We start from the raw sequence: 55,551 nt of genomic DNA, 5'->3' as shown, positions 1-55,551 counted from the left end.
GTACTCATGTCGCTTGCCATGCCGTGCTCCTGATATGAAACAAGCCGGACGAAGCCGGCTTGGGTATGCTGTTGATGTGGGTGTTACTTGCCGCCCAGGGGCACCTCGCACAGGCAGTGCGTGAGGGCCATGAATGGTTTGCGCTCGCGCGTGATGCCCGACAGCCAGGAGAGGTCCTGCGCCATGCCCAGCGCCGCATCGGCCGGCAAGCCCGTGCCGGCCAGGCCCAGCTTCACGTGCTCGCCCAGCCCCAGCGAGGCCATGGCCTTGGAGCCGAACATGCCGATCAAACGGTCGACGTTCGACGTTTCCTGCTCCAGGTAGGTTACGCGGTAGTCGGCGCCCAGGTTGGCGCGCTTGGCGGCCGAGGCCAGCGCATCGCCATAGCTGCCGATGCGGTCGACCAGGTTGCGCTCTTTCGCCTGCAAGCCCGTCCAGACGCGGCCCTGCGCCACTGCATCGATCTTTTCCGGCGTCGTCTTGCGCGCCTTGGCGGCCAGGCTCAGGAAGTCGCCATACACGTGGTTGATCGAGCCCTGGATCACTTGCGCGAAGCGGGGATCGAGCGGACGCAAGGGGTTGCCCGCGTCGGCCAGCCAGGTGGTCGGCGAACCGGCCGTGTGGATGCCCAGCTTTTCCACCACCTTGTCGGCCGTCGGCAGGATCGCGAACACGCCGATGGAGCCGGTGATGGTGGCCGCGTCGGCGATCACTTCATCGGACGAGGTGCTGATCCAGTAGCCGCCGGAAGCGGCCACGTTGCCCATCGAGACGACCACCGGCTTGCCGGCGGCGCGCGTCAGTTCCAGTTCGCGGCGGATCAGTTCCGAGCCGAAGGCGCTGCCGCCCGGCGAATCGACGCGCAGCACGACGGCCTTGATCGATTTGTCTTCGCGTGCCTGGCGGATCAGGCGCGAGGTGGACAGGCCGCCGATGGCGCCCGGCGGCGCGATGCCGTCGCCGATCTCGCCCGAGGCGATGACCACGCCGACGGCGTCGCCGATGTGCACGGGGCGCAAACGCGCCAGGTAATCGGTGTAGTTCACCTGGCGGAAGTTCGTGCCTTCCGTATTCTTGGCGCCGCGCGCCATCATGAACTGGCGCAGTTCATCGCGCGTTTTCAGGCCGTCGACCAGTTTTCCATTGAGCGACAGCTTGGCAATGTCGCCGCCCGCCGCCGTCATCAGCGCGGGCAGGTTGTCGATCGTTTGCATGATGGCGCCGGCCGGCAGCTTGCGCGCCTTTTCCACGTCGGTGGTGTACGTCGTCCACAGGCCGCTGTTCAGGTAGCGGTCCGCTTCGGCAGCCGCGTCGGACGGGCCGTTGGCGATGAAAGGCTCGGCCGCGCTTTTATACGTGCCCACTTTCAGCAGGTTGACCGTCACGCCCACCTTGTCGAGCGCGTCGCGGTAATAATTGCGGTAGCGGCCAAAGCCTTCCAGCATGACGCCGCCCATCGGGTGCAGGAATACCTCGTCGGCCTTGGCCGCCACCAGGTACTGGCGCTGGTTGTAGCTGGAACCCCAGGCCGTGACTTTCTTGCCCGTGGCGCGGAAACGCTCCACGCCGGCCGCCACTTCGCGCAGCGACGCCAGGCCGCCGCCCTGCAATTCGTCGAGCAGGATCACCATGGAACCGATGTTCTTGTCCTTGCCGGCCGTGTCGAGCACTGCCAGCACGTCGCGCAGCTGCACGCTTTTCTTGACTTCGCCGCTGACATTGGCCAGCACCGCCTCGCGCACGCCGCCCGGGGTTTCCTCGACCAGCGGGCCTTGCAAGTCGAGTACCAGGGTGGTCTTGTCCGCCAGGGGCTTGGCGCCGCCGCCAAAGATGGCGATCAGGATGGCGATGACGATCAGCAGGAAAATCAGGTTGATGACCGCGCGGCGGGTAGCGTCCAGCGCGCGCCAGAATGCGCCAAAGCCGCGGCGCAGCGGCGGGAAGGGGTTGAGTGACATCGATGCTCCGTGAGGTTATGTACCTAAAGGAAATCAATATAGCTGAAAATGGCCGCGATCGCCTTGGGATTCGTCTTATTTTGACAAGTATTGCGCGTCCTGGCCGCCCTGCCCTGGCGGCGTGGAAATGAGGAACAGGCCAGCCAGCACCAGGGCGCCGTTGAGGATCAGCAATTCCAGGCCGATGCGGTAATGTTCGAACAGCCGCGCCTGCTCCCCTTCGATCAGCGCGCACAGCAGCGGCCCGGCGATGGCCACCAATGGCACCCAGCGGTCGCGCACGCCGCGCCGGCTCAGCAGGCCGAAGGCGAACAGGCCCAGCAGCGGACCATAGGTATAGCTGGCCAGCTTCAGGATCACGCCTATCATGCTGGGATCGTCCAGCCACTTGAAGGCCATGATCAATATCAAGAACAGGGCGGAAAAGCCCAGGTGGACTCGGCGGCGCCAGCGCATCTGCGCGGCCGCGCTCAAGTCCGGCCTGCGCTGCACGCCCAGGATGTCGATGCAGAAGGTGGACGTGAGCGCCGTCAATGCCCCGTCCACGCTGGGAAACAGGGCGGAAATGAGGGCGATGAAGAAAATCAGCTGCACCACGGCGGGGAAGTGCCCCAGCACGACGGCGGGGAACAGTTTATCGCCCGTGGCCGTCACGCCGGCCAGCGGCGCGTACAGGTGCAGCAGTCCGCCCAAAAACAGGAACAGCAGCAGCACGCCCGTGAGCACCACGGTCAGGCTGAGCATATTCTTTTGCGAATCGCGCAAGGTGCGCACGGAAATGTTCTTTTGCATCATTTCCTGGTCCATGCCCGTCATGGCGATCGTGATGAACATGCCGGCAAGAATATGCTTCCACACGTAGGCGGGGCTGTCCGGGTCGACGTTGAAGATGCGCGTGAGGCCTTGCGCGCGCATGCGCTCGAGGCTGTCGACGAGGGACAGGTCCATTGCGCGCAGCAAAAACACGCTGCAGATGACGAGGCCGGCCAGCATGCACGCCGTTTGCAGGGTATCGGTCCAGACAATGGTCTTCACGCCGCCCTCGTACGTGTAGAGCAGGATCAGCAGCAGCACGACGCACGACGTCAGCCAGAACGGCACGCCCAGGCTGTCGAGTATGGTGGCCTGCAGGATATTGACCACCAGATACAGCCGCGCCGTGGCGCCCAGCAGGCGCGAGACGATGAAAAACGCCGCCCCGCTCTGGTAGGAGCGCCGGCCCAGGCGCACTTCCAGGTAGCGGTAGATGGAAGTGAGCTGCAGCCGGTAGTACAGCGGCAGCAAGATAAACGTAATGGCCAGGTAGCCGAGCACATAGCCGATCATCAGCTGGATGTAGCCGAAGCCGTTGCTGCCCACGGCGCCGGGCACGCTGATGAAGGTCACGCCCGTGAGCGTGGTGCCGACCATGCCGAAGGCCACCAGCATCCAGTTGCTGTCTTTGTTGCCGATGAAGAAACTGTCGTTGGTGGCATGGCGCGAGGTGCGCCACGCCACGCCCAGCAGGATCAGGAAATACGCGAGGACGACGGCAAACAGGATGGTGGGCGACATGGGTATTGCGCTGGCGGCGAAGAGGAACAGGGGCCGAAATATACAGCAATGCCCCTGTTTATGCCGGCCTCAGCAGCCGCTCGGTTTCACGCGTTCCACTTCCAGGCCGAACCATGGACGCAAGCGCGTGCCGATGACGTTGCCCAGGAAGGCGCAGACCAGCCACAGCCAGCCGTGCAGGCTGCCCGAGACGATGCCGCTGAAATACGCGCCGATATTGCAGCCGTAGGCCAGACGCGCGCCGTAGCCGAGCAGCAAGCCGCCGACGACGGCGGCGATGATCGAACGGCGCGGGATGCTCCACACGGGCGCGTAGCGGCCAGCCAGGGCCGCCGCCAGCATGGCGCCCAGCACGATGCCGATATCCATCACGGAAGTCTTGTCCTGCGTCAAAGGCGCGGCCAGCGCGGCCGCGTTGGCCTTGGTCGACCAATAGGCCCAGCTGGCCGTATCGATGCCGATCACGGACGCGGCCTTGGCGCCCCACAGGGCGAACGCGGACGTCACGCCCCACGGCCGGCCCGACAGCGCCAGGGTGATGAAATTGAGCACGACGAGCGCGATGGCGCCCGCCACCAGCGGCCAGGGGCCGTGCAGCCAGGGCGAAGACTGCGCCGGACGCAGGGGCGTCGCGACGAGCTTGCCATGACGGCGCTTTTCCACCAGCACCGTGATGCCGGCGATCAGCGCGAAGACGATCCAGTTCAGCGCCAGCGCGGGCACCAGGCCCAGGGTCGTGACGAGGGAAATGGGTTGAAGTTGCGGCAGCGCCGTCCAGAACGGCATGTGCGCCGTGCCGATCACGGAGCCGACGATGAAGGCGGCCAGGGTGATGAGCATGCGCGTGCTGCCCCCGCCCACCGTGTACAGGGTGCCGGACGCGCAACCGCCGCCCAGCTGCATGCCGATGCCGAAGATGAAGGCGCCGAAGATGACGGAAGTGCCGGCGGGAGACACCAGGCCCGCGACAGGCGTGCCGAACAGGGTGCCGGCCGACAATGCCGGGAAAAACAGGGCCACGCCCACGGCCAGCATCAGCATTTGCGCGCGCAAGCCGTCGCCGCGGCCATCGGCGATGAAGACGCGCCAGGCGGACGTAAAGCCGAACGCCGCGTGATACAGCGTGATGCCAAGCAAGGCGCCCACCACGTACAACGCGGACTGGGCGGCGCCCACCGTCAGCGCCAGGTACCAGGCGCCGAGCACGATGAGCAACAGGGCGACGCCCAGCGGTTTCGGGTTGATGGCGGCGCGCAGGCGCAGCGGTGACATTGCGGTATCGGACATGGGGAGTATGGGCGAGAGAAAAGGAAACACCATTGTAAACCCTGCTCTCGCCCTTGCCAGCAACTTGCCTATAGATCAAGCAGGCTTAGTGCCCCACCGCATGCATCGATTTCTCGCCGCCGCTGCGCACGGGAATCGGATTCAAACGGTCCATCCGGCCGCTCAAGGCCGTCAAGCCGAAGGCGCCTAGCACGACCAGCGCGCCGATCCAGCCTGTGTGCACGAGGCCCAGGTGTTCCACGATCAGGCCGCCGCCCCAGGCGCCGCCGGCGATGCCAAGGTTAAAAGCGGCGATATTCAGGCCGGAAGCCACGTCCACGGCGCGGGGCGTGAAGTGTTCCGCTTGCTGCACGACATACACTTGCAGACCAGCAACATTACCAAAGGCCACGGCGCCCCACAGCAGCACGGTGATGACGACGAGCACCGGATGCGGCGCCGTGAAGGTCAGCAGCAGCAAAACAAACGCCAGCAGCAGGAAGATCAGTTTCAGGGCGCGCACTGGCCCCTTCTTGTCGGCCAGCTTGCCGCCCCAGATATTGCCGAACGCCACGGACACGCCATACACGAGCATCACCGCGCCCACGGCGCCGGCGCTGAAACCCGACACTTGCTGCAGGATCGGCGCCAGATAGGTAAAGGCGATGAAGGAGCCGCCATAGCCGACGGCCGTCATGGCGTACACCAGCAGCAGCCGGGGCTGGCCCAGCACCTGCACTTGCTGCAGCAGCGAGGCGGGCTTGCTGTGCTTGATGGTCGATGGCACGTACAGCAGGCTGCCGATGAACGCCACCAGACCCAGGGCCGAGACGGCGAGGAAGGTTTCGCGCCAGCCGAAATGCTGGCCGATAAAGGTGCCCAGCGGCACGCCCGTCACCAGGGCCACGGTCAAGCCCGTAAACATGATGGCAATCGCGCTGGCCGCCTTGTCCTTCGGCACCAGCGAGGTGGCGATGGTCGAGCCGATGGAAAAGAACACGCCATGCGCCAGCCCCGTCAGGATGCGGGCGATGACGAGGGTTTCATAGCCGGGCGATTTCCAGGCCAGCAAGTTACCCAAAGTAAACAAGACCATCAGCGACAGCAGCAGGGTCTTGCGCGGGATCTTGCCCGTCAGGGCAGTCAGGACAGGCGCGCCGACGGCGACGCCCAGCGCATACAGGCTGACCAGCAAGCCGGCCGACGGCAGGTTGACGCCCAGGTCCGCGGCGATGGTGGGCAACAGCCCCACGATGACAAACTCGGTGGTTCCGATGGCAAACGCGCTGAGGGTCAGCGCGAGCAAGGCAATGGGCATGACAAACTCCGATAAATGATGTTGGCATGCAGTATCGGGGTTTTCTTTATTCCGAAAAATACCTGATCGAGCAGAAGATAATTGCGCTCAAATCAACAATGTAGTGTTCTGCTACACTGCATCGATCGATTACGGAGCTGTCGCATGAATTCAGAAAAACTGGCGCTGCTGGTCACGCGCGAAATGCCATACGGGAAATATCAGGGAAGACTGCTGGCCGACTTGCCGGGACACTACCTGGGCTGGTTCGCGCGCGAGGGCTTCCCCTCGGGCGAACTGGGCAGTTTAATTGCGCTGATGTATGAGCTCGACCACAACGATTTACGCAGCTTGCTCGACCCTTTGCGCACGCGCAAGTCGCCGTGGCGGCCGGGGGAGTAAGGAAAGGAAAGTAAGGCCGCGTTTAAAACTGGCGCACCTTCTTCGCCAGCATGGCGCTGAACTCGCCATTTTCCACCAGTTTTTGCAGCTCGCTGGCGCCACCGATAAGCACGCCATTGACGAAAATCATGGGAAACGTGGGCCAGCCCGTCCACATTTTCAAGGCATTGCGGCGGTGCCACTGGTTCAGATAACTGCCGTATTGCAGGTACTGGTAGGGCGTGCCCAGCACGGCGAGTATCTTGCGCGCCTTGCGCGGGAACGGATTGAGCGCCATGCCGACCACCACGACCTGGTGCGCGCCGATGGCCGCCTGCACCTCGCGCACGATGTCCTGGTGCTTGCTGCCGATCAAAGGGCGGGCGGCGGGATGGATCTGGGCTTCGTCGAGGATGGCGCGGGTCATGAAAGTCCTGGGGCAAGTGGCACGTGGCGTGCGGATCATGCATTGTGCCACGCACTCAGGCTGGCGTGGGCTACACTGCGCGTCTTCTCCCCCTTCACCTGAAATATATGCAAGCAATCACTCCCATGCCGGCATGCCGCACCCGCCGCCTGCTCGGCGCGCTTCTGCTCGCCGCCTGCTCCTCCAGCGCCCTCGCCGCTGCCGATCCGGGACTCGAAAGCGGCCTGATCCAGGCACTGCACCTGAAAAAGGGCACGACAGCCAGGGTAGGCACCTCCGGCAAGGCGATCCGGGCCTACATGCGCGAAGGCTACGTCGGCAAGCACCCGGACCAGCGCTTCGATTACACCGATTATTACCTGTTGAAAAAGCCGGCCGGCTTCATGGGGCATGAACTGGTGCTGATCGAGGAAGAATACATCACGCAATACATCGGCTGCTGCGTCAGCCCCGGCGTTGGCGTGACGCTCAAGGTGCAGGGCAGCACGCAGAAGCTGCAAGCGTTCGCCATCGCCCAGCGCTGCACCTTGACCGACCCCGTCGATATCCGGCATGCCCTGAACGAGGTTGCCATCAAGACCCGCCTGCCCAAGGGCCATTACGCATCCTTGAGCTGCCGCGAACGCGATGCGGAGCGCGAAGAGCCTTGATGGCTGGCAGCCGTCAAAACAGCTCGTCGAGCAGCAGATGGAATTCCAGCTTGCCTTGATCGATATCAAGGAGCCCATATTGCTCAACAAACCTTTGCTGTAGCGCGGGATCCAACTCACCGAGCGCACGCCAGGCGATGGCTAGGTCCTGATAACGGTCGGCAACGCCCGCCCGTCCCACGTCGATGCAGCCGACGACGGCGCCTTCCTGCATCAGGATATTTCCCAGCGAGAAATCGCCATGCGTGACGACGAGGTCGGGCGCGATGGGCTGGCAATCCTGCAGCGCCGTCCACACCTGCTCCGCCGTCCAGCCTTTCCGCCCCGCATCGAAATCATCGGTATCGACCAGGCCCGCATCGATGCGCTGGCGCGCCTGGGCCAGCCGGACGGCAGGACCGGCGTCGAACGGACAGGCGGCCACCGGCAGCGCATGCAGGCGGCGCAGGAAGGCCGCCAGCGCGTCGGCCACGGCGGGGCCAATCTCGGGATTGGCTTCCAGCAATTCGTGCGCTGTCTTGCCCAGCAGCGCCGCCGTCAGCAGCCATGCCTGCTGCGGGTCTGCCGCCTGGGCAAACTGGAGCACCGCCGGCACGGGCAGGTACGGCGCCAGCCAGCGCAGCCGCGCCATTTCCTCGGTAATATCGGCGGCGGCCGCATCCCTGCCGTGCTTCAGGAACAGGTCCGGCGCGCCATCCCTGCCCTGCAGGCGGTAGACGGCAGCGTCCGATTCACCGGCGGTGTCGCGCACCCATCGATAGCCGGCCACGGCGGCGCGCAGGCTGGCGGGCATGGCTGCCGTCACGGCCGCCTGCTTCTTGTTGGAGATCGTCATCTGTCCGATCCTATGCCAGCGGCACGTGCAAGCCCATCTTGAGGCAGGTCAATGCCACCGATGTGCGGTAGCGCCGGATATTGTCGTCGCCGCCGAACAGGCGTTCCGTCAGCGCCTCGTATTCGGCCATGCTGCTGGCGGTAATGACCAGCAGGTAATCGGCCTCGCCCGTGATGCCGTAGCACTGCTGGATGGCGGGCTCGGCCATGATGCGCGCGCGCATGCCGGCCGTGCGCAGCGGGTGCTCGTCGTGCAAATGCACTTCCACCGTCAATATCAAGGGACGACCCAGGCGGCTGGCGTCGAGCACGGCCACCTCGTTGCGGATCACGCCGCTTTCGCGCAGGCGGCGGATGCGCCGCTGCACGGCCGGTGCGGACAAATGCACGGTCTGGGCGATTTCGCGCTGCGAAGTCGTGTTATCGCGCTGCAAGATGTCGAGGATGGCCAGGTCGAAGGCATCGAGGGGGATGGAAGGCGTGAGCGAAAGTTGCGTCATGATGGCCAAAATGGAGTGCAAATATCGGAACAGACACAATAAACTTTCACCACTTCGATATCAAGCCATTTATTACCATGCCTCAGCACCGCTATTCCTCGTTGATTCCCCTGCTCGCCATCCTCGGCTCCGTCACCTGCCTGGGACTGGGCACCTCATGGGCCAAGCACAGCCTGTTCCCGCTGGTCGGTGCGCAAGGCACCACGGCCGTGCGCGTGGGCTTTTCCGCGCTGTTGCTGCTGCTGTTCTGGCGCCCGTGGCGCTGGCAGCTGAGCCGCGCCGACCTGCGCACGGTGGCCCTGTACGGCGGCGCGCTGGGCTTGACCAATCTGTGTTTCTATATGGCGCTGCGCACGATCCCGTTCGGCATCGCCGTGGCCATCGAGTTTTCCGGCCCGCTGGCCGTGGCCCTGCTGGCCTCGCGCCGTCCGCTCGACTTCGTCTGGGTGGCCCTGGCCGTGGCGGGACTGGCGCTGCTGTTGCCGCTCGGCCACGACATCGGCAATCTCGATCCCACGGGCGTGCTGTTCGCCCTGGGAGCGGCCGTCTGCTGGGCCTCGTACATCGTCTTCGGCAAGCGCGCCAGCCATCTGCATGCGGGCCATTCGGTATCCATGGGCCTGACCATGGCCGCGCTGGTGGTGGTGCCCGTGGGCGTGATGCATAGCGGCGCCGCCCTGCTCTCGCCCGTCGTGCTGGCTGTGGGCCTGGGCGTAGCGCTCATTTCCAGCGCGATACCGATCTCGCTGGAAATGGTGGCCCTGAAGCGGCTGACGCCGCAAGCGTTCGGCATCATGAGCAGCATGGAACCGGCCGTGGCCGCCATGCTGGCCTTCATCCTGCTCGACGAACGCCTTGACGCCGCGCAATGGCTGGCGATTGCCATGATCATGGCCGCCTCGATGGGCAGTTCCTACATGGCACAGCGCCAGAAGCGGGCGCCGGCCGCCGCCGTGCATACCTGAACCGTATCCTTAATGCACGGCCGCGCCCGCCACATGGGACGCCAGCTTGCGGCGCGCCAGCCAGGCCAGCGGCAGCAAGGCCAGCAAGGCGGCGGCCACGCCGGCCCACGGTGACGACGCCATCAGCTGGCGCGAGACCATCAGCGCGCCCAGCATGGAACCGAAGGAAATACCGAGATTAAAGGCGGAAATGTTCAGGCCCGAGGCGAAATCGACGGCTTGCGGCGTGTAGCGCTCGGCCGTGGCCAGCATGCCGGCCTGCAAGGCGGGCGACAGGCCGAAGGCGAACACGCCCCAGACGAACAGCATCACCGTCATCATCCATGGCGAGCTGATGCTCAAAGCCACGCCCACTTGCGTGGCGGCCAGCAACAGCAGCATCACACGCAAGGCCTTTTGCCAGCCCAGGTGGCTGGTCAGATAGCCGCCCGCCAGGTTGCCGGCAAACGTGGCGATGCCGAACACGATCAGCAAGGCGCTGGCCATGGTGGCAGAAAAGCCCGTCACGTCCGTGAGGATGGGCGTAATAAAAGTAAACGCGGCAAAGCTGCTGCCGAAGCCGAAGGTGGTGACCGCCATCATCGTCAGAATGGGACCGCTGCCGAGGGCCGCCAGTTGCGTCATGGCCTTGCCGCCCTTGCCCTGCTGCAAGCCGGCCGGCAGCCAGCGCGCCATGGCGGCCAAACCCAGCGCCGCCAGGACCACCACGGCAAAGAAGGGCAAGCGCCAGCCCATCAGGTTGCCGAGGAAGCTGCCGAACGGCACGCCGATCACCATGGCCAGCGTCAGTCCCGCAAACATCACGGAAATCGCCCTGCCCGCCTGCGCCTTGCTCACCAGGCTGGCGGCCACGGTGGCACCGATGGCAAAGAAGGTGCCGTGCGCCACGGCCGTGATGACCCGTCCCACCAGCAACAATTCGAACGTGTGGGAAAACGCGGCCAGCAGGTTACCGGCGAGGAACACGCTCATCAGCCCCAGCAGGGCCACCTTGCGCGGCAAACGCGACATCAGCAGCACCAGCAGCGGCGTGCCGATGGCCAGCGCCAGCGCATACAGGCTGACCAGGGAGCCGGCCGATTCGATGGAAATCTGCAAATCTTTCGCGATGGCGGGCAGGATGCCCACGACGATGAATTCGGTCACGCCGATGGCAAAGGCGCCGACGGCCAGCGCCAGCACGCCGGGCGGCATCTTGCTGGCTGGAGGGGAAACAGGGGCTGCGGTGGTCATGATGGCTCCAACAAATGGTTCAAGCGGGCCAGTGTATCGAGATAAATACTTTTGATATAGACTCTAATAATGGAAACACCTGTGAAATGGATTCAATAATGGCCAGGCAAGACATCAACCGCGCGTTCGAGATGGCCGTGTTCGTGGCGGTGGTGGAAACGGGCGCCTTTTCCGCCGCCGCGCGCCGCCTGGCCCTGACGCCGTCTGCCGTCAGCAAGCTCGTCAATCGCCTGGAAGCGCGGCTGGGCGCCCGTTTGCTCCAGCGCAGCACGCGCCAGCTGCATACGACGCCCGAGGGTGACGCCTTCTTCGTGCAATGCAAGCGCATCCTCGACGATATCGATGGCGCCGAGCGCGAAGCATCGCAGGGGGCGGCGCCGCGCGGACGCTTGCGCATCAACTGTTTCGTGCCGTTCGGCGTGCGCCATCTGCTGCCCATCCTGCCCGAGTTCGCGCAGCGCTATCCCGACATCGTGCTCGACGTCGTCGTCAGCGACGCCATCGTCGACTTGCTGGAAGACCGCACCGACATCGCCATCCGCACGGGCCAGCTGAAGACATCGAACCTGGTGGCGCGCAAACTCGGCGAGGACGCGATGGTGGTGGTGGCGTCGCCCGCCTACGCGGCCCGGCACGGCCTGCCGCGCACGCCGCAGGAATTGTCCGAACACAATTTATTGGCCTTCAACTTCCGCTGCCAGAACGAAACCTGGCCCTTCCTCGATGGGGAGGGAAATACGCTGCAGGTGGCGCCGCAGGGCAATACCTGCGTCAGCGATGGCGAAAGCATGCGCCAGCTGGTGCTGGCGGGCATGGGCCTGGGACGCTTTTCGCGCCAGCACGTGCAGCGCGACATTGTGCAAGGTCAATTGGTGGAAGTGCTGCAGGACTACAATCCGGGCGACAAGGAACTCGTGCACGCCGTCTTCGTGGGACCGGGCTTGCAAGTGCCGGCCAGGGTGCGCGTAATGCTCGATTATCTGCTGGAAAAAGTGAAGCTGGGATGAGCGCCGCCCGCCGGCATCGCGTCTTATAATCGGCCGTATCATTGAATTTCCAGGGAGCCGCGCCATGCATGATGACTTGATCCCCACCTTGCAAACCCGCTTCAGCCGGCACATGCACCGCCATCCAGGGCGGACCTGGGACAGCGTGCTGGCGCGCTTGAACGCCGCTCCCGCCAGCCTGGCGGCATTGCAGCACATGGAAGACACGGGCGGCGAACCGGACGTCATCGGACACGCCGGCGAAACGGACGCCGTCACGTTTTGCGATTGCTCAACAGAAAGCCCGATCGGCCGGCGCAGCCTGTGTTTCGACGAGGCGGCCCTGGCTGCGCGCAAGGCCAACAAGCCGGCTGGCAGCGCGCTCGCCATGGCGCAAGCGATGGGCATCGCCTTGCTGACGCAGGCGCAGTACCGGCAATTGCAGGAACTGGAACCGTTCGACCGCAAGACCTCGAGCTGGATTGCGACGCCGGACAATATCCGGACGCTGGGCGGCGCCCTGTTTTGCGACCGCCGCTATGAACAGGTCTTCGTCTACCACAATGGCGCCGAGTCGTATTACGCGAGCCGGGGTTTTCGTGGACGACTCAACGTCTGACAATCGCTGGCTCAGGCCAGCTCTTCCAGCCGCAGTTGCCGGCCCTCGCCCAGCATCACTTCGAATTCCGCCGCCGGCACGGCCGGGCTGAACAGGTAGCCTTGCAGCTGGTCGCAACCGAGTTCGCGCAGGAAACGCATCTGCTCGGCCGTTTCCACCCCTTCTGCGACGATTTCCTGGCGCAGCTGCTGCGCCATGGTGACGATGGCGCGGGCGATGGCGCAATCGTTTTCCTCGAACGGCAAGCCGATGACAAACGAGCGGTCGATTTTTAATGTGCTGATGGGAAACTTCTTCAGGTAGGCGAGGCTGGAATAGCCGGTGCCGAAGTCGTCCAGCGCCAGCGCCAGGCCCATGGCCACCAGCTGGTTCATGATGTCGATCACCTTGTCGGCGCCCCGCATCAAGAGGCTTTCCGTGATTTCCAGCATGATCTGGTCGGGCCGCACCTGGTAGCGCTCGAGCACGGCCGCTATGCGCGCCGGCAACTGCTCATCGAACTGGCGCGCCGACAGGTTGACGGCGATGGCCGGCATGTGCAGGCCCCGGTCTTCCCAGCTGCGAATTTGCCGGCAGGCCTCGTCCAGCACCCAGGTGCCCAGCTCCAGAATCAGACTGGTTTCCTCGGCAACGGGGATGAAGACGCCGGGCGAGACCATGCCGCGCATCGGGTGCTTCCAGCGCAGCAAGGCTTCCGCGCCCACGATGCGTCCGCTGGCCAGGCTCACCTTCGGCTGGTAATGCAATTCCAGTTCCTTGTCGCCCAGGGCCAGGCGCATTTCGCTTTCCAGGCGCAAATGTTCCTTGGCCCTGCGGTTCATGTCTTCGCGGTAGAACAGGAAGGCCGATTCGATCGTCTGCCCCGCCTTGGCCACGGCCACGTCGGCAAAACGGAACAGGGCCGGCGCTTCCAGGCCGTCTTCCGGATACACGGTGATGCCGATGCTGGCGCCCACGTGCAGCGCGTGCGTATCGATATTGATCGGCGCTTCCAGCAGGTTGAGCAGTTTTTGCGCCACGTTCGCCGCATGTTCGCGCTTTTCGATGTGCAGCAGGGCCACGACGAATTTGCTGTTGTCGACCCGCGCCAGGATATCGGCATCGCGCAGGGCGCCGCGGAACAGCTGGCCGATGGCGATCACCAGCTGGTCGCCCACTTCATGGCCCAGCGTGTCGCTGATGGAACCGATGCGGCTGATGTCGATGACCATCAGCGCGCCATGGGTGCCTTGCCGTTTCGCTTCGGCCAGGCCCTGGTCGACCAATTGGTTCAGCAGGCAGCGGTTGGGCAAGCCCGTCAGGCTGTCGTAGTTGGCCATGCGCTGCATGCGCGCTTCGGCATCCTTGTGCACCGAGATATCGGAAAACAGGGAAAACACATGGCTGATTTCGCCGTATTCGTCGCGCACGACGCTGATGGTGACGTCTTGCGGGAACAGTTCGCCATTCTTGCGCTTGCCGATGATTTCGCCGCGCCAGGAACCGTGGCCGCGCATGGCGGCGCGCACCTTGGCGCGGAAGTCGGGGTCGTGCACGCCCGAGCGCAGCAAGTCCGGCGTGCGGCCGATGGCTTCGGCCGGCGAATAGCCGGTGATGCGGGAAAACGAGCTGTTGATGGAGACGATGCGCTCTTCCGCGTCGGTAATCAGCACGGCTTGCTCGCTGTCCTCGATGATGCGCGCGTGCAACCTTACCTTGTCCACGTCGGACAGCGGCTCGCTCATGGCCGACAGGCGCACGGCCATGCCGCAGCCCTTGCCCGCCTGGTCGTGGATCACGTGGCGGTGCATGCGCAGCCACGTCACCATGCCCGACTTCTTGCGCCGGCGCACATCGGTGGCCACGTCGCCCTGGGTGAAATGCAGCTCCAGCACGCTCGCTTCCGCGTCGTCTTCCGGATACAAAAACAGGATGTGCTGGCCCAGCGCTTCCAGTTCGGAATAGCCGAACATCTGTTCGGCGCCATGGTTCCAGCCGATCAAAAAACCGTCGGGATCGATTTCCAGCAAGGCGTCGGCCGGCGCCACGCGCACCACGGGCCGGCTGGCGCCGCGCAGCCGCTCCAGCTCTTCCTCCAGCCGCGCCAGGGTGGCGGCCTGCTGCGGCCCCGCCTGTTCACGGGCATCCTGGACCAGGCGCAGGCACAGCGCGACCTTCGCCTCAAGCATGGCAACCCCACGCTTGGGCCAGGTCAGGGGAACGTTTCAGGGGCGCTGCGGTGTGTGTAATCATCAAAATCCCACTGTGGGGCGTGGAGGTCGGGCGGAAATACTGTGAATATGGTAACTTAAAAATGTTGGCGTATGTCAACATTTTAAGACCTACGCCGAATGACCGGGTGCTGCGTCACGCCCGGCCCGGCAGATGCTGCGCCAGGCGGGCAAACACATCCGGTTCGCGCATGCGCGCCATCCACCAGCGCAGCGCGGCGCCATCCTCGCCCACGCGCCACGCCAGGTAAAACGTTTCCGACGGTTTCGGCTCTTCCACGGCCTTTTCCACCAGCAAGCCGCGTGCGATGGCGGCGCGCGCGCATGGTCCCGGCAGGAAACCAAAGCCCAGTCCCAGCACCTGGTAATCGAACTTGACCTGCATGTTGGGCACGCTCAAGGCATCTTGCCCCAGCAGCAGCCCCACCGTGCGCGGCGCCATCTGGCGCGCCGAATCGGCCACCACCACGGCCCGGTACTGCTGCAGGTGGCCGCGCGACAAGGGTTCCGCCACCTGCGCCAGCGGATGCGTGGGCGCCACGGCAAAGACGAAGTCGAGCATGCCGATCGGCTGCGCGATATAGCCGCCGCCGGCCGGCCCGTCGCCGGGCGCGCCCACCAGCAAGTCGGCGCGCCGGTCCAGCAGCGCTTCCCAGGTGCCTGACAGGGTGTCTTGCGACAGGCGCAGGCGCGTCTGCTGCGCCACATCGTAAAAGGCGCGCACGTCGTCGGCCAGAGCCACGGCGGAAAACATGGAATCGATGCCGATGGACAATTCCGTTTCCCAGCCGGACGCCACCCTGCGCACGCGGTGCTCGAGGTCCTGCGCCGCCTTCAACAGATAGCGGCCCTCCTTCAGCAATTCCTGCCCGGCCGCCGTCAGCATGACTTTCGGCCCGTTGCGCTGGAATACCTGCACGCCCAGGTCGTCTTCCAGCTTGGCCACCGTGTAGGAAATGGTGGACGGGACTTTATGCAACTCCTTGCCGGCCGACGAGAACGATCCGCGGCGGTCGATGGCGTCGACGATTTGCAGGGCTTCCAGGCTCAGTCTTAACATTCGATTTTTTCGATCATAGGTCGCAAGATTTTCCGTTTTTCTTTCTCTTCTGACGGGCCTATACTTTGTTCATCGTACAGCGAAGGGCAGAAAAGCAGCCACGGCATAGCGCCAGGCAACGGTCCTTCGAAATTATCGCACATTCACTGATAGAAACGGAGTCCACCATGTTACAGATTCGTCATAGCGAAGAACGCGGCGCCGCCAACCACGGCTGGCTCAATTCCCACCACAGCTTTTCCTTCGGCAGCTACCACGATCCGCTGCACATGGGTTTTGGCCCCCTGCTGGTGATCAATGAAGACCGGGTCACGCCAGGCCAGGGTTTCGGCACGCACGGCCACCGCGACATGGAAATCATTTCGTATGTGCTCGACGGCGCACTGGAACACAAGGACAGCATGGGCACCGGTTCCGTGCTGCACTACGGCGATGTGCAGCGCATGAGCGCCGGCAGCGGCGTGCGCCACAGCGAGTTCAACCACTCGGCGACGGATGGCTTGCACTTCCTGCAGATCTGGATCCAGCCGAACGTGACGGGCATTCCCCCCAGCTATGAAGAAAAACACTTCACGCCGGAAAGCAAACGGGGCAAGCTGCGATTGATCGCCTCGTCCGACGGCCGCCAGGGTTCCGTGCTGATCCACCAAGATGCGGCCATCTACGCCAGCATCCTGCAGGAAGGCGAGCAAGCCGAACATGCGCTGGACGAAGGCCGCCTCGCCTACGTGCACCTGATCCGCGGCAGCCTGGTCGTCAACGGCACGCCCTTGAAAGCGGGCGATGCGCTGAAACTGACGCAGGAAGCGGCCGTGATCATTACCCAGCCGGAAGACGCGGAATTCCTGCTGTTCGATTTGCCTAAATGATGGTACCTGGCCAAACCTGCTGCGCGTCGCGCTTTGCGGTCTGCGATGCTCACCGGCGCGGCCAGGGAACCTGTCCATCTTCGGCGGCATGCCGTTGCTGGTGGGGCGCGGTTTTCGCCAGGCCAGGCAAGACCAAGGCTGCCTGAGCGGACGGCCCGTCACGCGCGGGGCCCGTCCGCCCGGCAGCCTGTCACCGTTTTGTCATCAGGCTGACATGGCGCTGTCACATACGCTGACTATCATGCGCTTGCCTTTAAATCACGCAACCACAGGACATCGCAGCCCATGAACAAGCCCAACGATCTGGCCATCCGCGCCACCGATCTGAACGACATCGACAGCAACGCGTCCCACGACAACCATTTCAACAGCATCCTGAACGCCCGCCTGAGCCGCCGCAACTGGCTGCGCGGCAGCGCCGTCACGGCCGCTACCGCCGTCATGGGTTCGATGGGCCTGTCCGCCTGTGGCGGCGGCAGCGATGCGGCCGCCGTCACCCCGACGCCGACGCCGACGCCTGAAAAACTGCTGGCCTTCACGGCCGTGCCGAAAAGCCTGGCCGACGTCGTGTCGGTGCCGGCCGGCTACACGGCCACTGCCCTGTATGCGCTGGGCGACTCGCTGCGCGCGGCCACGCCAGCCTACAAGAACGACGGCAGCGATACCGATTTCGACAACCGCGCCGGCGACCACCACGACGGCATGGAATACTACGGCCTGTCCGCCGCCGGCGCGCCGCTGGCGTCCGGCGCCGAACGGGGCTTGCTGGCGATGAACCACGAAGCGACCACGGACGAAAAACTGTCCTCGCACTTCCTGCACGTGAATGGCGGCACCACCACGCTGCCGCGCCCAGCCGCCGAAGTCGACAAGGAAGTGGCCGTCCACGGCCTGAGCGTGGTGGAAGTCAGGAAGACGGGCAGCGCCTGGGCCACCGTCAACGATTCCGCCTTCAACCGCCGCGTCACCCCATTGACGGACATCGAGCTTGCCGGCCCCGTGCGCGGCAACGCCCTCGTGGTGACCAGGTATTCGCCGACGGGCACCAAGACGCGCGGCACCATCAACAACTGCGGCACGGGCAAGTCACCATGGGGCAGCTACCTCTCCGGCGAGGAAAACTGGGCCGGCTACTTCACGCGCTCGGCCACCGACAATGCCGCGCGCGGCGACAAGTCCGTGGTCTCGCTGAACCGCTATGGCCGCAGCCAGGGCGGCGCCTCGCGCCACGGCTGGGAAACGGGCGGCAGCGACGACAAATACGCGCGCTGGAACCTGAGCAAGACCGGCGCATCGGCCGATGGCAGCGACGATTACCGCAATGAGCTCAACGGCATGGGCTACATCGTCGAGATGGACCCGTACGACAAGACCAAGGCGATCCGCAAGCGCACGGCGCTGGGCCGCTACGCGCACGAAAGCGCCGCCTTCAGCGTGCCGGCCGTGGGCCAGCAGCTGGCCGTCTACATGGGCGACGATTCGCGCAACGAATACATCTACAAATTCGTCACGGCGGCCGTCTGGGCCGCCGCGGACGCCAACCCGGCCGACCGCATCGCCACCGGCGACAAATACCTCGATTCGGGCAAGCTGTACGTGGCCAAGCTGGCCGCCGACGGCACCGGCCAGTGGATCGAGTTGGCCCTGTCGAACGCGCAGATCCAGGCCTACGGCGCCTACAAGTTCGCCGACCTGGCCGACGTGCTGGTCAATGCCCGCCTGGCAGCCGACGCCGTGGGCGCGACGAAGATGGACCGCCCGGAATGGTGCTCGGTCAACCCGGCCAATGGCGAAATCTATTACACGCTGACCAATAACTCGAACCGCACCGTCAATCCGAGCGGCTCGTCGCAGCTGGCGCCGGACAGCGCCAACCCGCGCGCCTACACGGACATGAAGGGCAGCAGCGCGCAGAACGGCAATCCGAACGGCCACATCATCCGCTTCAAGGAAGGCACGGGCGCGGCCGCGGCCACCAGCTTTACCTGGGATGTCTACCTGTTTGGCGCCGAGAGCGGCGCCGACGCCAGCAAGATCAACCTGTCGAACCTGACGGCCGACCAGGACTTTTCGAGCCCGGACGGCCTGGCCTTCAGCCCCTACACGGGCATCTGCTGGATCCAGACGGACGATGGCGCGTACACGGATGTGACCAACTGCATGATGCTCGCGGCCATCCCCGGCAAGGTGGGCGACGGCGCCAAGTCCACCCTGAACTACGCCACGGCGGCCGGCGGCAACCTGGCCGTCGACACCTTCATCGGCAAGAAACCCACGGCCGACACGCTCAAGCGCTTCCTGGTGGGGCCGGTCGGCTCGGAAATCACGGGCATCAGCGAAACGCCGGACGGCAAGACCATGTTCATCAACATCCAGCACCCGGGCGAAACCACCGCGCTGGCGAATATCGGCGATCCGTCCAAATACACGAGCCAATGGCCGGCCAACGCCGGTTACGGCGCCGGCAAGCGTCCCCGCTCGGCCACCATCGTGATCACCAAGAACGACGGCGGACGCATCGGCAGCTGATGTGCCGTGCCTGGCGGCGGCATCCGCCAGGCATAGCCCGCCATCCACCTTGTAAAAGGAGGAAGTGCCCCTAAGTAAGGTTCATCACCAGACATTGCAACGACCGAATGGCAGCCAGGGAAAACGTTTCCCTGCTTTTTGGTATGATGGCAAGGCGCGCCGGCACCGGAGTGGTGTCGCGCGCCTTTTATTTTTGACAATTACTTATATGAGCACAACCATGCAAAGCGGCGCAGACCTCCTGGCGACAGGCGAATTGGATTACACGACTTCCTGCGCACTGCCGACGCCGTGGGCCCAGTTCACCCTGCACGCCTTTGTCGAACACGCCACGGGCAAGGAACACCTGGCCATGGTGCTGGGCGATATCGGCAACGGCGAACCGGTGCTGGCGCGCGTGCATTCCGAGTGCCTGACGGGCGACGTGCTGTTTTCCCAGCGCTGCGACTGCGGCGCCCAGCTCGAAGGCGCCTTGAAACGCATCGCCGAGGAAGGCCGCGGCATCTTGCTGTACCTGCGCCAGGAAGGGCGCGGCATCGGCCTGATCAACAAGATCCGCGCCTACCGCCTGCAAGAGGCGGGCGCCGATACGGTGCAGGCGAATGAACAGCTGGGCTTCAAGGCCGACGCGCGCAACTACACCCTGTGCAAGCCGATGTTTGCGCAATTCGGCATCCACAGCCTGCGTTTGATGACGAACAACCCGCGCAAGATTGCCGCCATGGAAGCGCTGGGCATCACGGTGGCCGAACGGGTGCCGCTGCTGGTCAACCGCAACGCCTTCAACCAGCACTACCTAAATACCAAGCAAAGCAAGCTGGGCCACATGATGACGCCGGAAACGGCGCCGGCGCTGGAAGACGGCGCCCTGTAATTGCCAACCGGCTTGCCGGCGGGCGCGCAGCGGCGCGTCCCCTTGGCGCCGGCCAGCGCCAGCCTCGCTCCTGCTCACGCACAAAGGATGCATGAAATTATCTAACTTCGCCTGCTTGCTGGCCAGCCTGTGCGCTGGCGCAGGCGCCCATGCGGCCCCGGCGCCAGCGCCAGCCGCGGCCGCTACCGCGTCGACTCCCCCTATCAAGCCGCCGCCGGCTACCGCCGCGCCCGCCGCTACCGAACATGCGGCCCTGCCGCCGCCCTCCTCGGCCGCGCAAAAGCTGTACACGGCCGCGCGCGCCGACATCCTGCAAGTGCGCGTGCTGCTGAAAAACGGCCGCACGCAGTCGTCGGTCGGCTCGGGCTTTTTGATCGGCACGGGCGACTTGGTGGTGAGCAACTATCACGTCGTGTCGCAATTCGCCCTCGATCCCGATACCTATGTGGGCGAATGGGTCGACACCAGCGGCCAGCGGGGCAATGTGGAATTGCTGGCCGTCGACGTGCTGCACGACCTGGCCGTGCTGCGCGTGAACCGCCATGGCACGGGCTTTTTCAAGATGCCGGAAGCGCTGGCGCCCCTGACGCAGGGCCAGTACCTGTATTCGATGGGCAACCCGCTGGACCTGGGCTTCGCCATTTCGGAAGGTTCGTACAACGGCGTCGTCACGCGCAGCTTCTACGACCAGCTGATGTTTACGGGACCGATCAATTCCGGCATGAGCGGCGGCCCCAGCGTCACCGCGAATGGCGACGTCGCGGGCGTAAACGTGTCGAAACGCCTCGACGGCGAACTCGTCAGTTTTCTCGTGCCGGCCCGCTATGCCCAGCAATTGCTGGCCAGGGTCGCCCTGCAAGGCAAACCGCCGAAAGACTTCAAGCCGCTGGTGACGGCGCAGCTGCTGGCGCACCAGGACGTCATGCTGGCGCGCCTGCTCGACACACCGTTGAGCCTGAAAGCCATGGGTCCGTACCGCGTGCCCGTGCGCGAATCCGACCAGATGCGCTGCTGGGGCCGCTCCAACGTCAAGTCCGACAAGCCCTACATGCTCGACAACACCAGCTGCGCCATGGAATCGGCCATCTTCATCTCCGGCGCCCTGCAGACGGGGCAAGTGTCGATGCGCCACGAATTCCTGCGCAGCAGCGAACTGGGTTCGCTGCGCTTTTCCGAGCTGGCCAGCGCCTCGTTCAAGAATGAAAGTTTTGGCAGTTACAAGAGCGCGCATTTGACAGGCCCCCATTGCACCGAACAGTTCGTCAAGAACCAGACCCTGCCCCTGCGCGCCGTCCTGTGCGTGCGCGCCTACCGCAAGTTTACGGGCCTGTACGACTTTGCCCTGCTGGCCGCCAGCACCGATGAGCCGCTCATGAGCCTGCAAAGCCGCATCGACGCGCGCGGCGTGTCCTACGCCAACGGCATGCGCGTCACGCGCACCTTCCTCGAAGCGCTGTCGCGCGAAAGCAGCCGCAAGCCATGAAGCCGCCCTATTACATCGAAATCCTCGCCGAGAATGGCGAAGTACAGCAGCGCCAGCGCATAGCCGCCTTGCCGATCCGCATCGGGCGCGGCTATGACAACGACTTCATCCTTGACGATGCGCATACGGCGGCCCAGCACGCCATCGTCGAGGACGATGGCGCAGGCGGCCTGCTGCTGCGCGACCTGGGCAGCCAGAATGGCGTGATCCACCGGGGACAGCGGCAACTGCAAGTGGCCCTGAACGGCAACAGCATCGTGCGCTTGGGCCACACGCGCCTGCGCGTGCGCGCCAGCGACCATCCGGTGGCGCCCGAACTGGGCGACACGACCAGGCACGACTGGGAAGGCTTGCGCCCCGCCGTCGCCGGCCTGGCCATGATCGGCGCCTCGGCCGCCTTCAGCAACTGGCTCAGCGATGCGGACGCCTTCGACCCGATTTCCTACCTGATGATCATCGCCACCGCGCTGGCCGGCGGCCTCGTGTGGGCGTCGATCTGGGCCGTGGCAAATCGCCTGTTCGGCCATATGGCGCGCTTCGGCCGCCACCTGTTCATCATCGGCTGCGGTTTGCTGGCCATGGAAGTGTGGGAACTGGCCAGCAATGTGGCGGCGTATGCGTTCTCGCTCGAAGTGCTGACACGCTACGGACGGCATATGTTCATCGTCATTGTATGCGCGATGATCTACTACCATTTGTGCACGATCAAACCCCAGCATCCGCGCCGCTTCGGCCTTGTCGCCGTCGTGCTGTCCATCCTCGGTTCGAGCCTGATCCTGCTGAGCAACCTGCAGATCAGCGGCCGCCTGGCGGACGAGGCCTACATGTCGGCGATCTACCCGCCAGCCTTGCGCCTGAGCCCGGATCACACGACGGACGCCTTCTTCCGCGATGCGGCCAGCCTGCAGCGTGGCGTCGACGCCGAACGGGGCAAGTCCGCCAAGGGCGCCGACGAAGACGAAGACAGCGGCGATTAACGCGCCGCCATGCAAAAAGCCCGCCGTGTCCTGACAGACCGGCGGGCTTTTTCATGTGCGCCGCGGGACGCGCAGCGTATCGTCGCTTGGAACTTGCGCTTAGAACTTGGCTTCCTGCTTGCGGCGTGCCGTAAAGCCCAGCAAGCCCAGGCCGACCAGCAGCATGGCGTAGGTGGTTGGCTCAGGAACGGCCGAGATCAAGCCATCCTTGGCGCCGAAGCTGACGAAATTGCTGTTGCCCGCCTTGAACTGCGCTTGCTGGCCGCCATCGCAGCAGCCTTCCAGGCCGTAGATGCTCAGGGTATGGTTACCCGCCGACAAGGCGCTCGAACCGCTGAGGAACTGGCTGCCATTGTTGTAGTTGCCTGCCCACCACATGTCGTTCGTCTTGAAGTCCAGCGCCACACCGTCGAGGAACAGGGCGCCGCCCTTGCCGAAGTCGACGCCGCTGCGGAAGCTCCAGGCGCCCGCATCGGCCGCGCTGACGCCAAAGTTGATGACGGATTTGAAGGCGATGTTCGAGCCGCTGCCGAACAGGCCGCTGTTGTTGACGTTATCGTAGCTGGCAATCGTCGTCGAGCCATAGCCGGCGCCTGGCGTGGCCACGGCGGCGTTCACCACGGACTGGTAAGCGGCGGCGGAAGCTTGCGCGCCAGCGGTCGAGTAACCGGTGGACAGGGTAATGGTGCTGGCGTTCGCGTGGGCAAACACACCGACGGCGATCAGGGACAGGGCGATTTTAGGCAAGTTTTTCATGATGGTATCCAGTAGGTAAGTATTCAGTGGGCGCAGCAAGGAGCGCTGGAGCTGAATACACGCTGCATTGAGGCGTGTCGGCAAAGCGCTAGGGATTGCGGGAATGAGCGGTCGGGGGCGTGAACTTCCGCGTGACAGTGCGGACTTGCAGCGTGCCATGGCGGCACTGCAAGCGTCCTGGGAAGGGTTCGGGTTCCCGGAACAAGGCCAGACAATTGACGGGTCAGGTAAGACGTTGAAGCTATTCTAGCTTAAATTCCCTAGAAGAAAAGTATTTTTCTTTTGACCATGAAAGATATTTTTCTGGCAATCCGCTGCGCAGTGACAGAAAAACAGCATGTTCTACTCTGGCGCGGAGGCCAAGCGCGGTGCGCGGCGTGTCGCGGCGGCACCACAGACCAGTCCGCCAATGTCGCATCGCGCGCATTTCTTTTCGCATGCCGCTGCACCACGCGGCGAAACAGCATGGCAAAATGTAGTCACGCTGCTATCTGTCCGATGAGGGGGAAAGAGGAATGGTCGACCTGGAAGAACTACGCTATCTGGCACTGTCGTTTCCCGACGCCACCGAGGAAGAACACCACGACCGTCCGGCCTTCCGCGTGGGCGGGAAGATCTTTGCCACCCTGCCCGATGACGAGCACATCAACGTGCTGCTCGATGCGGAAGCGGCGCATATCGCCACCGTCATCACGCCCTCCGGCTGCGAGAAACTCTGGTGGGGCGAACGCCTGGCCGGCATCACGGTATGCCTGGCGGACGCGGAGCTGGACATGCTGGCCGCCGCCCTGACGGCCGCCTGGCGGCGCAAGGCACCGAGCGACCTGGCCAAGACCATCGCCCCGACCGGGTAGTTACATCGGCCAATTGCGCAGCAGCAAGCCCACCATCTGCTGCAATTGCTCGCGCGAGACACCGGCGGCCGCCTGGATGGCCATGCCCTGCGACAGGGTCACGACAAAGCGCGCCTGCTGCTCCGGGCAGGAATCGGGCGGCAGATCCCCCTCCTCCTTGGCGCGCCGCAAACGGTCGCGCAACTTAATTTCACCGCGCAGCCGGCGCGCGAACAATTCATCGCGGATCGGCAAGGCATCATCGCTGCAGGCGAGCGCCGCATTGACGCCCATGCAGCCGTGCGGGCCGTCCGGCATGGTTTGCGCGTCGACATACTGCGTCAGCAGGGCTTCCACCACTTGGCGCGCCGTCGGCTGTTCCAGCGCCGCATCGAAAAACCGCATGCGCGTATCGCTGTAGCGCTCGAGCGCCTTGTGGAACAACTGCTCCTTGTTGCCGAAGACGGCATACAGGCTGGGCCGGTTCATGCCCATGGCCTTCGTCAATTCCGGCAGGGAACTGCCCTCATAGCCCTTTTCCCAGAACACTTTCATGGCGCAATCGAGCGCCTCGTCCGCGTCGAAGGTGCGTGGCCGCCCCGTTTTCGCCTTGACGACTTCCTCTTTTTTATCTTGTTTCATACCGTTCGGTAAAAAATTATTGACAACACTGTCTGCCTGCCCTGATTATATACCGATCGGTTAAAAACCTCCCGGCTTTTCAGGAACCCTATGCACACACCTTCCAACACCTCCGCCGACGATACTACCGTGGCGCCGTGGCTGGCCGTCTTATCGGTCGGCATCGGCGCCTTCGCCCTCGTCACCTCCGAATTCCTGCCCGTCGGCCTGCTGCCGGCCATGGCTGCCGAACTGGCCATCAGCAAGGGCCAGGCGGGACTGATGATCACCACGCCCGGCATCGTTGCCGCGTTTGCCGCCATCTTCGTCACCGTCGGCTCGGGCCGGCTGGACCGCCGCATCGTGCTGCTGGCCCTGACGGCCCTGCTCGTCGCGTCGAACCTGCTGGTGGCGCTGGCGCCCTCGTATGGGGCGATACTGCTGGGCCGCGCCATGCTGGGCGTGGGCGTGGGCGGTTTCTGGGCCATCGGCAGTGCCATCGGCCCGCGCCTGGTGGCGCCGCAGCATGCGTCGCGCGCCATGTCCATCATCTTCGCCGGCGTCTCGCTGGGGACGGTGGCGGGCGTGCCGGCCGGCGCGCTGGTGGGCGAGCTGGTGGGCTGGCGCGTGGCTTTCGGCGCGGCCAGCGCCATTGCCGTGCTGGTCTTCATCGGCCAGCTGTTGCTGCTGCCCAAACTGCCGCCGACACAAGCCATCCGCCTGCGCCAGTTGCCGATGATTTTCGGCATCCGCAAGGCCAGGCTGGGCCTGATCGCCACGGCCATGCTCTTCACGGGCCAGTTCGCCGCCTACACGTATATCGCCCCGTTCCTCACGCAGATCTCGCACCTGGCGGCCGGCACGGTCAGCGCCATGCTGCTCGTGTACGGCGCTTCCGGCTTCATCGGCAACCTCGTGGGCGGCTGGGCGGCCGGGCGCTACGAACGGGCCGCGCTGATGGTGACGGGCGCCGTGCTGGGCCTGTCCACCTTGGCCCTGGCCGCGTTCGGCAGCCATTCCGTGACGGCCATGCTGCTGGTGGCCGTCTGGGGCTTCGGTTTCGGCGCCATGCCGATCGCCGTGCAGACGTGGATGTTCAAGGCGGCGCCCCACTTGATGGAAGGCAGCAGCGCGCTGTTCGTTGCGATTGTGCAAGTATCGCTGGCGTCGGGTGCCTTGCTCGGCGGCATGGCCGTCGACCGGCTGGGCGTGTCGAGCGCGATGGTGGTGGGCGGCCTGTTCGCCCTCGGCTGCGCCTTGACGATCGCGCTCTTCGGCAAGCCGCAGGCGGCCGCCAAGGCCGGCGCGGCGTGTCCAGCGTCGTAGGAAACTGCCTTCAGATGCGGCCGCGGCGGAATTCACCGAGGAATTTCGCCACTTCGGCCGGCGTCATGGGCACGTCCGCATCGCCGTGATACGCGTACAGGAAGGGCGTGCCGCCCAGGCGGTCCGTCAGCTTGGCAAAGAGTAAAAAGCGGCTGCCCAGCGGGTAGCGCTGCAGGTCCGACAGGCGGCGCGAGCACTGCACAACCAGTTCCGGCGAGAAGGCCTGGCCCGGCACGGGGCGGATTTCCACGCGGCCATGGATGGCGCGCGATTCGACGGCAACGTGCCGGTATGCATAAGTATCTCGGGCCATGCCGCCACCTTGAATGAAATAAAGGCGCCATCTTAAGCGAAGATGGCGCCTGGCGTATTACTGCGGCACGATGCGCAGCAGGCGGCCATTGTCTTCGTCCGTCAGCGCATACAGGTAGCCGTCCGGTCCCTGGCGCACGTCGCGCACGCGCGCGCCGATGTCCAGGCGGTCCTGCCCCGTCACCTTGCCGTTCGCATCGACGGCGATGCGGCGGATATCCTTGGCCGCCAGGCCGCCGCTGAAGATGCTGCCCCGCCAGGCGGCGATCTTGTCGCCCGTATAGACGGCCAGGCCCGACGGGGCCGGCGACGGCACCCAGGCCACGCTGGGATTGATCATGCCGGGCACTTCATGCTTGCCGACGGGTTCATGCGTCTTGTAGTCGGCGCCGTAGCTTTGCAAGGGCCAGCCGTAGTTGCCGCCGGCCACTACCAGGTTCAGTTCATCGCCGCCGTACGGGCCGTGTTCCGTGGCCCACACCCGGCCGGAAACAGGGTCGAGCGCCAGGCCCTGCACGTTGCGGTGGCCGTACGACCAGATTTCCGGCAAGGCGCCCTTGGCGGCCAGCGGATTGCCGGGCGCCGGCTTGCCCTCTTCCGTCAGGCGCAGGATGGAGCCCTGGTGCGTGGCCAGATTCTGCGCCTGCTCGCGCGCCAGGCGGTCACCGATGCGCAATGGCGGATTGCCGCCGTCGGCCACGCTCATCAGCAAAGTGCCGTCCTGCAGCCACAGCAGGCGCGAGCCGAAATGCTGGCCGCCGCTCTTGTCGGTGGCCACCTTGAACAGGGTCTCGATGCCCGTCACCTTCTTGCCGTCGAACACGCCGCGCACGAGGGTCGTGCGGTTGGCGTCATTGGTGCCTGTCGACACCGTCATATAGACGCGCGGGTTCGGCTTGCTGGCATCCTGCGGATGCAGGACGATATCGAGCAAGCCGCCCTGCCCGCCCGTAAACACCTTGGGCATGCCTTCCAGCGCCACGTCGGTAAAAGTCTTTCCATTCAGCAAATGCAAAGTGCCCTGCTTGCTGGTGACGAGCGCGCGCCCCTCGCCCAGCCAGGCGATGCCCCACGGCTGGCGCACGCCCTGCGCCACGGTCTCGGCCTTCCAGCCCTGTCTGGCGGCGGGCGGCTCGCCCGTGGCTTGCAGTTCGGCATGGGCAGGCATGGCCAAGGCCGCGAAGGCTCCCAGCAGCAGGGCGGTGGCAAGGCGTGTGCGCTTGATGATGGGCATCCCGAATTCTCCTGTATCGTCAATGAAAAAGGCGGCCGGGATGGTCTGTGCCATCGCGCCGCCTTCTAAAAATAGCATAGATTGCCAGGCGGGCGCGCCACCTGGCGATGACCATCAGCGATAGATCAGATAGTACTTCGCGCGCAGCGTGCTTTTCTGCGCGCCGCCCGTCTGCACCAGTGCCACTGGGTCGCCAGCGGCCGTATGGAAGATGCTGATGCCGTAACTTTGCTCGCCGCCGATGACGGGCAGTGCAACATCACCCGCAGGGAACAGCAGTTCGCCACTGAAACGCTTATAGCTGGCTTGGTATGTCGTATCACTGCCGAGATAGCCGAGGCCATCGCGTTCCATCACAAGCGCCTCCGCGTTGACAGGCGAATAGCTCATCGACAGCACACCATTGTTCATATTGCTCAGGGTGAAGCGACCAACGTATGCGAGCGTATCAGACTTAAAGTATGTCCCGCTTGCCGTGAACAATAGATCTTCGTTGGCAGACAAGAAAAACGGTGCTGCCATCGGGATTGGATGCGGCATGAAAATAGTGTAGGACGTTTGCACAATATAACCTTGCTGCGAATCAACGAGAAAAGCCGAAGGCTGGAACAACGGCTCGTCATTGATGGTGACCAGTCCCTTGTTCAGCGATGCCACGAATATACCCCGCAAGTCACCATAGAAACCTCCGCTCGTGGTTTGCTTCTCTACAAGCTGGCCAGTACGCGCGTTGAAGCCTTCCAGCACTGGTTCTCTCACCGAGCCCTTGGATTGACCGGCCAAAAAGACGATGCCCGCATTGGTCGTGAACACTTCCGTCTGCGAACCGGCTGTGCCGGTCGAACGCAGCAATTTCCCCGCTTCCAGATCGATCAGGCTGACCACCCCCTCATGCAGCACACCGGCCAGTTTCCCGTCAGCACTCAAACTGAATGACTTCACGGCGGCAGGCAAACTGATACTGCTAAAAGTGCCATCGACGGGATTAACGATTTTCAAGGTATCGGGATTTGGCGTCGCCACGATCAGCCGGTCCAGTCCCTTGCTGTAACGCGCCTCCAGCGGCCTAAACGGCAGTGCCACAACACTGTAAGTCGGGACGATCACATTGAGCTTCAGGTAGGCCACCGCCGTTTGGCGGCCACTGGTGACAGTCATCGACAGCACATACGCGCCGGTCACGTCTGGCGTGAACGACGGCACCACCGCCGTCGCTGCCCCGATCACTGCGACGGAACCGGCAGGCCGGCTGTCGACGGCCCAGGCGTAGCTCAACTTCGCGCCGCCCTCGTCGTAGCTGAGAATACCGCTGGTGACTACCGGCTGGCCGACGGGGACGGTCTGGTTGTTGCGGCTGACCACGGCCACCGTGCCCTGGATCACGCCACTTGGAATCGTGTTACTAGCATCGAACTGGTACACCGTCTCGGCATACGCGCCCTTGCCGTCCGCGCCGCGGGCGCGCACTTTGTACAGGCCCAGCACGTCGGGAGAGAAACGGGCGGTTTGACCTGCGACAAACAGCACGGAAGTGCTGCTGGCCGGCTTCTGTATCAATTCCCAGGTGGTGGTGACCTTGTCGCCATCCGCGTCGGTGCTGCCCGTGGCGTCGAGCACGATGCCGGAACCTGCCGATACACTCACGGCATCCTTCACGAGCGGCAAGGCCGTGAACGTCGCATTGACCACCACCACCGCATTCGGCACCCGGTTATTCACCAGCACGGTGGCGTTCTTTTCCGCAAAGCCGCCCTTGCTATTCGTCACGCGCAACTTGAAGATATAGGTGCCCAGGGCGTCGGGCTGGAAGTTCATTTTGGGGGTCGCGACAGCGCCCATGTTCAAGCCGCTGCCGGCGGGTTTGGAGACCAGACTCCAGGCAAAACTCAGCGTCCCACCGTCGCTATCCTTGCTGCTGCCGGCATCGAGTTCAATCTGCCCGCCCATGCTGCCGACAGCATCGGCACCTTCTGCCGCCGCCGACACAGCACCGGCAAACAGGATGGCAGGCTGGGGCACCGCCAACACGGGCGGCGGCGTACTGTCACTGCCGCCGCCTCCACCGCCACACCCGGCCAGCATGGCCATGGCCAACATACCAGCTCCCAACCAGCGCGCGGCTGGTCCCTGCGTACGACTGCGCATATGATTCCGTTCTCTCAATATTTCCCGTGGTTATAAGGTGACGTCTTATCGCGTCCGAAAAAGCGGACAAATATTATCATGACAATAACGTTAAACTTTCACCAAATTTCACTTTGGAAATATTAATTTTCAGGAATCATTAAAAATGTGCTGCCGGGCACGCTCAGGCGCGCAGCAGCAGGGCCACGGCTTCGGCCGCGATGCCTTCTTCGCGGCCCAGGTAGCCCAGCTTTTCATTCGTCTTGGCCTTGATGTTCACCTGGCCCACGGTCACACCGAGGTCTTCGGCCACGTTGGCGCACATGGCGGCGATGTGCGGCGCCATTTTCGGACGCTGGGCGATGATGGTGGCGTCGATGTTGCCGATCACATAGCCCGTCGCCTGCACGCGGCGCACGGCTTCGCGCAGCAGGGTGCGCGAATCGGCGCCCTTGAATTGCGCGTCCGTGTCGGGGAAATGGCGGCCGATGTCGCCCAGGGCGGCGGCGCCGAAGATGGCGTCCGTGATCGCGTGCAGCAGCACGTCGGCGTCGGAATGGCCGAGCAAGCCCAGGTGATGGGGAATCTTCACGCCTCCGATGATCAGGTCGCGGTGCTCCACCAGCGCGTGGCAGTCATAGCCCTGGCCGATGCGGAAAGGGAGGTCGGGAGTCGTTGTGTTCATGCGGGTCTCTTTCAAATGCGGGGGTTAGCCAGGTACAGCTCGGCCGTCTGGATGTCGCGCGGCAGGGTCACCTTCAGGTTGCGCGGGTGGCCCTCGACCAGTTTCGGTGCCAGGCCCAGCGCTTCGACGGCGCTGGCGTCGTCCGTGATCGCCAGCGGATCGGGCGCTGCGGATAATGCCCGGTGCAGCAGCGCATAGCCGAACATTTGCGGCGTCTGCGCCAGCCACAGGCCGTCGCGCGGCACCGTCTGCGCCGACAGGCCGCCCGGCCCTGCCTTCTTGACGGTATCAACCACGGGCAAGGCCAGCAAGCCGCCGGCCGGATGTTCACCGACTTCGATAATCAGCTTTTCGATCAGCGCCGGCGTCAAACCAGGGCGCGCCGCGTCGTGCACCAGCACCTGGTCGTGCGCATCGATGCTGCCCTGCACGGCTTGCAAGCCATTCAGGATGCTTTCCATGCGCGTGGCGCCGCCGCAGCGCAGCACAGTCACGCCGTGCTCGGGCACGACCGTATCGATCACGCCATCGTCAGCGCTGACGACGACATAGGTGTGCGCGATCAGGGAGCTGGCCAGAAAGGCGTCGAGCGTGTGGCGCAGCATGGGCTTGCCGGCGATAGGTAAATATTGCTTGGGACTGCCCGCTTCCATGCGCGCTCCCACGCCGGCGGCGGGGATCAGGGCAAAATAACGGGGGCGATTCGGTGCTGCTGTCATGCCATTCCTTGTCTGGTCACTGCTGGGCGGGCTGGGCCTTGCCCGCCAGGATATTCTGAATTTCTCCCTTGCACGCCTTGCCCAGGCGCGCATATTCTTGCGGAGAATCAATGGCGGCCTGCAAGGTTTCCACCTTGCGCATTTCTGCCTTGATATACGGCAACCAGCCCGTATCGATCTCGCGCGCCAGCGCCGCCTTGGCCGTGCCGCTGGGCGCATACAGGGGCCGCGCCTCGAAGCGTTTGGCCAGCGCGGCGCGCACGGTCTTTTCCACGCGCGGCAAGTGTTCCATATAGGTTTTCATGTGCCGCAGCTCGTGCGCGAGTATCTCATCATACGCGCAAGTGCCGGGGGCAAACTCGCTGCCGATATAGATCACCACGGGCGCATACGTCAGGCTCACGGTAATCTGCGGCGCCACGCATTCGTAGCCGCTGGCCGGGTCTTGCAGCATGGGGCCGGCCAGCGCGATGGCCACGCGCGAATCCGTCTTCGTCAGGCCCAGCACCCAGGTGTTCGCGCGCGCCGTGCCCTTCATCACCGTCAGCGCCTTGTACGGCAGATGCGTGTCGATGCTGTAGCCGTTCTGCTGCACCGTCAGCACGGACACCGTCTTGCTGATCGTGTCTTCGCAGCGCACCTGGAACGGCGTGCGCGCTGCCGCCAGCGTATCCAGGCAGGCCGACGCCAGCAGCAGGAAGATCGCCGTGCGCATGCGCAGGATCAAGCCGGTTGCCAGGTGCCGCTGGTAATCTTGTCGAGCCAGAAGATGCCGATGACGGTTTTCACGTCCGTGATCGTGCCATCCCTGACCCAGTCGAGCAGCTGCGGCACGGTGGCCGTAAACGTTTCGAGGAATTCACCCTCGTCGAGCTGGCGTTCGCCGGCCACGAGTCCGCGCGCCAGAAACAGTTCCAGGTGCTCGTCGGAATAGGCGATGGCGTTGTGAATGGTGGAAACGAATTGCCAGTCGCTGGCCGTGTAGCCCGTCTCTTCCAGCAGTTCGCGCTGGGCACAGGCCAGGTGGGACTCGCCTGCATCGATCTTGCCGGCCGGGAATTCAATAAACACCCGGTCCAGCGGATAGCGGTACTGGCGTTCCATCAGCACCGTGCCGTCGTCGAGCAGCGGCAGGATCACGACGGCGCCCGGATGCAGGACGAATTCGCGCGCCGTGATCTTGCCATCCGGCAGAGCGACACGGTCGCGCTGCACGCGCAGGAAGCCGCCCTGGTAGACGAGTTCGCCGTCAACTTTGGTTTCAATCAATTGCGTATCAGTGGCTTGGGTATCCATGGAATTCCTTTATTCAATAAAAAACGGCGCCAGAGGCGCCGCTTTCGGAGGATGGTGCCTAGCGGCGTTTACGCAGATAACGAGTCACGAAACCTGGGAAAGCCAGCACCAGGAACAGGCATCCCGTGATGGCATAGAACTCCCACGTTTGCGGGAAAGCGTTGCCGATGCGCGCTTCGAGCGCGAACGCCACGGCGCCGACGATGAAGTACAGAATCACCATCTCCAGCAGGCGCAGCGCCAGCGGCTTGCGCCAGCCTTTGCTCCCCTCTGCTTGCGCCGCCTTTTTCAAGGGCACGGCGGCAAACAGTTTCTCGTTCAGGAAAGGCAGGTTGGCGCCCAGGATGCCCAGGGCGATCACCAGCCAGCTCGAGACGGTGACATCCATCGGTCAGGACGCCAGGGTCTTGGTGATGGCGGTCGCGCAGGCAGCCAGGATGCTGTTAGGCATCACACCGAGGGCCAGGACGAACACGCCGTTCAGGGCCAGCACGACGCGCATGTCGCCATGCACGACCAGCGCATTGCTGTCGCTCGGCTCGTCGAACCACATCATCTTGACGACGCGCAGGTAGTAGAAGGCGCCGATCAGCGAGAACAGCACGGCGGCGATGGTCAGCCACAGCTGGCCCGTCGCCAATACCGAAGCGAGCACCGAGTACTTGGCCATGAAGCCCATCAGCGGCGGCACGCCGGCCAGCGAGAACATGAACAGGGTCATCACCAGCGCGAAGATCGGGCTGCGTTTGCCCAGGCCCTTGAAGTCGGCCAGTTCGTCTGCTTCAAAACCATTACGTGCCAGCAACATGATCACGCCAAAGGTACCCAGGGTGGTGAACACGTAGGTGATGACGTAGTACATCGAGGCGCCATAGGCGGTGGCTGCGCCAGCCGCGTTCAGAGTGTTGCCTGGACCGTCAACGGTACCGGACAGCAGACCCAGCAGAACGAAGCCCATTTGCGCAATGGTCGAGTACGCCAGCATGCGCTTCAAATTGGTTTGCGCGATGGCGGTGAAGTTACCGATGGCCAGCGACATCACGGCCAGCACCAGCAGCATTTGCTGCCAGTCATGTGCCATCGGCAGCAAGCCTTCGGCCAGCAAGCGCAGGGTGATGGCGAAGGCGGCCAGTTTCGGCGCCGCGCCCAGCAGCAGGGTCACGGCCGTCGGCGAACCTTGATACACGTCAGGCACCCACATGTGGAATGGCACGACGCCCAGTTTGAAGGCCAGGCCAGCAACGAGGAACACCAGGCCGAAGACCATGATGGTGCCGTTGGTCTTGCCGTTTTCCAGCGCTACGCGCACTTCGTTCAAATCCAGCGTGCCGGACGCGCCGTACAGCATCGAGATACCGTACAACATGAAACCGGAAGCCAGTGCGCCCAGGATGAAGTATTTCATGGCCGCTTCCGTGGCCTTGGCATTGTCACGGCGCAGAGCGATCAGCGCGTACAGCGACAGCGACATCAGTTCCAGACCCAGGTAGATGATCAGGAAGTTGTTGGCCGAGATCATGATCATCTGGCCCAGCAGTGCAAACAGGGCCAGCACGTAGAACTCGCCCCCCAGGTTACCCGACAGCATGCTGCGGTCGGTGGCATAGGCACGCGAGTAGATCAGGGTCAGCGCCACGGCGCCGTACGAGAACAGTTTCAGCAGCTGCGACATCGGGTCCGACACGAACATATTGTGGAACGTGTAGACGGTGGTGCCCGCGTTGAAGTCGCCCACGGTCAGCAAGGCGCAGCCGGCCAGGGTCAGCAGCGACAGCGCATAGGTGATCGAACGCTTCGCCGCAGGCAAGAACATATCGATCAGCAAGAGCGCCGACGTGGCGATCAGCAGAAAGATTTCCGCGTACAGCGGTACCAGATTAGGTGCATTAGTCATGTTATCGGTCTTCTATTTAAGGCAACTTGCTGATGGCGACATGCTGCAGCAGGTCGGCAACCGAAGTTTGCATCGTGTCGGTGAACGGGGCTGGGTACAGACCCATCACGAGCACGGCGATGGCCAGCACAGCAAGCATGAAGAATTCACGTTTGTTGATGTCGGTCAATTCGGCCACGTGCTTGTTCTTGATCTTGCCGAACACCACGCGCTTGGCCATCCACAGCGAGTACGCCGCGCCCCAGATCAGTGCCGTTGCAGCCAGCAGACCGATCCAGAAGTTGTATTTCACCGCGCCCAGGATCACCATGAACTCGCCGACGAAGCCGGACGTCGCTGGCAGACCGCAGTTGGCCATCGAGAACAGCACGAAGAAGGCGGCAAATTTCGGCATGCGGTTCACGACGCCGCCGTAGTCGGCGATGTTGCGGGTATGCATGCGGTCATACAGTACGCCGATGCACAGGAACATCGCGCCGGAGATGAAACCGTGCGAGACCATCTGCACGATACCGCCCTGCACCGAGATGTCGTTGAACATGAAGAAGCCCAGGGTGACGAAGCCCATGTGCGCGATCGACGAATAGGCGACCAGTTTTTTCATGTCGGTTTGTACCAGGGCAACCAGACCGATGTAGATGACGGCGATCAGCGACAGGGTGATCATGAAGCCCGACAGGTAGTGGCTGGCGTCCGGGGTGATCGGCAGCGAGAAACGCAGGAAGCCGTAGGCGCCCAGTTTCAGCATGATGGCGGCCAGCACGGCGGAACCGCCCGTCGGCGCTTCCACGTGGACGTCCGGCAACCACGTATGCACGGGGAACATCGGCACCTTGACGGCAAACGCCATCAGGAAGGCCAGGAAGATGAAGATCTGTTCGTTCATCGTCAGCTTGAACGCGTGCCAGGCCAGGATGTCGAAGGTGCCCGACACATTGCGCAGGTAGATGATGGCAACCAGGGTCAGCAGCGAACCGAAGAAGGTGTACAGGAAGAACTTGAACGACGCGTACACGCGGTTCGAACCGCCCCAGATACCGATGATGATGAACATCGGGATCAGGGTTGCTTCAAAGAAGAAGTAGAACAGCAAGCCGTCCAGCGCGCAGAACACGCCGATCATCAGGCCCGACAGGATCAGGAAGGAGCCCATGTACTGGGCGATGCGCTTCTCGATCACTTGCCAAGCGGAAATGACGACGATGACCGTGATAAACGCCGTCAGTGGAATGAACCACAGCGACAGGCCGTCGATACCCAGCGAGTACCAGATATTGAAAGTTTCAATCCACGGTGCTTTTTCGACGAATTGCATGCCGTGTGCGGCGTTGTCGAAATGCTGGATCAGCGGCAAGGTGCACAGCATGCTGAGCACGGCGCCAGCCAGCGACAGCCAGCGGGTAAAGCCCGCTTTGCTGTCACGGCCGAGAGCCAGGACCAGGACGCCGCAAATGATCGGCACCCAGATCGACAGACTCAGGTAAGGAGGTAGTGTAGAAATCGTAGACTGCATCATGGTTCTCAGTATTCTTTTATCAGGTCAGCTTACTTAGCGGGCCAGAATGGCAGGAAATAGATCAGGAAGCCCAGCACGCCCAGGATCATCACGAATGCATAGTGATAGATGTAGCCGGTCTGCAACACTCGCGACAGCGAGGACAGCCAGGCGACAACCTTGGCGCTGCCATTGACGACGAAACCGTCGATCAACTTCTTGTCACCGAAGTTCCACAGGCCATTACCCAGCAAGCGGGCACCGCCGGCGAACACGACTTCATTGAACTTGTCCATGTAGTACTTGTTGTCCAGCAGGGTGTGGATCGCGTGGAACTTGGCAAAGAACCAGGCCGGTACACGCGGGTTGACCATGTAGCAGTAGTAGGCTGCCACCACGCCGGACAATGCCAGCCAGAACGGTGCCGTCGACAGGCCGTGGATCGCCATCGCCATTGCGCCGTGGAATTCATGCGACAACTCTTCCATTGCTGGATGGTTTTCGCCGACAAAGATCACGCCCTTGAAGAAATCGCCATGCAGCATCGGGCCGATCGTCAGGTAACCGATGATGAGCGACGGGATCGCCAGCATCACCAGCGGGAACCAGACGACGAACGGGGATTCATGCGGCTTCTGGCCAGGTTCCAGGCCGTGGTGGCCGTGGTCGTCTTCCTCTTCTTCATGGTGGTCGTCATGTGCATCGCCGTGCGCGCCATGGGCCGCTTTCGGTGCGTGGTGGTCGTCATGACCGTGCGCATGCGCCTGGCCGAAACGTTCCTTGCCGTGGAAGACGAGGAAATACATCCGGAACGAGTAGAAGGCAGTGACGAACACGCCAGCCAGCACGGCGAACTGGGCAAAGCCAGCGCCCCAGATGTGCGTCGCTTCGACGGCTTCGATGATGCTGTCTTTCGAGTAGAAACCGGAGAACAGCGGCGTGCCGATCAGGGCCAGCGAACCGATCAGGGAAGTGATCCAGGTGATCGGCATGTATTTGCGCAGGCCGCCCATGTTGCGGATGTCCTGGTCGTGGTGCATGCCGATGATGACGGAACCGGCGCCCAGGAACAGCAGTGCCTTGAAGAATGCGTGCGTCATCAGGTGGAATACGGCCACGGAGTACGCGGACGAACCCAGCGCCACGGTCATGTAACCGAGCTGCGACAGTGTCGAGTAAGCGACGACGCGTTTGATGTCGTTCTGGATGATGCCCAGGAAGCCCATGAACAGCGCCGTGATGGAACCGATCACCAAGATGAAGGACAGTGCCGTGTCGGACAGTTCGAACAGCGGCGACATGCGCGAGACCATGAAGATACCGGCCGTCACCATCGTTGCGGCGTGGATCAGTGCCGAAATCGGGGTAGGACCTTCCATCGAGTCAGGCAGCCACACGTGCAGCGGGAACTGCGCCGACTTGCCCATCGCGCCGATGAACAGGCAGATGCAGGCAACGGTCAGCAGAGCCCAGTCGGTGCCCGGCATCGTCAGCAGGGCCAGCTCGTCTTTCTTGGCGAACACTTCCTGGTAGTTCATGGTGCCGGCGAATGCCAGCAGCAGGCCGATGCCCAGGATGAAGCCGAAGTCGCCCACGCGGTTGACCAGGAAAGCCTTCATGTTGGCCACGATGGCCGTCGGACGCTGGTACCAGAAACCGATCAAGAGGTAGGAGACCAGGCCCACGGCTTCCCAACCGAAGAACAGCTGCAGGAAGTTGTTGGCCATGACCAGCATCAACATCGAGAACGTGAACAGCGAGATGTAGGCGAAGAAGCGGTTGTAGCCTTCGTCGTCCTTCATGTAGCCGATCGTGTAAATATGCACCATCAGGGAAACGAAGGTGACCACGCACATCATCATCGCCGACAGCGAATCGATCTGGAAGCCCACTTCCATCTTCAGGGTGCCGATCGTCATCCAGTTATAGATCGTGCCATTGAATGTCGCGCCATCCATCACTGCCAGCAATGTCTGCACGGACAGGATGAACGCAATCAGTACGCCCAGGATCGTCGCGGTATGCGACGTCTTGCGTCCGACCAAATTACCCAGGAACTGGGTGCCAAGCAAGCCTGCAATCGCGGCACCGGCCAGCGGCGCCAGCGGTACGGCAAGAAGGAGGTTAGGGTTGAGGAGTTGCCCCGCCATGATGAACCTTAATCGTTATTATTCGAGAGATCGAGTCTGAAAAACATCAGCCTTTGAGGCTGTCCAGGTCTTCGACGTTGATGGTATCCAGATTACGGAACATCACCACCAGAATAGCCAGACCGATAGCCGACTCAGCGGCGGCAACCGTCAGGATGAAGAAAACGAAGATCTGACCGGCCGCGTCGCCCATGAAATGGGAGAACGCGATGAAATTCATATTCACCGCCAGCAGCATCAATTCGATTGCCATCAGCAATACGATGATGTTCTTGCGGTTCAGGAAAATACCGACGATCGAGATTGCGAACAGGATCGCGCCCAGGACCAGAAAATGTGTGAGCGATAATGTCATGGTGCCTCCTTAACTTCCGGCTCAGCCGCAGGACGCTCGACAACCGCGTCCATCTTGATGATCTTCAGGCGGTCGTTGCGCTTGACGCGTACCGCATCGCCTGGAGCAAAATGCTTGGTGTCCTTGCGTTTGCGCAAAGTCAGTGCGACCGCGGCAACGATGGCCACCAGCAGCACGACGGCGGCGATTTCAAAGGCGAACACATATTTGGTGTAGATCAACAGACCCAGTTCCTTGGTGCCGCCCAGGTTGACGTTCACCGGCGCGATGCTCGGTGCAAAGTTGCGGAAACCGTGCCACAGGACGGCAGCCATTTCCAGCACGATGATCACGCCCACCGTCACGGACAATGGCAGATAGCCCCAGAAGCCTTCGCGCATGCGGTCGATATTGATATCGAGCATCATGACCACGAAGAGGAACAGCACCATCACGGCGCCGACATACACCAATACCAGCACGATGGCCAGGAATTCAGCTTGCAGCAGCATCCAGATGCCCGCTGCCGAGAAGAAGGACAGTACCAGGAACAGTACTGCGTGGACCGGATTACGGGCCGTGATGACGCGCGTCGCTGCCAGAATCAAGATCAGCGCGAAGGCGTAAAACAAAATTGTTTTAAAGTCCATAAAAAACCCAATAGACGTACAGATGAACGAGGGGCGCGCCGCAGCCAGGGGCTGCGGCGCATCCATCAGCGATAAGGTGCGTCGGCGGCGCGCGCAGCGGCGATGTCATTTTCATAACGATCGCCTACGGCCAGCAACATCTCTTTCGTGTAATACAAATCCCCGCGTTTCTCGCCGTGGTATTCCAGGATTTGCGTCTCGACGATCGAATCGACCGGGCAGGACTCTTCGCAGAAACCGCAGAAGATGCACTTGGTCAAGTCGATATCGTAACGCGTGGTGCGGCGCGAACCGTCGTCACGCTGTTCCGATTCGATCGTGATGGCCATCGCCGGGCAAACCGCTTCGCACAGTTTGCAGGCGATGCAACGTTCCTCGCCGTTCGGGTAGCGGCGCAGCGCGTGCAAGCCACGGAAACGCGGCGAGATCGGTGTCTTCTCTTCCGGGAATTGCACCGTGATCTTGCGCGAAAACATGTACTTGCCTGTCAGCGCCATGCCCTTGATCAGCTCGCCTAACAAGAGGCTGCTGAAGAAATCTTTTACCTTATCCATTCGTATGCACTCTCTTACTTCCAAATATTCCAGGATGTCTGCATCCAGGCAGCGACGAAGACCAGGTAGACCAGCGTCAACGGGATAAACACTTTCCAGCCGAGGCGCATGATCTGGTCATAACGGTAGCGTGGGAACGTACCGCGTACCCAGATGAACACCGACACGATGAAGAAGGTCTTGGCGAACAGCCAGAAGAAGCCGCCGAAACCACCCCAGAACTCAAGGAAAGCAAATGGTGCGGACCAGCCACCGAGGAACATGATCGAAGCCAGGGCGCCGATCAGGATCATGTTGGCGTATTCGGCCAGCATGAACATGGCGTAGGCCATGCCCGAGTACTCGACCATGTGGCCGGCCACGATTTCCGACTCGCCTTCGACGACGTCGAACGGGTGACGGTTGGCTTCAGCCAGGCCCGACACCAGGTAGATGACGAACATCGGCAGCAGCGGCAGCCAGTTCCACGACATGAAATTGACGCCCTTGTCGGCGAAGAAGCCGATCTGCTGGCCGCCGACGATGTCGATGAAGTTCAGGCTGCCCGAGACCATCAGCACGATGACCATCACGAAGCCCATCGGGATTTCATACGAAATCATCTGTGCCGAAGCGCGCATGGCGCCCATGAACGAGTACTTCGAGTTCGAGGCCCAGCCGGCGATGATGATGCCGTAGACTTCCATCGAGGTAATCGCCAGCAGCATCAGCAAGCCGGCGTTGACGTTGGCCAGCACGGCTTGCGGGCCGAACGGCACGACCGACCAGGCGGCCAGGGCCGGCATGATGGTCATGATCGGGCCGATCACGAACAGGCCTTTGGCGGCCTTGGACGGGATGATGATCTCTTTGAACAAGAGTTTCAGCGCATCGGCGATCGGCTGCAGCAAGCCCAGGGGGCCGACGCGGTTCGGGCCGACGCGGATCTGGATCCAGCCGATCAGCTTGCGTTCCCACAAGGTCAGATAGGCAACCAGGCCCATCAGCGGCAACAGCACGCACAGGATCTTGATCAGGGTCCAGAAGAACGGCCACGAGCCGCCCAGCAGATCCTGACCGCTGCTGTTGATGACGTTTACAAATTCAGGCAGAGCCATCAGATTTTCCCCTCTGCTGTTTCAACTGTGATGTCACCGAACATGCCGCCCAGGCTGGCCGTCGAGGCATGCGCCGCCGACACTTTGACCACATTGGCTGGCAGGCCGGCATGAAGTGCCGCCACCAGGATGGCGCTGCCGGAGCCTTGCGCCACTTTGACCTTGTCGCCCGCCTTGATGCCCAGCTTCTCGGCCAATGCCGGCGACAGATGGGCTTGCGGCGCGGCGCCGTCGACCGTGCGCAGCAGCGGTTCGGAACGGCGTACCAGCGCGTCGGCGAAGTAGATCGGCACGTCGGCGATGCGTTGCAGCGCTGGCGAAGCCGGTGCGTAGCTTGCCGCTTCCGGTGCGTTCTTGGCGATATTGTTCAGCTGTGCCGACAGGTCGGTCACGCCGGCGCCGAATGCTTCGTCGCGGATCGCTTCGGAGGTGTCGTAGTCGAAACCGGCCAGGCCCAGGATGTTGCCCAGGACGCGCAGCACTTTCCAGGCTGGACGGGTATCGGCCAGCGGTTTGACGGTGCCGTTGAAGCTTTGCGCGCGGCCTTCGCAGTTGACGAAGGTACCCGAGGTTTCAGCGAACGGAGCGATCGGCAGCAAGACATCGGCGTAATCCATGCCGTGCTTGAAGGCCGACATCGCCACGACCATCTCGGCGCCATCGAGGGCGGCGCGGGCCGCTTGTGGATTGGCGGCATCGAGTTCCGGCTCGGCGTGCAGCAGCACGTAAGCTTTCTTCGGAGCAGCAAAGGCGGCTTGCACGTTGGCGCGCGGCTTGGCGACCAGGTGCGCGCCTACCGTATTGGCCGCTTCCGTCAGGTAACCGAGCTTGGCGCCCGTCTGTTCGGCGATCCATTGCGCTGCAGCATGCAGTTGCGACGCTTGCGGGTGTTGCGTTGCGGCATTACCCAGCAGCACGGCGCCGTTGTCGCCAGCCATCAGGCTGGCGGCGATGGCGACAGCCACGTCCGAAGCGGTCACCGCTTCGAAACCGGCTGGCGCGGCGATTTCTTTCGCTTTAGCAACAGCGACGACCACTTCCGACAAGGCTGCCAGCCAATCGCTCGGCGCGACAATCATCTTGTTGGCGATGGTGATCAGTTGATCATCGTCGGAGGCATGCAGGATCGACAGCTTGGCGCCGCCCTTGACGGACGCGCGCAAACGCGTGGCCAGCAATGGGTGATCCTTGCGCAGGAACGAACCGATGACGAAGGCGCGCTTGATCTGGCCAAATTCGTTGATCGGCATGCCCAGCCATGGTTTCACGCTGGCGTCCAGCGCGAAATCGGTCTGGCGCAGGCGGAAGTCGACGTTCTCGGAACCGAGGCCGTGGGCGACTTTTTGCAGCAGGACCAGCTCTTCGACGGTCGAATGCGGGGTGGCCAGCGCGGCGATGGCGTCAGCGCCATGCTCGTGCTTGATATTTTTCAAACCGTGCGCCACGTATTCCAGCGCGGTCTGCCAATCGACTTCTTTCCACTCGTTGCCTTGTTTCAGCATCGGGGACGTCAGACGTTCGGCGCTGTCCAGCGCTTCGTACGAGAAACGGTCCTTGTCCGAGATCCAGCACTCGTTGACGGCTTCGTTTTCCAGCGGCAATACGCGCTTGACCTTGCCAGCTTTCACTTGCACGATCAGGTTCGAGCCCAGGCCGTCATGCGGGCTGACCGATTTGCGGCGCGACAGTTCCCACGTACGGGCGCTGTAGCGGAACGGCTTCGAGGTCAGTGCGCCGACCGGGCACAGGTCGATCATGTTGCCCGACAGTTCGGAGTCGACCGTCTGGCCGACAAACGACACGATTTCCGAGTGTTCGCCGCGGCCGATCATGCCCAGTTCCATCACGCCGGCCACTTCCTGGCCAAAGCGTACGCAACGGGTGCACTGGATGCAGCGCGACATTTCCTGCATGGAAACCAGCGGACCGGCTTCCTTCGGCGTGACGACGCGCTTGTCTTCCTTGTAGCGCGATTCGCTCTTGCCGTAACCGACGGCCAAGTCTTGCAACTGGCATTCGCCGCCCTGATCGCAGATAGGGCAATCGAGCGGGTGGTTAATCAGCAAGAATTCCATGACCGACTTTTGCGCCTGCACAGCTTTATCGCTGGCGGAGCGCACGATCATGCCGGCACTGACCGGGGTCGCGCAAGCGGGCAAAGGCTTGGGCGCCTTTTCCACTTCGACCAGGCACATGCGGCAGTTCGCTGCGATCGACAATTTCTTGTGATAGCAGAAGTGCGGAATGTAGGTTCCCAATTTGTTGGCGGCGTCCATCACCATGCTACCAGCAGGGACTTCGACTTTTTTGCCGTCTATTTCGATTTCAACCATGGTGATCGTTACCTGACGCAGCTTAGATATATGCGGGCACTAAGCAATGCTTGTGCTCGATATGATATTCAAATTCTTCACGGAAATTCTTAATGAAGGCCCGTACCGGCATGGCAGCCGCATCGCCCAGCGCGCAAATGGTGCGGCCCTGGATGTTGTCGGCGATCGAGTTGAGCATGTCCAGGTCGTCTGGACGACCCTGCCCCTGCTCGATGCGGTGCACCATGCGGTACATCCAGCCTGTGCCTTCACGGCAAGGCGTACACTGGCCGCACGATTCTTCAAAGTAGAAGTAGGACAGGCGTTCCAGCGCCTTCACCATGCAGCGTGTTTCGTCCATCACGATGACGGCGCCCGAACCCAACATCGAACCGGCTTTCGCGATCGAGTCATAGTCCAGGTCGGTCTGCATCATGATGTCGCCGCGGATCACCGGCGCGGACGAGCCGCCAGGAATCACGGCCTTGATCTTTTTGCCACCGCGCATGCCGCCTGCCAGTTCCAGCAGGGTCGCAAACGGGGTGCCGAGCGGCACTTCGTAGTTGCCCGGTTTTTCCACGTCGCCCGAGATCGAGAAGATCTTCGAACCGCCGTTGTTCGGCTTGCCCATCGCCAGGTATTTCTCTGGACCAATGTTCAGCACGAATGGCACGGCCGCGAAGGTTTCCGTGTTGTTGATCGTCGTCGGCTTGCCGTACAGGCCAAACGAGGCCGGGAAAGGCGGCTTGAAGCGCGGCTGGCCTTTCTTGCCTTCCAGCGACTCCAGCAGGGCCGTTTCTTCGCCGCAGATGTAGGCGCCATAACCATGGTGCGCATGCAACTGGAACGAGAACTCGCTGCCCATGATCTTGTCGCCCAGGAAACCGGCGGCGCGCGCCTCTTCCAGCGCTTCTTCGAAACGCAGGTATTCCTGGAAGATTTCACCGTGGATATAGTTATAACCGACGGTGATGCCCATCGCATAAGCGCCAATGGCCATGCCTTCGATCAGCGCATGGGGATTGTAACGAATGATGTCGCGGTCCTTGAAAGTGCCCGGTTCGCCTTCATCTGTATTGCAGACGAGGTATTTCTGGCCCGGGAACTGGCGCGGCATGAAGCTCCACTTCAAGCCGGTAGGAAAACCCGCGCCGCCACGGCCGCGCAAGGACGAGGCCTTGAGGTCGGCGATGATCTGTTCCGGCGTGATTTTCTCTTCCAGGATACGCCGCAGGGCGCTGTAGCCGCCGCGGTTCACATAATCTTGCAAATGCCAGTTCTTGCCATCCAGATCCTTCAGGATCAATGGATCGATATGGCGGTTGTGGAGTGACGTCATTTCTTGAGTTCCTCCAGCATGGCGTCGATTTTCTCGTTCGACATCCAGCTGCACATGGTTTTATTACTGACCAGCAAGACCGGCGCATCGCCGCAAGCACCCATGCACTCGCCTTCAACCAGGGTGAACTGGCCGTCTGCGGTGGTTTCGCGGAAATCGATACCCAGTTTCTGCTTCAGGTACTCTGCAGCGCGCACGCCGCCCGACAGGGCGCATGGCAGGTTGGTGCACACGGTGATCTTGTGCTTGCCCACGGGTTTCACGTTGTACATATTGTAGAACGTGGCCACTTCCTGCACGGCAATCGCCGGCATGCCGATGTAATCGGCCAGTTCCTTCATGGTTTCCGGCGCCAGCCAGCCCAGTTCATCCTGGGCATGGGCCAGCGCGGCCATGACGGCCGACTGACGCTGGTCGGCCGGGTACTTGGCCAGCTCGCGGTCAATTTTCTTATAGCATTGCTCTGATAACAACATACTTTTTGCCTCTTAGCGGTCAATACTGCCGAACACGATATCTTGCGTCCCGATGATGGTCACGGCGTCGGCAAGCATGTGCCCACGCGCCATCTCGTCGAGCGACTGCAAGTGGGCGTAGTCTGGCGCGCGCAGTTTCATGCGGTACGGCTTGTTGGCGCCATCGGACACCAGGTACACGCCGAACTCGCCCTTCGGATGTTCCACGGCGCTGTAGGCCTCGCCTGGCGGTACGTGGAAACCTTCCGTGAACAGCTTGAAGTGGTGAATCAGCGATTCCATGTTGGTCTTCATGTCGACGCGGCCCGGAGGCGCCACCTTGCGGTTGCTGGTCATGACAGGACCTTCATTGTTGCGCAGCCACTCCACGCATTGCTTGATGATGCGGTTCGACTGGCGCAGCTCTTCCACGCGGACCAGGTAGCGGTCGTAGCAATCGCCGTTGGTGCCGATAGGAATGTCGAAATCCATCAGGTCGTACACTTCGTACGGCTGCTTCTTGCGCAAGTCCCACTGCACGCCCGAGCCGCGCAGCATGGCGCCCGTAAAGCCCATGGCCAGCGCATCTTCCGGCGAGACCACGCCGATGCCGACGGTCCGCTGTTTCCAGATACGGTTGTCGGTCAGCAGGGTTTCGTACTCGTCCACCGAGTTCGGGAAGCGGCGCGCGAAGTCTTCGATGAAGTCCAGCAGGGAACCCTGGCGGTTTTCGTTGAGCTTGCCGATGGCCTTGGCGTTGCGGATGATCGACGCCTTGTGCTGCGGCATCGCGTCCGGCAGGTCGCGGTACACGCCGCCCGGACGGTAGTAGGCCGCGTGCATGCGCGCGCCCGACACTGCCTCGTAGGCGTCGAACAAGTCTTCGCGGTCGCGGAAGCAATACAGGAACGGACCCATGGCGCCAACGTCCAGCGCGTGGGTGCCGAGCCACATCAGGTGATTCAGGATGCGCGTCATCTCGTCGAACATGACGCGGATGTATTGCGCGCGCAGCGGCACTTCCAGGCCCAGCATCTTTTCGATGGCCATCACGTATGCATGTTCATTGCACATCATCGACACATAGTCGAGACGGTCCATGTACGGCACGGATTGCAGGTAGGTCTTCTGTTCGGCCAGCTTTTCGGTGGCGCGGTGCAGCAGGCCGATATGCGGGTCGGCGCGCTGGATGACTTCGCCATCCATCTCCAGCACCAGGCGCAGCACACCGTGCGCGGCCGGATGCTGCGGCCCAAAGTTCAGGGTGTAGTTCTTAATCTCAGCCATTATTTCATCCCGTAATGTTCTTCGCGGATCACGCGCGGCACGTTTTCCCGCGGCTCGATCGTCACGGGCTGGTAAATCACGCGCTTTTGTTCCGGATCGTAGCGCATCTCGACATAGCCGGAGACGGGGAAATCCTTGCGGAACGGATGGCCGATGAAACCGTAGTCGGTCAGCAGGCGGCGCAAGTCGTTGTGGCCTTCGAAGAGGATGCCCAGCAGGTCGAACGCTTCGCGCTCGTACCAGTTGACGGCGCGCCAGATGCCGACCACGGAGGGCAGCAGCGGCATGTCGTCGTCCGGCGCGAACACGCGCACGCGCACGCGCCAGTTGTGCTTGACCGACAGCAAGTGCGAAACGGCCGCGAAACGCAGGCCATCCCAGCTGCCGTCACCATAGGTCGAGTAGTCGACGCCGCACAGGTCGAGCAATTGCTCGAAATGCAGGGCCGGATCGTCGCGCAAGGTCTGCATCACGGCCAGGTAGTCCTCGGCCTTGACCTGCAAGGTGACTTCGCCCAGCGCAACCGTCGTGCTAACGCGATCGCCCAGGGCAGTGCCGAGGGCGTTTTGCAATACTTCTAAATGTGTTGTCATAATCTGAAGCGGCCCGGTTAGCGTGCGATCGTGCTGGTACGCTTGATCTTGTTCTGCAACTGCATGATGCCGTACAGCAAGGCTTCAGCGGTCGGAGGACAGCCAGGCACATACACGTCGACGGGCACGATGCGGTCGCAACCGCGCACCACGGAATAGGAGTAATGGTAGTACCCGCCGCCATTGGCGCAGGAACCCATCGAGATGACCCAGCGTGGCTCTGCCATCTGGTCGTAGACCTTGCGCAGGGCCGGCGCCATCTTGTTGCACAGGGTACCAGCAACGATCATGACGTCGGACTGACGCGGCGACGGACGAAACACGACGCCGAAACGGTCCATATCGTAGCGGGCTGCGCCCACATGCATCATTTCGACCGCACAGCAGGCCAGACCGAACGTCATCGGGAACATAGACCCGGTGCGCGCCCAGTTGATCAGCTTGTCGGCCGAGGTGGTGATGAAACCTTCGCTTAATACGCCTTCAATAGCCATGGCTTATTCCCAGTCAAGGGCACCTTTCTTCCAAATGTACCAAAATCCGACCACGAATTCAGCGATGAACACCATCATCGTGACGAAACCGGCCCAGCCCAGGTCGCGCATTGCAACGCCCCATGGGAAAAAGAATGCCGTTTCCAGATCGAACAAAATAAACAGGATTGCGACCAGATAGTAGCGCACATCAAATTTCATGCGCGCGTCTTCGAATGCTTCAAAGCCACATTCGTACGGGGAGAGTTTTGCTGCGTCAGGCTTGTTAGGGCCTAACAGGCGCCCCAGGAGCTGGGGAGCGATACCGACACCAAGGCCGATAATAATGAACAGCAGGACGGGGAAGTAATTTTCGAGGTTCACGATTGATAAGCTTATATTGAACGATCGGTTAAATGAGGACGCTGCGATCATTTGCAGCGTATCTAACGCACGACCCCAATCAAAGCTAAGACCAGGATCGAACGACACATCCTCGTAAAAAAAGCCAGCAACTTTGTACGAGCCATGGCTCGTGCGCCGTTGCTGGCTTCTGATTTCTGGTGCCGACGACGAGACTCGAACTCGTACAGCTTTCGCCACTACCCCCTCAAGATAGCGTGTCTACCAATTTCACCACGTCGGCGGTAAGGCCCGTATTCTACTCTGCTTTGCCGCTAAAGTTAATGCACAAATGCATCAAAACACAGATAAAAACGATAAATTTTTACATCTTCCAGCGCGTCACGATTTTTTCCTGCCGCACTGCTAAAACATTGAGCAATAATCTGCCCGTAATGAGAATTACTCTCGATGAGGCATCGAGATACTACTCGCTTGCCGCCAAATTACTTTGGAATCGCGCCTGCCGGGGTGCTGGCAACCGGCGCCGCCGCTGCCGGAGCGCTGGCCGCCGGGACTGCCGCAGGTACCGTCGTCGGGATCGCGCCCGCGCCGGTCACTGGCACCGGCTTGACGACTTTATCCATCACGCCGCCGCCCACCGTGGTGGCGCGCTGATTGGCCATCAGCGACAGGGCCAGGGTGGCGCCGAAGAAGATCGCGGCGGCAACGCCCGTCGATTTCGACATGAAGTTCGACGAACCCGTCGCACCGAACAGGCTGCCCGAGGCGCCCGAACCGAAGGCGGCACCCATGTCGGCGCCCTTGCCGTGCTGCAGCAACACCAGCGCGATAATCGACAATGCCGAAATAACCTGTACTACCACTACCAGATTGAACATCATGTTCATTGCAATTCCATTCTCAGTTTAAATTAATTCAATCGGCAGCGTGAATAATCGCCAGGAAATCCGCCGCCTTCAATGCTGCTCCACCGATCAGACCGCCATCGATATCCGGCATCGCCATCAATTCTTTTGCGTTCTCCGGCTTCATGCTGCCGCCGTACAGGATTTGCACGCCGGCGGCCGCCACCGCATTCTTTTCTGCCAGCTGGGCGCGCAATACCTGATGCACGTCCTGCGCCATTTGCGGCGTGGCCGTCTTGCCCGTGCCGATGGCCCAGACCGGCTCATAGGCCAGCACCAGTTTCGCCACGTCGTCGGCGGAAATCGCCGCCAGCACGGCGCCCAGCTGCTGCTCCACCACGGCATTGGTCTGGCCCGCTTCGCGCTGCGCCAGGGTCTCGCCGATGCAGACGATAGGCGTGATGCCGGCCGCCAGCGCGGCAACCGTCTTGGCCGCCACCTGCGCGTCACTCTCGCCGTGGTAGGCGCGGCGCTCGGAATGCCCGATCACCACATAGCCGCAGCCAAAATCCTGCAGCATGGCGACCGAGATTTCGCCCGTGTAGGCACCGCCGGCGTGCGCAGAGACATCCTGCGCGCCCCAGCCAAGGGCCGTGCCTGCCAATTGCGCCTGGCACTGCGCCAGGTAGGGCGCAGGCACGCAGACGGCGCTGGCGGCGCCAGAAGCAGCCAGGCCAGCAACTATTTCAGACAATAACACCGCGTTCGAGGTGCGACTGCCGTTCATTTTCCAATTTCCGACGACGAGTTTGCGACGCATAGTAGCCTAAATTCTTAATAACCCGTCATTCTAACTCCGGCACCGATGCCGGTCAAACAGGCAGTGCCCCGTTTCAGGCAACTTGCAACATGATCTTGCCCACGTGCGTGCTCGCTTCCATCAAGGCATGCGCCTCGCTGGCTTTTTCTAACGGGAAAGTTTGATGGATCACGGGCTTGATCTTGCCCGCCTCGATCAGCGGCCAGACGGTCGTGCGCAGGTGGTGCGCGATGGCCGCCTTGAACGCCACGGAACGGGGACGCAAGGTGGAACCTGTCACCGTCAGGCGGCGGCGCAGCAAGGCGCCCAGGTCCAGTTCCGCCCTGGTGCCGCCCTGCACGGCGATCATGCCGATGCGGCCATCGTCGGCCAGGCAATCGATTTCGCGCGGCAGGTAGTCGCCGCCCACCATGTCAAGGATGACGTCGACGCCTTTGCCAGCGGTCAATTCCTTGACGACGGCGACGAAATCTTCCGTGCGGTAATTGATGCCCCGTTCGGCGCCCAGCGCCTCGCAGGCGCGCGCCTTCTCGTCGCTGCCCGCCGTGGCAAACACGCGGTGGCCGAGCGCGGCCGCCAATTGAATGGCCGCCACGCCGATGCCGGAGGTGCCGCCCTGCACCAATAACGTTTCGCCGTCGGCCAGCGCGCAGCGGTCGAAGACATTGCTCCAGACGGTAAAGAAGTTTTCCGGCAGGGAAGCGCCCTCGAGGGCCGTCAAGCCCTTCGGCAAGGACAGGCACTGGCCGCTTGGGGCCGCGCAGTACTCGGCATAGCCGCCGCCCTGCACCAGCGCGCAGACGAGGTCGCCCTTCCTGAAGGTGGTATTGCTGAAATCGCCATCGACGACTTCGCCCGCCACTTCCAGGCCAGGCAAGTCCGAGGCGCCGGCTGGCGGCGCATATTTGCCCAGGCGCTGCAGCACGTCGGGGCGGTTGATGCCGGCCGCGTGCACCTTGATCAGCAGCTCACCGGCCTTGAAGGCGGGAACGGGACGCTCGGCGATCTGCAAAACGTCGGCGGGACCTGGCTGGCTGATGGCAACTGCACGCATGGCGGGACTCTTTCAAGGGAAAACGGCGATTGTACGCCAAGCCGTCCACCCTTGCAGGCCGCTACCTGATCGCTCAGACACCACCCGTTTTCGACTGGCGCGGCAAGGGCGTGCCCGGCTTCCATTTGGCCGACAGGGCCTGCCCTTCCTCTACTTGCTCATGCGTCATCTTGCGCACCACGGCGGCGCGCTGGTCGGCCGCATTCGCGTTGCCATTCGCCGCCGCCAGATTCCACAGCATGTAGGCGATGACGTTGTCCTGCTGCACGCCGCCCATGTGATAGCGGTACATCAGGCCCAGCACCTGCTGCGCCTCGGCATGGTTCTGCTCGGCCGCCTTGCGGAACCAGCCCACGGCCTGCTTGTGGTCTTGCAGCACGGCGTTGCCCGTGTAATACATGGCGCCCACCACGTACTGGGCGTCGGCCTTGCCCTGCTCGGCCGCCTTGCGGTGCCAGAACATGGCTTGCTTGTAGTCCTGCGGCAAGCCGCGCCCCATGTAATACATCAAGCCCAGCAAATGCTGGGCATCGGCATTGCCGGTCTTAGCAAGGGGCAATATTTCCTTGTAAGCCAGCGCGTAATTCTTGTTGTTGTAGGCGCTGGCGCCTTCGACGAAGCCAGCCCGCGCCGGTAGCTGTATCGTCAACAGCATGAGTAATGTAATGATCAGTTTTTTCATCGGAATGGGATGTGGTCTGACTACTTATTCTTGTCCTTGCCAATACGGCCTGCGGCAGGATGCGTTTACTTCCAGCTAACCTTGCCCAGGCCCTCGACGCTGACATCGCGGTTGGCCGGCTTGCCGTACACCACCACCGAACCGAGTCCGCTCAGGTTCAGCTTGGCATTCGCATGGGCATTCACCGTGGCGTTGCCCAGGCCGCTCAATTCCAGGTTGACGGCATCGGCCTCGAATTGCTGCGCATTCAGGCTGCCCAGGCCGCCCAGGCTGGCCTTCAGCATGCGCCCGCGCCCGCCCAGCACCACGGAACCGGCGCCCTGCAAGTCCAGCTCGGCCCGCTCATTGTTGCCGATCCAGATCTGCATGCTGCCCACGCCGCCCAGGCTGGCATTGAGCTTGCGGTAGTCGCCCACCAGCTTGATGCTGCCCGCCCCTTCCAGCGACAGGGTCAGTTCCTCGCCCTTGAAACCCGTGATGTCGGTGCTGCCAAAGCCTTCCGAGCTCAGTTCGCGCAGGTTCGGCAAGACCAGGTCGGCGCGGATCGACGAGGGGCCGAGCTTGAAGCCGCGCACTTCCGTTTCGATGTGCAGGGTGTCGCCGCTTTGCGCCGTGCTGACATCGGCGATGTAGCGCTTGTCGGCCGTGATGCTCAGCGAAGGCACGTTGCCCTGGCGAATGCGCACTTCCATCACGCCATCGAGCTTGACGCGCACCACGCGGGCATCGACGTTGCGCATTTCCAGCAAGCGGGTCTCGGCGGCCACGCCGCGCACCAGGCCCAGTGTCGCCAGGAACAGCAGCGCCAGTTGCAGTATCTTTTTCATGTAGTGCATCCTCGGTATCTTGTTTTTATGTATTGCGGCGCCCGCGTTGGGCGGCCGGCATTGCATCGCGCCTTGCACTCTAGCAGCGCGGAAAATGACTGGCAATGATTATGCGAAACGGGCTTTCTCGGCGGCGCTCAGGCGCTTGGCCTTGACCACCACCACTTGCATGGCAGCCTTGTGCGCTGGCGCGGCCAGGGTGGCCGTGGAACTGGCCACCTGCAGGGCCGGGGCGGCCGGAGCGATGGCGTAGCAGCTGGCGCTGAGCAGGATGGCGGCGGCAACGGCAATGACTTCCATGTTTTTAGCGACGTTCATGTTGTTCTCCTCGGGTGTCTGGCAGTGGGCTTGCGGTATGGTGTCACTATAGCCATACCGCCCCCGGCCGGCACGCCGATTGCGACGAACTGCGCTTTTGGCAGGCTGGCCTGACAAAAACGCGGATGAACGCGCAAATCGCTACGCTTGCAGCTTAAAACTCTTCCCACTCGTCGGCGCCGGACTTGGCCGCCTTGACGGGCTTGGCCGGCGACAGCGCGCGGGCCGGCGCGGCCGGTTTCGCCTTGAGGCGCGTCACCGGTGCCGATACCACGGCAGGGCCCGCATCGCCCAGGCGGAACATGCCGACGGCCTGCGCCAGGTCCACGGCCTGCTCCTGCAGGCTTTCCGCGGCAGCCGCCGCCTGCTCGACCAGCGCGGCGTTCTGCTGTGTCATGGTATCCATGTGCGTGACGGCCGTATTGATCTCGCCGATGCCGGCGCTCTGTTCGCGGCTGGCCACCGTGATCTCGCTCATGATGGTCGTCAATTGCTGCACCGAGGCCACCACCTGATCCATGGTCTGGCCCGCTTCATCGACGAGGCGGCCGCCCGCATCGACTTTCTCCACCGAGTCACCGATCAGTTCCTTGATTTCCTTCGCCGCGCCAGCGGAGCGTTGCGCCAGGTTGCGCACTTCGGAGGCGACCACGGCAAAGCCCCTGCCCTGCTCGCCCGCGCGCGCCGCCTCGACGGCCGCGTTCAAGGCCAGGATATTCGTCTGGAAGGCGATGCCATCGATCACGCCGATGATGTCGACGATCTTGCGCGAGCTTTCCTGGATGCCGGCCATGGTGCCCACCACCTGCTGCACCACGCGGCCGCCCTTGGCCGCCACTTCCGAAGCGGACACGGCCAATTCGTTGGCCGCATGCGCGTTTTCCGCATTCTGCTTCACGGTCGAGGTCAGCTCATCCATCGAGCTGGCTGTTTCTTCCAGCGCGCCCGCCTGCGCTTCCGTGCGCGAGGACAGGTCGGCATTACCGGCGGCAATATCGGCCGATTCGCTGCGCACCAGGGTGCTGATGCTGCGGATCTGCACCAGCACGGTGGCAATCTTTTCGACGAACAAGTTAAAAGCCTTGGCGATCTGCGCCAGCTCGTCCGTGCCTTGCGCGTCGAGGCGGCTGGTCAGGTCGCCGTCGCCCGTGGCAATCGCTTCCATGGCATCGCGCACCAGGCCCAGACGGCGCAAGGCGCGCGCCACCAGCACGCTCAAGACCGTGGCGGCCAGGGCCAGCACCAGCAAGGCCGTCAGGGCCGAGGCGCGCAGCATGGAACTGAGGGCTTGCGTGGCTTCCGCCCGGTCCAGCACGGTCGCCAGCAGCCAGTCGCTGCCTGCAACCTTACTTACATGCAAGATGCCGTCACGTTCGCCGAGGCGGATGCTCGCGCCATCGCCGCTCTTTTCGATATCGGCCAGCGCCTGCGCGCTCAGGCCTGGATCGAGCTCGGCCAGCGGCTTCAGCGTCAGCTTGCCGTCCGGATGGGCGATGATCTTGCCGCCGCCATCGACGAGGAAGGCGTAGCTGGCCGCCGTCGGCTTGATCGAGGCGACGTTTTGCACCACGGCATCCATCATCACGTCGGCCGCCATCACGCCCGTCACGCTGCCCTTGCCGCCCAGCGGCTCGGCAAACGTCACCACCAGCTTGCCCGTGCTGGCACCGATATACGGCGCGGTGATGATGGGACCGCCCGTTTCGGACGCCAGCTTGTACCAGGGACGTGCCGTGGGATCGTAGTCGGCGGCGCGCTTGCGCTCCTGCGAGAAGACGGCGTGCTTGTCGGCAAAGCCGATATACGCCATGTCGAACGTGCCTGCCTGCTCGGCCGCCTTCAGGGCCGGCAGCGGATCGGCCGCCGTGGCGCCCTGCTTGAGCGAGCCCACGACGGCTTGCTTGGAGCGCAGCCATTCGGCGATGGCTTGCGCGTGGCTGTGCGACAACTGCAGCATCTGCGTGTCGAGCGCGGCCAGGGTGCTTGAGCGCGTGGTGAAGAAATTGGCGATGGCAACAGCCAGCATGGCCAGCACGACGATGGAAACGGCGATGGCGATCAGCCGCGCCTTAAGGGAGGACAACATGGTGCATCCAATAAAAAAAGAGGAAATCGGGAGGGATGCGCCATGGTCGGGGAATAAGATTTTGTCGTCAAGCAATACCGACTCTCAATTACCCATAAACAACAATTGATACCTTATATTAACTATACGTTAACTAAATATTAATCATATCTCGCCGCGCAGCTTGCGCAGGGCCGGCGATTCGCCGCCCGTCGCTTCGATGCGGAAGCGGGCAAATGCCTGCTCCAGCTCGGGGTACTGGCGCAAGCTGCCTTCCGTAAAATAGCGCCCGCCGGGGATATCGCCCCACGGCAAGGGCGCGGTCAAGGCACCGCTGCCAGCCAGGGCCAGCAGCGGCTCGAGCGCGCTGCGCAGGTCGGCCACCTCCCCGTCGGCGGGCGCCAGGCGCGCCAGCAACTGTTCCAGTTCGGCGGCATGGGCTTGCAAACGCTGTTGATCCATCATCTGTCCTCAATTCTTGATCGTGCCGATCAGCACGGGGGCCGACCACAGGCCGCGGTTGGGCAATAAATACTGCTGCGCCCCACCCTTGCGCCGCACCAGCCCGCCCAGCTCCTGCGTCGGCGCCACCTGGCTGACGAACACGTTGACGGTGCCCTTGGGCATGATTTGATACACATCATACAGCGGCGCCTCGCTCTTCAAGGGCAAGCCGAAGCAGTCGGCCAGGGTGGCGCACTGGCCCGCGGCCAGCTGCAATTGCGCGCTGGTGGTGAAATACGGCGAATACGGCGACACATTCTGGCCATGCGGCACGATTTTTACCAATGCGGCCGACATGGCTTGCAAGTCGGGCACGGTGCTGCCGGAAGCGAGCTGCTCGACCGCCCGCGCATAGAGGGTGTCGGCCGAGGCGGCCGGGTCGGCGGCGCGCAGTTCGCGCAGGAACTGCTGCCCTGGCCCGCTCTCGAGGTAGGCGTCGATCGCTTCCCGCGGCAAGCCCGCCGTCCTGAAGGTGCTGAGGTCATTGATTTCGCGCGCATGCACGGCGCGCAAGGCGTCGAGGTCTTGCGCCGGCATGGCCGTGGACGCGGCGGCGATGGGGATGGGCAACGGCACCGGCGTCGGTGCGCTGTCCAGCTGCGCCCGGACACCGGGCGCGACGGCAAGCAGAAAGGCGGCGGCCAGCCCGCAGAATGTGCGCATGCTGCATCTCCTTGGAAGACTCGTTCAGGGGAAGATCCCATCCCGAATCTACAAGGCGCGGCAGCGGCCGATACGCGCTGGATCAAGGCCGGTGCACGCGTCGGCACCCACCTTCGACACAGCGCAAACGCAGCGCATAAAAAAACCGCCAGGGCTTGCGCGCTGGCGGTTTTTGAGCATGCGGCCGAGGCCGCAG

Annotated in this window: 56 protein-coding genes and 1 tRNA gene (1 of these 57 running past the window's edge); 12 read left to right on the top strand and 45 right to left on the bottom strand. The window is 62.8% G+C overall.

The window, feature by feature from the left end; translation table 11 throughout:
- From AC1RJW_RS03160 to AC1RJW_RS03140, 5 genes are all read right to left on the bottom strand, one after another.
- Window positions 1–8 carry the 5' end (the start) of a GNAT family N-acetyltransferase gene (locus AC1RJW_RS03160; protein WP_493043361.1) on the bottom strand. The gene continues 532 nt to the left of window position 1, outside the view, so 8 of the gene's 540 nt are visible here — the first part of the coding sequence; the start codon lies at window positions 6–8; the stop codon falls past the left edge of the window.
- Between the two features lie 75 nt (window positions 9–83).
- On the bottom strand, window positions 84–1,958 hold the full coding sequence (gene sppA / locus AC1RJW_RS03155; protein WP_493043358.1) for a signal peptide peptidase SppA: 1,875 nt from the start codon (window positions 1,956–1,958) through the stop codon (window positions 84–86).
- A gap of 75 nt (window positions 1,959–2,033) precedes the next feature.
- Window positions 2,034–3,512 carry a sodium:solute symporter gene (locus AC1RJW_RS03150; RefSeq protein WP_493043355.1) on the bottom strand — a complete coding sequence of 493 codons (1,479 nt, stop codon included), beginning with the start codon at window positions 3,510–3,512 and terminating at the stop codon, window positions 2,034–2,036.
- 69 nt (window positions 3,513–3,581) lie between these two features.
- Window positions 3,582–4,799, bottom strand: coding sequence for a YeeE/YedE family protein (locus AC1RJW_RS03145; RefSeq protein ID WP_493043353.1), 1,218 nt, complete (start codon window positions 4,797–4,799; stop codon window positions 3,582–3,584).
- An 85-nt stretch (window positions 4,800–4,884) separates the two neighbouring features.
- Window positions 4,885–6,096, bottom strand: a complete 1,212-nt coding sequence (locus AC1RJW_RS03140; protein ID WP_493043350.1) for an MFS transporter — start codon at window positions 6,094–6,096, stop codon at window positions 4,885–4,887.
- 144 nt (window positions 6,097–6,240) lie between these two features.
- Between AC1RJW_RS03140 and AC1RJW_RS03135 the strand changes: the two genes are divergently transcribed.
- The gene (locus tag AC1RJW_RS03135) at window positions 6,241–6,477 is read left to right on the top strand and encodes a DUF3820 family protein (protein WP_034749909.1); all 237 of its coding nucleotides are present in this window, start codon (window positions 6,241–6,243) and stop codon (window positions 6,475–6,477) included.
- Between the two features lie 22 nt (window positions 6,478–6,499).
- Here the strand turns inward: AC1RJW_RS03135 and AC1RJW_RS03130 are convergent, their stop codons facing one another.
- Complete coding sequence (locus AC1RJW_RS03130) at window positions 6,500–6,883, bottom strand: glutaredoxin (protein WP_493043349.1); 384 nt, start codon at window positions 6,881–6,883, stop codon at window positions 6,500–6,502.
- A 107-nt stretch (window positions 6,884–6,990) separates the two neighbouring features.
- Between AC1RJW_RS03130 and AC1RJW_RS03125 the strand changes: the two genes are divergently transcribed.
- Window positions 6,991–7,533: a hypothetical protein gene (locus AC1RJW_RS03125; protein WP_493043347.1), complete on the top strand. Its 543-nt coding sequence runs from the start codon at window positions 6,991–6,993 to the stop codon at window positions 7,531–7,533.
- A 13-nt stretch (window positions 7,534–7,546) separates the two neighbouring features.
- Here AC1RJW_RS03125 and AC1RJW_RS03120 read toward each other — a convergent pair whose 3' ends face one another.
- Window positions 7,547–8,368: an APH(3')-I family aminoglycoside O-phosphotransferase gene (locus tag AC1RJW_RS03120; RefSeq protein WP_493043345.1), complete on the bottom strand. Its 822-nt coding sequence runs from the start codon at window positions 8,366–8,368 to the stop codon at window positions 7,547–7,549.
- Window positions 8,369–8,378: 10 nt separating this feature from the next.
- Window positions 8,379–8,867 (bottom strand): Lrp/AsnC family transcriptional regulator, encoded by a 489-nt coding sequence (locus tag AC1RJW_RS03115; RefSeq protein ID WP_493043343.1) that lies wholly within the window; start codon window positions 8,865–8,867, stop codon window positions 8,379–8,381.
- Window positions 8,868–8,944: 77 nt separating this feature from the next.
- Here AC1RJW_RS03115 and AC1RJW_RS03110 point away from each other — a divergent pair, with 77 nt between their 5' ends.
- Window positions 8,945–9,832, top strand: a complete 888-nt coding sequence (locus AC1RJW_RS03110) for an EamA family transporter (protein WP_493043341.1) — start codon at window positions 8,945–8,947, stop codon at window positions 9,830–9,832.
- A 9-nt stretch (window positions 9,833–9,841) separates the two neighbouring features.
- Here AC1RJW_RS03110 and AC1RJW_RS03105 read toward each other — a convergent pair whose 3' ends face one another.
- A complete protein-coding gene (locus tag AC1RJW_RS03105; protein ID WP_180279123.1) occupies window positions 9,842–11,065 on the bottom strand; it encodes an MFS transporter in 1,224 nt (407 codons plus the stop codon).
- A gap of 86 nt (window positions 11,066–11,151) precedes the next feature.
- Between AC1RJW_RS03105 and AC1RJW_RS03100 the strand changes: the two genes are divergently transcribed.
- Window positions 11,152–12,072, top strand: a complete 921-nt coding sequence (locus tag AC1RJW_RS03100; RefSeq protein WP_493043338.1) for a LysR family transcriptional regulator — start codon at window positions 11,152–11,154, stop codon at window positions 12,070–12,072.
- Between the two features lie 64 nt (window positions 12,073–12,136).
- Window positions 12,137–12,670 carry a DUF4256 domain-containing protein gene (locus AC1RJW_RS03095; protein WP_493043336.1) on the top strand — a complete coding sequence of 178 codons (534 nt, stop codon included), beginning with the start codon at window positions 12,137–12,139 and terminating at the stop codon, window positions 12,668–12,670.
- Window positions 12,671–12,681: 11 nt separating this feature from the next.
- On the opposite strand, the gene AC1RJW_RS03090 is transcribed toward AC1RJW_RS03095, so the two are convergent.
- On the bottom strand, window positions 12,682–14,838 hold the full coding sequence (locus tag AC1RJW_RS03090; RefSeq protein WP_493043333.1) for a putative bifunctional diguanylate cyclase/phosphodiesterase: 2,157 nt from the start codon (window positions 14,836–14,838) through the stop codon (window positions 12,682–12,684).
- 178 nt (window positions 14,839–15,016) lie between these two features.
- The gene (locus tag AC1RJW_RS03085; RefSeq protein WP_493043330.1) at window positions 15,017–15,940 is read right to left on the bottom strand and encodes a LysR family transcriptional regulator; all 924 of its coding nucleotides are present in this window, start codon (window positions 15,938–15,940) and stop codon (window positions 15,017–15,019) included.
- A 167-nt stretch (window positions 15,941–16,107) separates the two neighbouring features.
- Between AC1RJW_RS03085 and AC1RJW_RS03080 the strand changes: the two genes are divergently transcribed.
- From AC1RJW_RS03080 to AC1RJW_RS03060, 5 genes are all read left to right on the top strand, one after another.
- Window positions 16,108–16,809 carry a pirin family protein gene (locus AC1RJW_RS03080; protein WP_493043329.1) on the top strand — a complete coding sequence of 234 codons (702 nt, stop codon included), beginning with the start codon at window positions 16,108–16,110 and terminating at the stop codon, window positions 16,807–16,809.
- Window positions 16,810–17,094: 285 nt separating this feature from the next.
- Complete coding sequence (locus AC1RJW_RS03075) at window positions 17,095–19,338, top strand: PhoX family protein (protein WP_493043327.1); 2,244 nt, start codon at window positions 17,095–17,097, stop codon at window positions 19,336–19,338.
- A gap of 220 nt (window positions 19,339–19,558) precedes the next feature.
- Entirely contained in the window at window positions 19,559–20,212 is a 654-nt protein-coding gene (ribA, locus tag AC1RJW_RS03070) for a GTP cyclohydrolase II (protein ID WP_070224093.1), read from the top strand.
- A 91-nt stretch (window positions 20,213–20,303) separates the two neighbouring features.
- A complete protein-coding gene (locus AC1RJW_RS03065; protein WP_493043326.1) occupies window positions 20,304–21,695 on the top strand; it encodes a S1 family peptidase in 1,392 nt (463 codons plus the stop codon).
- Window positions 21,692–22,672 carry an FHA domain-containing protein gene (locus AC1RJW_RS03060; RefSeq protein ID WP_493043324.1) on the top strand — a complete coding sequence of 327 codons (981 nt, stop codon included), beginning with the start codon at window positions 21,692–21,694 and terminating at the stop codon, window positions 22,670–22,672. The genes AC1RJW_RS03065 and AC1RJW_RS03060 overlap by 4 nt, the downstream gene beginning before the upstream one ends.
- 99 nt (window positions 22,673–22,771) lie before the next feature.
- Here the strand turns inward: AC1RJW_RS03060 and AC1RJW_RS03055 are convergent, their stop codons facing one another.
- The gene (locus AC1RJW_RS03055; RefSeq protein WP_493043323.1) at window positions 22,772–23,428 is read right to left on the bottom strand and encodes a CCXG family PEP-CTERM protein; all 657 of its coding nucleotides are present in this window, start codon (window positions 23,426–23,428) and stop codon (window positions 22,772–22,774) included.
- 515 nt (window positions 23,429–23,943) lie between these two features.
- Between AC1RJW_RS03055 and AC1RJW_RS03050 the strand changes: the two genes are divergently transcribed.
- Complete coding sequence (locus tag AC1RJW_RS03050; protein WP_077407033.1) at window positions 23,944–24,282, top strand: MmcQ/YjbR family DNA-binding protein; 339 nt, start codon at window positions 23,944–23,946, stop codon at window positions 24,280–24,282.
- Here the strand turns inward: AC1RJW_RS03050 and AC1RJW_RS03045 are convergent, their stop codons facing one another.
- On the bottom strand, window positions 24,283–24,903 hold the full coding sequence (locus AC1RJW_RS03045; RefSeq protein ID WP_070224096.1) for a TetR/AcrR family transcriptional regulator: 621 nt from the start codon (window positions 24,901–24,903) through the stop codon (window positions 24,283–24,285).
- Between the two features lie 90 nt (window positions 24,904–24,993).
- Between AC1RJW_RS03045 and AC1RJW_RS03040 the strand changes: the two genes are divergently transcribed.
- Window positions 24,994–26,208, top strand: coding sequence for an MFS transporter (locus AC1RJW_RS03040; RefSeq protein ID WP_493043319.1), 1,215 nt, complete (start codon window positions 24,994–24,996; stop codon window positions 26,206–26,208).
- A gap of 10 nt (window positions 26,209–26,218) precedes the next feature.
- Here the strand turns inward: AC1RJW_RS03040 and AC1RJW_RS03035 are convergent, their stop codons facing one another.
- The 32 genes from AC1RJW_RS03035 to AC1RJW_RS02880 form a co-directional block, all read right to left on the bottom strand.
- Complete coding sequence (locus AC1RJW_RS03035; protein ID WP_493043318.1) at window positions 26,219–26,521, bottom strand: hypothetical protein; 303 nt, start codon at window positions 26,519–26,521, stop codon at window positions 26,219–26,221.
- A 57-nt stretch (window positions 26,522–26,578) separates the two neighbouring features.
- Entirely contained in the window at window positions 26,579–27,808 is a 1,230-nt protein-coding gene (locus tag AC1RJW_RS03030) for a PQQ-dependent sugar dehydrogenase (RefSeq protein ID WP_493043316.1), read from the bottom strand.
- 60 nt (window positions 27,809–27,868) lie between these two features.
- Complete coding sequence (locus tag AC1RJW_RS03025) at window positions 27,869–29,851, bottom strand: PKD domain-containing protein (protein ID WP_493043314.1); 1,983 nt, start codon at window positions 29,849–29,851, stop codon at window positions 27,869–27,871.
- Between the two features lie 211 nt (window positions 29,852–30,062).
- The gene (gene ispF / locus AC1RJW_RS03020) at window positions 30,063–30,563 is read right to left on the bottom strand and encodes a 2-C-methyl-D-erythritol 2,4-cyclodiphosphate synthase (RefSeq protein ID WP_493043313.1); all 501 of its coding nucleotides are present in this window, start codon (window positions 30,561–30,563) and stop codon (window positions 30,063–30,065) included.
- Window positions 30,564–30,574: 11 nt separating this feature from the next.
- A complete protein-coding gene (ispD, locus tag AC1RJW_RS03015; RefSeq protein ID WP_493043311.1) occupies window positions 30,575–31,282 on the bottom strand; it encodes a 2-C-methyl-D-erythritol 4-phosphate cytidylyltransferase in 708 nt (235 codons plus the stop codon).
- A 16-nt stretch (window positions 31,283–31,298) separates the two neighbouring features.
- Window positions 31,299–32,009, bottom strand: coding sequence for a hypothetical protein (locus tag AC1RJW_RS03010; protein WP_493043310.1), 711 nt, complete (start codon window positions 32,007–32,009; stop codon window positions 31,299–31,301).
- Window positions 32,006–32,578, bottom strand: coding sequence for an NUDIX domain-containing protein (locus AC1RJW_RS03005; RefSeq protein ID WP_493043308.1), 573 nt, complete (start codon window positions 32,576–32,578; stop codon window positions 32,006–32,008). The genes AC1RJW_RS03010 and AC1RJW_RS03005 overlap by 4 nt, the downstream gene beginning before the upstream one ends.
- A 58-nt stretch (window positions 32,579–32,636) precedes the next feature.
- Window positions 32,637–32,966: a DUF2818 family protein gene (locus AC1RJW_RS03000; protein WP_493043306.1), complete on the bottom strand. Its 330-nt coding sequence runs from the start codon at window positions 32,964–32,966 to the stop codon at window positions 32,637–32,639.
- A 3-nt stretch (window positions 32,967–32,969) separates the two neighbouring features.
- Window positions 32,970–34,472: an NADH-quinone oxidoreductase subunit NuoN gene (gene nuoN / locus AC1RJW_RS02995; protein WP_493043303.1), complete on the bottom strand. Its 1,503-nt coding sequence runs from the start codon at window positions 34,470–34,472 to the stop codon at window positions 32,970–32,972.
- Window positions 34,473–34,488: 16 nt separating this feature from the next.
- A complete protein-coding gene (locus tag AC1RJW_RS02990) occupies window positions 34,489–35,988 on the bottom strand; it encodes an NADH-quinone oxidoreductase subunit M (RefSeq protein ID WP_493043301.1) in 1,500 nt (499 codons plus the stop codon).
- Between the two features lie 29 nt (window positions 35,989–36,017).
- Entirely contained in the window at window positions 36,018–38,117 is a 2,100-nt protein-coding gene (gene nuoL, locus AC1RJW_RS02985; protein ID WP_215408806.1) for an NADH-quinone oxidoreductase subunit L, read from the bottom strand.
- Window positions 38,118–38,163: 46 nt separating this feature from the next.
- Window positions 38,164–38,472 carry an NADH-quinone oxidoreductase subunit NuoK gene (gene nuoK / locus AC1RJW_RS02980; RefSeq protein WP_010399724.1) on the bottom strand — a complete coding sequence of 103 codons (309 nt, stop codon included), beginning with the start codon at window positions 38,470–38,472 and terminating at the stop codon, window positions 38,164–38,166.
- Entirely contained in the window at window positions 38,469–39,101 is a 633-nt protein-coding gene (locus tag AC1RJW_RS02975) for an NADH-quinone oxidoreductase subunit J (protein WP_034779507.1), read from the bottom strand. Before AC1RJW_RS02975 ends, nuoK begins: the two co-directional genes overlap by 4 nt.
- A gap of 65 nt (window positions 39,102–39,166) precedes the next feature.
- Window positions 39,167–39,655, bottom strand: coding sequence for an NADH-quinone oxidoreductase subunit NuoI (nuoI, locus tag AC1RJW_RS02970; protein WP_010399726.1), 489 nt, complete (start codon window positions 39,653–39,655; stop codon window positions 39,167–39,169).
- A gap of 14 nt (window positions 39,656–39,669) precedes the next feature.
- Window positions 39,670–40,752 carry an NADH-quinone oxidoreductase subunit NuoH gene (gene nuoH / locus AC1RJW_RS02965; protein ID WP_070224109.1) on the bottom strand — a complete coding sequence of 361 codons (1,083 nt, stop codon included), beginning with the start codon at window positions 40,750–40,752 and terminating at the stop codon, window positions 39,670–39,672.
- Window positions 40,752–43,085 carry an NADH-quinone oxidoreductase subunit NuoG gene (gene nuoG, locus AC1RJW_RS02960; RefSeq protein ID WP_493043299.1) on the bottom strand — a complete coding sequence of 778 codons (2,334 nt, stop codon included), beginning with the start codon at window positions 43,083–43,085 and terminating at the stop codon, window positions 40,752–40,754. The genes nuoH and nuoG overlap by 1 nt, the downstream gene beginning before the upstream one ends.
- Window positions 43,086–43,107: 22 nt before the next feature.
- Window positions 43,108–44,403 (bottom strand): NADH-quinone oxidoreductase subunit NuoF, encoded by a 1,296-nt coding sequence (nuoF, locus tag AC1RJW_RS02955; RefSeq protein WP_010399729.1) that lies wholly within the window; start codon window positions 44,401–44,403, stop codon window positions 43,108–43,110.
- Window positions 44,400–44,879 (bottom strand): NADH-quinone oxidoreductase subunit NuoE, encoded by a 480-nt coding sequence (gene nuoE, locus AC1RJW_RS02950; RefSeq protein ID WP_035820520.1) that lies wholly within the window; start codon window positions 44,877–44,879, stop codon window positions 44,400–44,402. The genes nuoF and nuoE overlap by 4 nt, the downstream gene beginning before the upstream one ends.
- 12 nt (window positions 44,880–44,891) lie before the next feature.
- On the bottom strand, window positions 44,892–46,145 hold the full coding sequence (locus AC1RJW_RS02945) for an NADH-quinone oxidoreductase subunit D (RefSeq protein ID WP_034749992.1): 1,254 nt from the start codon (window positions 46,143–46,145) through the stop codon (window positions 44,892–44,894).
- The gene (locus AC1RJW_RS02940; protein WP_475415384.1) at window positions 46,145–46,738 is read right to left on the bottom strand and encodes an NADH-quinone oxidoreductase subunit C; all 594 of its coding nucleotides are present in this window, start codon (window positions 46,736–46,738) and stop codon (window positions 46,145–46,147) included. Before AC1RJW_RS02940 ends, AC1RJW_RS02945 begins: the two co-directional genes overlap by 1 nt.
- Before the next feature lie 17 nt (window positions 46,739–46,755).
- A complete protein-coding gene (locus AC1RJW_RS02935; protein ID WP_010399733.1) occupies window positions 46,756–47,232 on the bottom strand; it encodes a NuoB/complex I 20 kDa subunit family protein in 477 nt (158 codons plus the stop codon).
- Between the two features lie 3 nt (window positions 47,233–47,235).
- Window positions 47,236–47,595, bottom strand: a complete 360-nt coding sequence (locus AC1RJW_RS02930; protein ID WP_010399734.1) for an NADH-quinone oxidoreductase subunit A — start codon at window positions 47,593–47,595, stop codon at window positions 47,236–47,238.
- A gap of 177 nt (window positions 47,596–47,772) precedes the next feature.
- A tRNA-Leu gene (locus AC1RJW_RS02925) sits at window positions 47,773–47,857 on the bottom strand.
- A 202-nt stretch (window positions 47,858–48,059) separates the two neighbouring features.
- On the bottom strand, window positions 48,060–48,464 hold the full coding sequence (gene secG, locus AC1RJW_RS02920; RefSeq protein ID WP_493043295.1) for a preprotein translocase subunit SecG: 405 nt from the start codon (window positions 48,462–48,464) through the stop codon (window positions 48,060–48,062).
- Between the two features lie 28 nt (window positions 48,465–48,492).
- Entirely contained in the window at window positions 48,493–49,242 is a 750-nt protein-coding gene (tpiA, locus tag AC1RJW_RS02915) for a triose-phosphate isomerase (RefSeq protein WP_493043293.1), read from the bottom strand.
- Between the two features lie 73 nt (window positions 49,243–49,315).
- Window positions 49,316–50,296 carry an NAD(P)H-quinone oxidoreductase gene (locus tag AC1RJW_RS02910; protein ID WP_493043291.1) on the bottom strand — a complete coding sequence of 327 codons (981 nt, stop codon included), beginning with the start codon at window positions 50,294–50,296 and terminating at the stop codon, window positions 49,316–49,318.
- Between the two features lie 73 nt (window positions 50,297–50,369).
- The gene (locus AC1RJW_RS02905; RefSeq protein ID WP_493043289.1) at window positions 50,370–50,978 is read right to left on the bottom strand and encodes a tetratricopeptide repeat protein; all 609 of its coding nucleotides are present in this window, start codon (window positions 50,976–50,978) and stop codon (window positions 50,370–50,372) included.
- Between the two features lie 65 nt (window positions 50,979–51,043).
- Window positions 51,044–51,805, bottom strand: a complete 762-nt coding sequence (locus AC1RJW_RS02900; RefSeq protein WP_493043287.1) for a GIN domain-containing protein — start codon at window positions 51,803–51,805, stop codon at window positions 51,044–51,046.
- A 108-nt stretch (window positions 51,806–51,913) separates the two neighbouring features.
- Window positions 51,914–52,123, bottom strand: coding sequence for a hypothetical protein (locus tag AC1RJW_RS02895; protein ID WP_493043285.1), 210 nt, complete (start codon window positions 52,121–52,123; stop codon window positions 51,914–51,916).
- A gap of 154 nt (window positions 52,124–52,277) precedes the next feature.
- Complete coding sequence (locus AC1RJW_RS02890) at window positions 52,278–54,209, bottom strand: methyl-accepting chemotaxis protein (protein ID WP_493043284.1); 1,932 nt, start codon at window positions 54,207–54,209, stop codon at window positions 52,278–52,280.
- 144 nt (window positions 54,210–54,353) lie between these two features.
- Window positions 54,354–54,653 (bottom strand): hypothetical protein, encoded by a 300-nt coding sequence (locus AC1RJW_RS02885; RefSeq protein WP_493043282.1) that lies wholly within the window; start codon window positions 54,651–54,653, stop codon window positions 54,354–54,356.
- Between the two features lie 6 nt (window positions 54,654–54,659).
- Window positions 54,660–55,355, bottom strand: coding sequence for a hypothetical protein (locus AC1RJW_RS02880; RefSeq protein WP_493043280.1), 696 nt, complete (start codon window positions 55,353–55,355; stop codon window positions 54,660–54,662).
- Window positions 55,356–55,551: the final 196 nt, after the last annotated feature.

This window comes from Janthinobacterium sp. GW822-FHT07A03 (genome assembly GCF_058798815.1).
The sequence above is the reverse complement of the archived record's forward strand: the minus strand, read 5'-3'. Positions and strand labels throughout refer to the sequence as shown.

What these genes read in the sequence shown, in the direction of transcription:
- AC1RJW_RS03035 (WP_493043318.1), bottom strand. Translation starts at nt 26,521, where the DNA reads ATGGCCCGAGATACTTATGCATACCGGCACGTTGCCGTCGAATCGCGC.
- nuoE (WP_035820520.1), bottom strand. Translation starts at nt 44,879, where the DNA reads ATGTTGTTATCAGAGCAATGCTATAAGAAAATTGACCGCGAGCTGGCC.
- nuoI (WP_010399726.1), bottom strand. Translation starts at nt 39,655, where the DNA reads ATGGATAAGGTAAAAGATTTCTTCAGCAGCCTCTTGTTAGGCGAGCTG.
- AC1RJW_RS03115 (WP_493043343.1), bottom strand. Translation starts at nt 8,867, where the DNA reads ATGACGCAACTTTCGCTCACGCCTTCCATCCCCCTCGATGCCTTCGAC.
- ribA (WP_070224093.1), top strand. Translation starts at nt 19,559, where the DNA reads ATGCAAAGCGGCGCAGACCTCCTGGCGACAGGCGAATTGGATTACACG.
- AC1RJW_RS03150 (WP_493043355.1), bottom strand. Translation starts at nt 3,512, where the DNA reads ATGTCGCCCACCATCCTGTTTGCCGTCGTCCTCGCGTATTTCCTGATC.
- AC1RJW_RS03120 (WP_493043345.1), bottom strand. Translation starts at nt 8,368, where the DNA reads ATGACGATCTCCAACAAGAAGCAGGCGGCCGTGACGGCAGCCATGCCC.
- AC1RJW_RS03110 (WP_493043341.1), top strand. Translation starts at nt 8,945, where the DNA reads ATGCCTCAGCACCGCTATTCCTCGTTGATTCCCCTGCTCGCCATCCTC.
- AC1RJW_RS03125 (WP_493043347.1), top strand. Translation starts at nt 6,991, where the DNA reads ATGCAAGCAATCACTCCCATGCCGGCATGCCGCACCCGCCGCCTGCTC.
- AC1RJW_RS03145 (WP_493043353.1), bottom strand. Translation starts at nt 4,799, where the DNA reads ATGTCCGATACCGCAATGTCACCGCTGCGCCTGCGCGCCGCCATCAAC.
- AC1RJW_RS02940 (WP_475415384.1), bottom strand. Translation starts at nt 46,738, where the DNA reads ATGACAACACATTTAGAAGTATTGCAAAACGCCCTCGGCACTGCCCTG.
- AC1RJW_RS02900 (WP_493043287.1), bottom strand. Translation starts at nt 51,805, where the DNA reads ATGAAAAAGATACTGCAACTGGCGCTGCTGTTCCTGGCGACACTGGGC.
- AC1RJW_RS02990 (WP_493043301.1), bottom strand. Translation starts at nt 35,988, where the DNA reads ATGATGCAGTCTACGATTTCTACACTACCTCCTTACCTGAGTCTGTCG.
- AC1RJW_RS03065 (WP_493043326.1), top strand. Translation starts at nt 20,304, where the DNA reads ATGAAATTATCTAACTTCGCCTGCTTGCTGGCCAGCCTGTGCGCTGGC.
- AC1RJW_RS03045 (WP_070224096.1), bottom strand. Translation starts at nt 24,903, where the DNA reads ATGAAACAAGATAAAAAAGAGGAAGTCGTCAAGGCGAAAACGGGGCGG.
- nuoH (WP_070224109.1), bottom strand. Translation starts at nt 40,752, where the DNA reads ATGGCTCTGCCTGAATTTGTAAACGTCATCAACAGCAGCGGTCAGGAT.
- AC1RJW_RS03050 (WP_077407033.1), top strand. Translation starts at nt 23,944, where the DNA reads ATGGTCGACCTGGAAGAACTACGCTATCTGGCACTGTCGTTTCCCGAC.
- AC1RJW_RS03080 (WP_493043329.1), top strand. Translation starts at nt 16,108, where the DNA reads ATGTTACAGATTCGTCATAGCGAAGAACGCGGCGCCGCCAACCACGGC.
- nuoL (WP_215408806.1), bottom strand. Translation starts at nt 38,117, where the DNA reads ATGGCGGGGCAACTCCTCAACCCTAACCTCCTTCTTGCCGTACCGCTG.
- sppA (WP_493043358.1), bottom strand. Translation starts at nt 1,958, where the DNA reads ATGTCACTCAACCCCTTCCCGCCGCTGCGCCGCGGCTTTGGCGCATTC.
- AC1RJW_RS03140 (WP_493043350.1), bottom strand. Translation starts at nt 6,096, where the DNA reads ATGCCCATTGCCTTGCTCGCGCTGACCCTCAGCGCGTTTGCCATCGGA.
- AC1RJW_RS03055 (WP_493043323.1), bottom strand. Translation starts at nt 23,428, where the DNA reads ATGAAAAACTTGCCTAAAATCGCCCTGTCCCTGATCGCCGTCGGTGTG.
- AC1RJW_RS03105 (WP_180279123.1), bottom strand. Translation starts at nt 11,065, where the DNA reads ATGACCACCGCAGCCCCTGTTTCCCCTCCAGCCAGCAAGATGCCGCCC.
- AC1RJW_RS03090 (WP_493043333.1), bottom strand. Translation starts at nt 14,838, where the DNA reads ATGCTTGAGGCGAAGGTCGCGCTGTGCCTGCGCCTGGTCCAGGATGCC.
- AC1RJW_RS03130 (WP_493043349.1), bottom strand. Translation starts at nt 6,883, where the DNA reads ATGACCCGCGCCATCCTCGACGAAGCCCAGATCCATCCCGCCGCCCGC.
- AC1RJW_RS02890 (WP_493043284.1), bottom strand. Translation starts at nt 54,209, where the DNA reads ATGTTGTCCTCCCTTAAGGCGCGGCTGATCGCCATCGCCGTTTCCATC.
- ispF (WP_493043313.1), bottom strand. Translation starts at nt 30,563, where the DNA reads ATGAACACAACGACTCCCGACCTCCCTTTCCGCATCGGCCAGGGCTAT.
- AC1RJW_RS02895 (WP_493043285.1), bottom strand. Translation starts at nt 52,123, where the DNA reads ATGAACGTCGCTAAAAACATGGAAGTCATTGCCGTTGCCGCCGCCATC.
- secG (WP_493043295.1), bottom strand. Translation starts at nt 48,464, where the DNA reads ATGAACATGATGTTCAATCTGGTAGTGGTAGTACAGGTTATTTCGGCA.
- AC1RJW_RS03000 (WP_493043306.1), bottom strand. Translation starts at nt 32,966, where the DNA reads ATGGATGTCACCGTCTCGAGCTGGCTGGTGATCGCCCTGGGCATCCTG.
- AC1RJW_RS02905 (WP_493043289.1), bottom strand. Translation starts at nt 50,978, where the DNA reads ATGAAAAAACTGATCATTACATTACTCATGCTGTTGACGATACAGCTA.
- AC1RJW_RS03100 (WP_493043338.1), top strand. Translation starts at nt 11,152, where the DNA reads ATGGATTCAATAATGGCCAGGCAAGACATCAACCGCGCGTTCGAGATG.
- nuoF (WP_010399729.1), bottom strand. Translation starts at nt 44,403, where the DNA reads ATGACGTCACTCCACAACCGCCATATCGATCCATTGATCCTGAAGGAT.
- AC1RJW_RS03005 (WP_493043308.1), bottom strand. Translation starts at nt 32,578, where the DNA reads ATGGATACCCAAGCCACTGATACGCAATTGATTGAAACCAAAGTTGAC.
- AC1RJW_RS03060 (WP_493043324.1), top strand. Translation starts at nt 21,692, where the DNA reads ATGAAGCCGCCCTATTACATCGAAATCCTCGCCGAGAATGGCGAAGTA.
- AC1RJW_RS03030 (WP_493043316.1), bottom strand. Translation starts at nt 27,808, where the DNA reads ATGGCACAGACCATCCCGGCCGCCTTTTTCATTGACGATACAGGAGAA.
- AC1RJW_RS02935 (WP_010399733.1), bottom strand. Translation starts at nt 47,232, where the DNA reads ATGGCTATTGAAGGCGTATTAAGCGAAGGTTTCATCACCACCTCGGCC.
- nuoG (WP_493043299.1), bottom strand. Translation starts at nt 43,085, where the DNA reads ATGGTTGAAATCGAAATAGACGGCAAAAAAGTCGAAGTCCCTGCTGGT.
- ispD (WP_493043311.1), bottom strand. Translation starts at nt 31,282, where the DNA reads ATGACAGCAGCACCGAATCGCCCCCGTTATTTTGCCCTGATCCCCGCC.
- AC1RJW_RS03095 (WP_493043336.1), top strand. Translation starts at nt 12,137, where the DNA reads ATGCATGATGACTTGATCCCCACCTTGCAAACCCGCTTCAGCCGGCAC.
- AC1RJW_RS02885 (WP_493043282.1), bottom strand. Translation starts at nt 54,653, where the DNA reads ATGATGGATCAACAGCGTTTGCAAGCCCATGCCGCCGAACTGGAACAG.
- nuoN (WP_493043303.1), bottom strand. Translation starts at nt 34,472, where the DNA reads ATGACTAATGCACCTAATCTGGTACCGCTGTACGCGGAAATCTTTCTG.
- AC1RJW_RS03135 (WP_034749909.1), top strand. Translation starts at nt 6,241, where the DNA reads ATGAATTCAGAAAAACTGGCGCTGCTGGTCACGCGCGAAATGCCATAC.
- AC1RJW_RS02880 (WP_493043280.1), bottom strand. Translation starts at nt 55,355, where the DNA reads ATGCGCACATTCTGCGGGCTGGCCGCCGCCTTTCTGCTTGCCGTCGCG.
- AC1RJW_RS03040 (WP_493043319.1), top strand. Translation starts at nt 24,994, where the DNA reads ATGCACACACCTTCCAACACCTCCGCCGACGATACTACCGTGGCGCCG.
- AC1RJW_RS03025 (WP_493043314.1), bottom strand. Translation starts at nt 29,851, where the DNA reads ATGTTGGCCATGGCCATGCTGGCCGGGTGTGGCGGTGGAGGCGGCGGC.
- AC1RJW_RS02910 (WP_493043291.1), bottom strand. Translation starts at nt 50,296, where the DNA reads ATGCGTGCAGTTGCCATCAGCCAGCCAGGTCCCGCCGACGTTTTGCAG.
- AC1RJW_RS03075 (WP_493043327.1), top strand. Translation starts at nt 17,095, where the DNA reads ATGAACAAGCCCAACGATCTGGCCATCCGCGCCACCGATCTGAACGAC.
- AC1RJW_RS02945 (WP_034749992.1), bottom strand. Translation starts at nt 46,145, where the DNA reads ATGGCTGAGATTAAGAACTACACCCTGAACTTTGGGCCGCAGCATCCG.
- nuoK (WP_010399724.1), bottom strand. Translation starts at nt 38,472, where the DNA reads ATGACATTATCGCTCACACATTTTCTGGTCCTGGGCGCGATCCTGTTC.
- tpiA (WP_493043293.1), bottom strand. Translation starts at nt 49,242, where the DNA reads ATGCGTCGCAAACTCGTCGTCGGAAATTGGAAAATGAACGGCAGTCGC.
- AC1RJW_RS02975 (WP_034779507.1), bottom strand. Translation starts at nt 39,101, where the DNA reads ATGGACTTTAAAACAATTTTGTTTTACGCCTTCGCGCTGATCTTGATT.
- AC1RJW_RS03085 (WP_493043330.1), bottom strand. Translation starts at nt 15,940, where the DNA reads ATGTTAAGACTGAGCCTGGAAGCCCTGCAAATCGTCGACGCCATCGAC.